Source organism: Enorma shizhengliae (genome assembly GCF_009676995.1).
GTDB lineage: Bacteria > Actinomycetota > Coriobacteriia > Coriobacteriales > Coriobacteriaceae > Enorma > Enorma massiliensis.
In genome coordinates, this window is sequence record NZ_VTFZ01000006.1 from 1 (window position 1) to 57037 (window position 57037).

52 protein-coding genes and 3 tRNA genes (1 of these 55 cut by a window edge) are annotated in these 57037 nt (G+C 62.9%); 11 read left to right on the forward strand and 44 right to left on the reverse strand.

All coding sequences use genetic code 11. The features are described from left to right. Positions 1-491 precede the first annotated feature (491 nt). Positions 492-1832 (reverse strand): MFS transporter, encoded by a 1341-nt coding sequence (locus GJE22_RS05340; protein ID WP_144688357.1) that lies wholly within the window; start codon positions 1830-1832, stop codon positions 492-494. An 82-nt stretch (positions 1833-1914) separates the two neighbouring features. Further along, complete coding sequence (locus GJE22_RS05345) at positions 1915-3174, reverse strand: M20 metallopeptidase family protein (protein WP_218957892.1); 1260 nt, start codon at positions 3172-3174, stop codon at positions 1915-1917. Between the two features lie 182 nt (positions 3175-3356). Between GJE22_RS05345 and GJE22_RS05350 the strand changes: the two genes are divergently transcribed. Next, positions 3357-5018 carry an amidohydrolase gene (locus GJE22_RS05350; RefSeq protein WP_144688356.1) on the forward strand — a complete coding sequence of 554 codons (1662 nt, stop codon included), beginning with the start codon at positions 3357-3359 and terminating at the stop codon, positions 5016-5018. 130 nt (positions 5019-5148) lie between these two features. Here the strand turns inward: GJE22_RS05350 and rplT are convergent, their stop codons facing one another. The 5 genes from rplT to GJE22_RS05375 all read right to left on the reverse strand — a co-directional run bounded on the left by rplT (position 5149) and on the right by GJE22_RS05375 (position 6973). After that, positions 5149-5508 carry a 50S ribosomal protein L20 gene (gene rplT, locus GJE22_RS05355; RefSeq protein ID WP_019129216.1) on the reverse strand — a complete coding sequence of 120 codons (360 nt, stop codon included), beginning with the start codon at positions 5506-5508 and terminating at the stop codon, positions 5149-5151. 47 nt (positions 5509-5555) lie between these two features. Further along, complete coding sequence (gene rpmI / locus GJE22_RS05360) at positions 5556-5747, reverse strand: 50S ribosomal protein L35 (protein ID WP_019129215.1); 192 nt, start codon at positions 5745-5747, stop codon at positions 5556-5558. Between the two features lie 30 nt (positions 5748-5777). Further along, entirely contained in the window at positions 5778-6395 is a 618-nt protein-coding gene (gene infC / locus GJE22_RS05365; RefSeq protein ID WP_035102013.1) for a translation initiation factor IF-3, read from the reverse strand. 168 nt (positions 6396-6563) lie between these two features. Then, positions 6564-6650, reverse strand: a tRNA-Leu gene (locus tag GJE22_RS05370). A 128-nt stretch (positions 6651-6778) separates the two neighbouring features. After that, on the reverse strand, positions 6779-6973 hold the full coding sequence (locus GJE22_RS05375) for a hypothetical protein (protein WP_144688355.1): 195 nt from the start codon (positions 6971-6973) through the stop codon (positions 6779-6781). Between the two features lie 153 nt (positions 6974-7126). Here GJE22_RS05375 and GJE22_RS05380 point away from each other — a divergent pair, with 153 nt between their 5' ends. Beyond that, positions 7127-7447: a YbjQ family protein gene (locus GJE22_RS05380; RefSeq protein WP_019129212.1), complete on the forward strand. Its 321-nt coding sequence runs from the start codon at positions 7127-7129 to the stop codon at positions 7445-7447. A 100-nt stretch (positions 7448-7547) separates the two neighbouring features. On the opposite strand, the gene GJE22_RS05385 is transcribed toward GJE22_RS05380, so the two are convergent. Next, positions 7548-7634, reverse strand: a tRNA-Leu gene (locus GJE22_RS05385). A 103-nt stretch (positions 7635-7737) separates the two neighbouring features. Beyond that, complete coding sequence (locus GJE22_RS05390) at positions 7738-8022, reverse strand: PTS sugar transporter subunit IIB (RefSeq protein ID WP_019129211.1); 285 nt, start codon at positions 8020-8022, stop codon at positions 7738-7740. A gap of 176 nt (positions 8023-8198) precedes the next feature. On the opposite strand from GJE22_RS05390, the gene GJE22_RS05395 reads away from it, so the two are divergent. Then, a tRNA-Leu gene (locus tag GJE22_RS05395) sits at positions 8199-8283 on the forward strand. Positions 8284-8287: 4 nt separating this feature from the next. Here the strand turns inward: GJE22_RS05395 and GJE22_RS05400 are convergent. The 14 genes from GJE22_RS05400 to GJE22_RS05465 form a co-directional block, all read right to left on the reverse strand. Further along, the gene (locus GJE22_RS05400; protein ID WP_144688371.1) at positions 8288-9283 is read right to left on the reverse strand and encodes a Ppx/GppA phosphatase family protein; all 996 of its coding nucleotides are present in this window, start codon (positions 9281-9283) and stop codon (positions 8288-8290) included. 40 nt (positions 9284-9323) lie between these two features. Next, positions 9324-10223: an FtsB family cell division protein gene (locus GJE22_RS05405; protein ID WP_235895827.1), complete on the reverse strand. Its 900-nt coding sequence runs from the start codon at positions 10221-10223 to the stop codon at positions 9324-9326. A 327-nt stretch (positions 10224-10550) separates the two neighbouring features. Continuing rightward, on the reverse strand, positions 10551-11840 hold the full coding sequence (gene eno, locus GJE22_RS05410; RefSeq protein ID WP_019129208.1) for a phosphopyruvate hydratase: 1290 nt from the start codon (positions 11838-11840) through the stop codon (positions 10551-10553). A 151-nt stretch (positions 11841-11991) separates the two neighbouring features. Next, positions 11992-12855: a nucleoside triphosphate pyrophosphohydrolase gene (mazG, locus tag GJE22_RS05415; protein ID WP_235895826.1), complete on the reverse strand. Its 864-nt coding sequence runs from the start codon at positions 12853-12855 to the stop codon at positions 11992-11994. A 3-nt stretch (positions 12856-12858) separates the two neighbouring features. Further along, positions 12859-13428: a phosphodiesterase gene (gene yfcE, locus GJE22_RS05420; protein ID WP_144688354.1), complete on the reverse strand. Its 570-nt coding sequence runs from the start codon at positions 13426-13428 to the stop codon at positions 12859-12861. A gap of 222 nt (positions 13429-13650) precedes the next feature. Further along, entirely contained in the window at positions 13651-14028 is a 378-nt protein-coding gene (locus GJE22_RS05425) for a hypothetical protein (protein ID WP_144688353.1), read from the reverse strand. Positions 14029-14067: 39 nt separating this feature from the next. Further along, complete coding sequence (gene larC, locus GJE22_RS05430) at positions 14068-15537, reverse strand: nickel pincer cofactor biosynthesis protein LarC (RefSeq protein WP_144688352.1); 1470 nt, start codon at positions 15535-15537, stop codon at positions 14068-14070. A 307-nt stretch (positions 15538-15844) separates the two neighbouring features. Next, complete coding sequence (locus GJE22_RS05435; protein WP_022348895.1) at positions 15845-16141, reverse strand: PTS sugar transporter subunit IIB; 297 nt, start codon at positions 16139-16141, stop codon at positions 15845-15847. 15 nt (positions 16142-16156) lie between these two features. Beyond that, entirely contained in the window at positions 16157-17419 is a 1263-nt protein-coding gene (locus GJE22_RS05440; protein ID WP_144688351.1) for a glucose-6-phosphate isomerase, read from the reverse strand. A gap of 255 nt (positions 17420-17674) precedes the next feature. Next, positions 17675-19171, reverse strand: coding sequence for a lactate racemase domain-containing protein (locus tag GJE22_RS05445; protein WP_144688350.1), 1497 nt, complete (start codon positions 19169-19171; stop codon positions 17675-17677). A gap of 33 nt (positions 19172-19204) precedes the next feature. Beyond that, the gene (locus tag GJE22_RS05450) at positions 19205-20041 is read right to left on the reverse strand and encodes a triose-phosphate isomerase (protein WP_144688349.1); all 837 of its coding nucleotides are present in this window, start codon (positions 20039-20041) and stop codon (positions 19205-19207) included. Between the two features lie 54 nt (positions 20042-20095). Then, positions 20096-21256 carry a diphosphate--fructose-6-phosphate 1-phosphotransferase gene (locus GJE22_RS05455; protein ID WP_144688348.1) on the reverse strand — a complete coding sequence of 387 codons (1161 nt, stop codon included), beginning with the start codon at positions 21254-21256 and terminating at the stop codon, positions 20096-20098. Positions 21257-21259: 3 nt separating this feature from the next. Next, positions 21260-22414, reverse strand: a complete 1155-nt coding sequence (locus tag GJE22_RS05460) for a class II fructose-bisphosphate aldolase (RefSeq protein ID WP_144688347.1) — start codon at positions 22412-22414, stop codon at positions 21260-21262. Between the two features lie 44 nt (positions 22415-22458). Then, positions 22459-23529: a LacI family DNA-binding transcriptional regulator gene (locus GJE22_RS05465; RefSeq protein ID WP_144688346.1), complete on the reverse strand. Its 1071-nt coding sequence runs from the start codon at positions 23527-23529 to the stop codon at positions 22459-22461. 390 nt (positions 23530-23919) lie between these two features. On the opposite strand from GJE22_RS05465, the gene GJE22_RS05470 reads away from it, so the two are divergent. From GJE22_RS05470 to nagA, 5 genes are all read left to right on the forward strand, one after another. Continuing rightward, on the forward strand, positions 23920-24699 hold the full coding sequence (locus GJE22_RS05470; protein WP_019129195.1) for an ABC transporter permease: 780 nt from the start codon (positions 23920-23922) through the stop codon (positions 24697-24699). Continuing rightward, positions 24675-25466, forward strand: a complete 792-nt coding sequence (locus tag GJE22_RS05475) for an ABC transporter ATP-binding protein (protein WP_019129194.1) — start codon at positions 24675-24677, stop codon at positions 25464-25466. Before GJE22_RS05470 ends, GJE22_RS05475 begins: the two co-directional genes overlap by 25 nt. A 99-nt stretch (positions 25467-25565) precedes the next feature. Further along, entirely contained in the window at positions 25566-26639 is a 1074-nt protein-coding gene (locus tag GJE22_RS05480) for an ABC transporter substrate-binding protein (RefSeq protein ID WP_022348906.1), read from the forward strand. Positions 26640-26872: 233 nt separating this feature from the next. Beyond that, the gene (locus tag GJE22_RS05485; RefSeq protein WP_144688345.1) at positions 26873-27694 is read left to right on the forward strand and encodes a sugar phosphate isomerase family; all 822 of its coding nucleotides are present in this window, start codon (positions 26873-26875) and stop codon (positions 27692-27694) included. A 62-nt stretch (positions 27695-27756) separates the two neighbouring features. Beyond that, positions 27757-28917 (forward strand): N-acetylglucosamine-6-phosphate deacetylase, encoded by a 1161-nt coding sequence (gene nagA, locus GJE22_RS05490; protein ID WP_144688344.1) that lies wholly within the window; start codon positions 27757-27759, stop codon positions 28915-28917. Positions 28918-29302: 385 nt separating this feature from the next. On the opposite strand, the gene larB is transcribed toward nagA, so the two are convergent. Next, complete coding sequence (gene larB, locus GJE22_RS05495) at positions 29303-30064, reverse strand: nickel pincer cofactor biosynthesis protein LarB (RefSeq protein ID WP_144688343.1); 762 nt, start codon at positions 30062-30064, stop codon at positions 29303-29305. Positions 30065-30192: 128 nt separating this feature from the next. Between larB and GJE22_RS05500 the strand changes: the two genes are divergently transcribed. Continuing rightward, positions 30193-30519: a hypothetical protein gene (locus GJE22_RS05500; RefSeq protein ID WP_144688342.1), complete on the forward strand. Its 327-nt coding sequence runs from the start codon at positions 30193-30195 to the stop codon at positions 30517-30519. A gap of 66 nt (positions 30520-30585) precedes the next feature. Here GJE22_RS05500 and GJE22_RS05505 read toward each other — a convergent pair whose 3' ends face one another. The 9 genes from GJE22_RS05505 to hisD form a co-directional block, all read right to left on the reverse strand. After that, complete coding sequence (locus GJE22_RS05505) at positions 30586-30951, reverse strand: arsenate reductase family protein (RefSeq protein WP_186297425.1); 366 nt, start codon at positions 30949-30951, stop codon at positions 30586-30588. Positions 30952-31118: 167 nt separating this feature from the next. Next, entirely contained in the window at positions 31119-31436 is a 318-nt protein-coding gene (gene hisE / locus GJE22_RS05510) for a phosphoribosyl-ATP diphosphatase (protein ID WP_144688340.1), read from the reverse strand. A gap of 232 nt (positions 31437-31668) precedes the next feature. Further along, complete coding sequence (hisI, locus tag GJE22_RS05515; protein WP_144688339.1) at positions 31669-31995, reverse strand: phosphoribosyl-AMP cyclohydrolase; 327 nt, start codon at positions 31993-31995, stop codon at positions 31669-31671. A gap of 202 nt (positions 31996-32197) precedes the next feature. Continuing rightward, the gene (gene hisF, locus GJE22_RS05520; RefSeq protein WP_019129185.1) at positions 32198-32980 is read right to left on the reverse strand and encodes an imidazole glycerol phosphate synthase subunit HisF; all 783 of its coding nucleotides are present in this window, start codon (positions 32978-32980) and stop codon (positions 32198-32200) included. Further along, positions 32980-33726, reverse strand: a complete 747-nt coding sequence (locus GJE22_RS05525) for a 1-(5-phosphoribosyl)-5-[(5-phosphoribosylamino)methylideneamino]imidazole-4-carboxamide isomerase (RefSeq protein WP_144688338.1) — start codon at positions 33724-33726, stop codon at positions 32980-32982. The genes hisF and GJE22_RS05525 overlap by 1 nt, the downstream gene beginning before the upstream one ends. Positions 33727-33758: 32 nt before the next feature. Beyond that, positions 33759-34505: an imidazole glycerol phosphate synthase subunit HisH gene (locus GJE22_RS05530; protein ID WP_144688337.1), complete on the reverse strand. Its 747-nt coding sequence runs from the start codon at positions 34503-34505 to the stop codon at positions 33759-33761. A 125-nt stretch (positions 34506-34630) separates the two neighbouring features. After that, positions 34631-35326: an imidazoleglycerol-phosphate dehydratase HisB gene (gene hisB / locus GJE22_RS05535; RefSeq protein ID WP_019129182.1), complete on the reverse strand. Its 696-nt coding sequence runs from the start codon at positions 35324-35326 to the stop codon at positions 34631-34633. Further along, positions 35323-36438, reverse strand: coding sequence for a histidinol-phosphate transaminase (gene hisC, locus GJE22_RS05540; RefSeq protein ID WP_144688336.1), 1116 nt, complete (start codon positions 36436-36438; stop codon positions 35323-35325). Before hisC ends, hisB begins: the two co-directional genes overlap by 4 nt. Before the next feature lie 2 nt (positions 36439-36440). Beyond that, on the reverse strand, positions 36441-37970 hold the full coding sequence (gene hisD / locus GJE22_RS05545; RefSeq protein ID WP_144688335.1) for a histidinol dehydrogenase: 1530 nt from the start codon (positions 37968-37970) through the stop codon (positions 36441-36443). 548 nt (positions 37971-38518) lie between these two features. On the opposite strand from hisD, the gene GJE22_RS05550 reads away from it, so the two are divergent. After that, positions 38519-39664, forward strand: a complete 1146-nt coding sequence (locus GJE22_RS05550) for a Kelch repeat-containing protein (RefSeq protein WP_144688334.1) — start codon at positions 38519-38521, stop codon at positions 39662-39664. 45 nt (positions 39665-39709) lie between these two features. On the opposite strand, the gene hisG is transcribed toward GJE22_RS05550, so the two are convergent. The 4 genes from hisG to GJE22_RS05570 all read right to left on the reverse strand — a co-directional run bounded on the left by hisG (position 39710) and on the right by GJE22_RS05570 (position 45520). Continuing rightward, positions 39710-41599: an ATP phosphoribosyltransferase gene (gene hisG, locus GJE22_RS05555; RefSeq protein ID WP_144688333.1), complete on the reverse strand. Its 1890-nt coding sequence runs from the start codon at positions 41597-41599 to the stop codon at positions 39710-39712. Positions 41600-42068: 469 nt separating this feature from the next. Continuing rightward, entirely contained in the window at positions 42069-43553 is a 1485-nt protein-coding gene (locus tag GJE22_RS05560; protein ID WP_186297424.1) for a transglutaminase-like domain-containing protein, read from the reverse strand. Positions 43554-43861: 308 nt separating this feature from the next. After that, positions 43862-44728, reverse strand: a complete 867-nt coding sequence (gene fba, locus GJE22_RS05565; RefSeq protein WP_019129176.1) for a class II fructose-1,6-bisphosphate aldolase — start codon at positions 44726-44728, stop codon at positions 43862-43864. Positions 44729-44848: 120 nt separating this feature from the next. Next, positions 44849-45520, reverse strand: a complete 672-nt coding sequence (locus GJE22_RS05570; protein ID WP_144688331.1) for an MBL fold metallo-hydrolase — start codon at positions 45518-45520, stop codon at positions 44849-44851. Between the two features lie 1052 nt (positions 45521-46572). Here GJE22_RS05570 and GJE22_RS05575 point away from each other — a divergent pair. Beyond that, positions 46573-47001, forward strand: coding sequence for a hypothetical protein (locus GJE22_RS05575; RefSeq protein ID WP_022349282.1), 429 nt, complete (start codon positions 46573-46575; stop codon positions 46999-47001). 158 nt (positions 47002-47159) lie between these two features. Here GJE22_RS05575 and GJE22_RS05580 read toward each other — a convergent pair whose 3' ends face one another. From GJE22_RS05580 to GJE22_RS05610, 7 genes are all read right to left on the reverse strand, one after another. Continuing rightward, complete coding sequence (locus GJE22_RS05580; RefSeq protein ID WP_144688330.1) at positions 47160-49514, reverse strand: RelA/SpoT family protein; 2355 nt, start codon at positions 49512-49514, stop codon at positions 47160-47162. 26 nt (positions 49515-49540) lie between these two features. Further along, a complete protein-coding gene (recJ, locus tag GJE22_RS05585) occupies positions 49541-52888 on the reverse strand; it encodes a single-stranded-DNA-specific exonuclease RecJ (RefSeq protein WP_144688329.1) in 3348 nt (1115 codons plus the stop codon). A 414-nt stretch (positions 52889-53302) separates the two neighbouring features. Further along, positions 53303-54706, reverse strand: a complete 1404-nt coding sequence (locus GJE22_RS05590) for an alpha-amylase family glycosyl hydrolase (protein ID WP_144688328.1) — start codon at positions 54704-54706, stop codon at positions 53303-53305. A 596-nt stretch (positions 54707-55302) separates the two neighbouring features. After that, positions 55303-55446 (reverse strand): rubredoxin-like domain-containing protein, encoded by a 144-nt coding sequence (locus tag GJE22_RS05595; RefSeq protein WP_019129171.1) that lies wholly within the window; start codon positions 55444-55446, stop codon positions 55303-55305. A 276-nt stretch (positions 55447-55722) separates the two neighbouring features. Continuing rightward, a complete protein-coding gene (locus GJE22_RS05600; protein WP_019129170.1) occupies positions 55723-56226 on the reverse strand; it encodes a flavin reductase family protein in 504 nt (167 codons plus the stop codon). Between the two features lie 177 nt (positions 56227-56403). Then, complete coding sequence (gene smpB / locus GJE22_RS05605; protein WP_022349278.1) at positions 56404-56874, reverse strand: SsrA-binding protein SmpB; 471 nt, start codon at positions 56872-56874, stop codon at positions 56404-56406. Further along, positions 56861-57037, reverse strand: partial view of a tetratricopeptide repeat protein gene (locus tag GJE22_RS05610; protein WP_144688327.1) — the end only. Its footprint extends 789 nt past the window's final position; only the last 177 of its 966 coding nucleotides appear in the window; its start codon lies beyond the right edge, outside the window; it ends in the stop codon at positions 56861-56863. Before GJE22_RS05610 ends, smpB begins: the two co-directional genes overlap by 14 nt.

Genomic DNA, 57037 nt, shown 5'->3' on the forward strand with positions numbered 1-57037 from the left:
CCCGCGGTATCCGGTTCCCAAGGTACGCTGCCTGCGGGCGCTCCGGCCCGCGCGGCAAGGAGATATAATGCCAGCCTCCCGGCCCCCGCGCAAGGGGGAATCGGGGGTTCACATTTCCTACATAATTAACCGCACCAGAACAATCCTCTATCTAAATACTTACGGACGGCACTGCCTTGTTCCTCCTCTAGATAGTGCTGTTTACCGGCATTTAGCCGCATCCTAGCGCTCGTGATTGCAACTTTTGGGCACTGCTAGCCGCTGTGATCGAATATAAAGGATTACCCGAATGTGAAAAGTGCAGGTCAGAAAGTACATGCTTTTCGGACTTTTGCGACTGTACTTTGGGTCTTCCCTCTGGAGTGCCCAAAAGTTGAAATCTCGCTCGGCTTTGGCGAGCCGACCCACGACTCCCCGAGCAACGTGCCTGAAATGTCGGGCAACCCTTTGATACAGGGTGTGATCAAGCGCTTCCCCTGTTCCATTTCCCGCTATGCCACCTGTGTCTCCTGGCGGATCTTATCTACCAGGGCGCGAGCTGCCGGAGCGGCGGCAAGAAGGAGCACAAGCATGAGAACGCTGCCCGCAATATTGATCATCCACATGGGCACGAACGAGTGGAACGCATCGAACAGACTGCCCGAGAGCATCGTGCCGAAGGCGTACCCCAGCATTTCCAAGCTCGTCAGCCACCCCGTGATGCGTCCAACGTCTTTCGCCCCATAGCAGCGCACGGCAACAAGTGAGGGCGCTACGGTGCCCATGCACGTACCGAAGCCAAAGAAGATTGCGCTCACCACCGGACCCCACATCGTACTGGCAAAGCACAGGCCCACTGAGCCGATAAGGCACGCTGCGCTTCCCACGATGATCCCGATGCGGACGCCGAAGCGGTCGTACATCCACCCCGTCGCTATCTTAGATACAAGCACCACGATCATATTGAACGAGTAGATAGAGCTCGCATACACCATGTCATGGCCGCCGGTCACGATCTTTTGGCCCTCGACCGTCACCGACGTCATATTAGTAATGGAATTGGGAATCGCGGCGCCGTTGATAACGCCCATTACCATAAAACCGGCCACCATGAGCCAGAATGACGGGTGCCGCCAGACGTGACCCCATGGCACCTCAACATCGACCGGCACATCGCCCACGCGTTTCTCGCTTGCAGCCGCCGCGCCCGCGGCCTCAGCAGCGCCGTATGGCTCGAGGCCCTTGTCGGCAGGCCGGCTATAAAAGACTGCCACGGTAATGGGAAACGCAATGATGAAGCACAAGGCGGCGAGCACCATGAAGGATGCGCGCCAGCCGACGGCGGCGATAAGGCTACTCACCGCGGGCGAGAAAATCGCGCCGCCGAAGCCCGAACCGCTGAGTGCCACCGCGACGGCAAGCCCCTGCTTGAGCGTAAACCAATTAGTAAGCACGATAGAGATGAGCAAGCGCGTGCCTGCCACGATGACTAAACCATCGATGGCAAAGAGCAGAAAGAGCTGCCACGCAGCCCCAACGTAGGCGAAGCCGATGAGCGCCGCCGCCGTGATGGCGACAGAAAACCCGCCCAGAATGCGTCCGTCCACGCGGTCAACTACATTGCCGATAACGAGCGAGCCGATGATCGACACGAGCGTGGACATGGAATTCGCCATATTATAGGTGCCCACGGTGATGCCGAGATCCTCGACGATATGCGGCTGGAAGAGCGACATGCCGCTCACCATGGTGGTGTAGCAGGTGCCCATGATGAGAAATCCGGACACCACGAGCCACCAGCCAAAGTAGGGACGCCGAGTGCCGCTTGGTAGATTGCTTGCCGAGGGTGCCATAGAGACCTCTCTTTCTTCTTGCCGGTCGCCCTTGCCGGTCGCATTGGCACGCGCTCGCTATGCGCGCTCGCTCGATGCGCCCTTATGCCTGCCGATGCTTGGACGCGATGTGCGCATGACGCTCGAACCACGTGGCGACAACCGCCACGTGTAGAGCCGCTCCCATCCAAAACACCTGCTCATCAAGGTGCATATGCGGGTTATGGTGCGGTGCAGCACCGGGACTTCCCGCACCTAGAATCGCGAAAACGCTCGGCACCGCCGCCGACACGTAGCTAAAATCTTCCGTTGCCGCCATGGGCTCGGCCTTGTGTACACGTGCCGAGCCAACCACCGCCGCAAACGCCGGCTGCAGCTCGGCCGCCAAGAGCGGGTCGGTCACCACGCTGGGGCAGTTGAACATCGCGACTTCGAAGCTCGCCCGCCACGCCTTCACATACCCCTCCACAAGCTCGGGAATGCGCGAGAGCACGTGCTCGCGCGCCGCGACGTTGAGACTCCTGAGGCCGAACTTGAGGTCCGCCGTGTCGGGCAGGGTGTTGGGCACGGTGCCCGCTTGGAGCGCGCCGCACGAGAGGGTGATAGCTGCCGCCGGCTCAACCTCGCGCGTCATCATGAGGTTGAGCGCCTGGTATACCTGGTTGGCCACCATAAGCGGATCGATGCACTGCTGCGGGGCCGAAGTATGGCCGCCGCGCCCCTGGATCTTGATGACGAAGGTGTCGAGCGAGGTGCTCGACACACCGGGAGCAAAGGATACCTGACCGGCAGGCTCGTTCGACATGACGTGAAGCCCAAAGGCAGCGTCGACGTGCGGAGCTTCGAGCGCGCCGTCGTCAATCATCGTCTTGGATCCGGCGCCGAGCTCCTCGCCCGGCTGAAACATGAGCTTGACGGTACCGGGGAGCTCTGCCTCGTGGCGCTTGAGCACCGCGGCCGCTGCGAGCAGCATCGCCGTGTGCGCGTCGTGCCCGCACATATGGCTGCATGCGCGCGTGGATTTAAACGGCAAGTCGTTTTCCTCGATGATGGGCAGGGCATCCATGTCGGCACGGAGCAGGATGCAGGGACCCGCCCCAGAGCCCACAGTCGCCACAATGCCCGTGGAGCGGTCGATACCCGGATACCCGAGGCTCTCATACGAGCGCGTGAGCTCATGAGCGACGGTGCCGCACGGCCTCCATGTGATGCCCAGGCCCTCAAGCCGTTGCGACACGTACGCAACCGTCTCGGGCAGGGCCATGCCTACCTCGGGAATCTGATGCAGGGCACGCCGATCCGCGACGATCTCGTCTTGCAGGGAACGCGCCTCGGAAATCATAGCTGCACACAACGTTGCCATTGCGGTCTCCTCCTTGCTTCATCCAAGCACAGTAACCGCTTTCGCGCTCGCCTGACCCCATGATTGCGCTTACGGGGCCAAATAGCAACCTCCCCGAAACATCCTCGCAGCGCCCCACGCCTGCGCTATGCTGAACGCAGCGCGACACTCGCCATTTGAAACGATTGAGGAAAGGATCGCCTATGCCTTTAGAGCCTCAGCAATTCCCGGCCGCCACCGTGCCCACACGCTTCATAGGCGGGCGCATCACGACGGAAGACCCTGCGCAGCCCGAGGCCGATGCGCTCGTGACCGACGCCACCGGACGCATCGCCTGGATCGGCTGTGCGAACAAACTGCCCGCCGCCTTCGCGGGTGATGCCTATGAAGAGGTCGACCTAGGCGGCGCGCGCGTTATCCCCGGCTTTGTGGACGCGCACATGCATGCTGTGATGCTCGCGAATTTTGCACCGCAGATCTCGGTCCTGCCACCGAACATCGCCTCGATCGCCGAGCTCACCGAGGCAATTCGCGCCCGCCGCGCCGCACAAGGCCCCAACGCCTGGGTCGAGGGTTGGGGCTATGACGAGGCGCTTCTTGCCGAGCACCGCTCACCCACCCGTTGGGACCTAGATGCCGGAAGCCCCGACGCGCCCGTATGCATCATGCGCACCTGCGGGCACATCCGCTGTGTCAACAGCCGTGCGCTCGAGATCGCTGGTATCACGCGCGACACGCCCGATCCTGTTGGCGGAGAGATCGAGCGCGATGCCACCGGTGAGCCCACCGGAGTCCTCAAGGAGACGGCGCGCGACCTCGTCACGCCATTCATCCCCAAACCGAGCGAGCATGATGCCGTGCAGCACATCGTGGACCTCGGCCGACTGCTCGCCTCGCAGGGTATCGTCGCCGCGACCGACATGTGCAGCGTCGACGGCACCGACACCCATCCGTTGCTCCTAGCCGCTGCGCGCGCCGGCTTCAAGCAGGATGTGGCCACCTATATGCTCTGGGATTACATCAAGCAAAACCCGGACGCCTATGAGCTTGGCCCCGAGCAAATGGACCGTAGCCAGCAGATCTTCGCGGCAGGTATCAAGATTTTGACCGATGGCAGCGTGTCGGGGCGCACGGCATGGTTCTATGACCCATTCCTGCCCTCAGAGCGCGATCTGGGCGCTACGAATTGCGGCATGCCGACCTGCACTGACGATGACATCGATCATGCCATAGCCTTTTGCCAGAACCATGGTTGCCAGCTCTCGCTCCACGCCATGGGAACCCATGCCATCGACCGCGTCATCGACCGCGTCATAGCGGCTGGGCTTTGGGACGCCAATGGCGTGCCTCCAGTGCGCATCGAACACGTGACCGCGCCTTCGCCGCATGCGATCAGCGCGATGGCGGCAAACGGAATCGTCGTGGTCACGCAACCCATCTTCCCCTATGCCGAAATCGGCACCTACCTCACGAACCTCGGCGAGGAGCGCACACGCCGCTGCTACCCCTTCCGCACCCTCGTCGATGCCGGCGTGGACGTCTGCATCTCAACCGATGCCCCCGCAACATCTTGGGCCGTACCCTCGGACCCCTTCCCCAACATCAAGAGCGCAGTGACCCGCCAGGCCTACAACCACTTCGACTTCGATGCCGCCGAGGCGCTCAGCGTGGAGGAGGCGCTCGCCCGCTATACGCGCGAACCGGCGCGCATCCTCGGCTTCGAAGGGCTCGGCATGCTCAAGGCCGGCTATAAGGCGAGCTTCGCCGTGCTCGACCGAGACATCCTCGCCATCCCTGCCGACGAGATAGACCGCGTGCAGGTCGCGGCCACCTACATCTGCGGAGAGAAGGTCTTCGAGCGATAAACCTCACCCGAAAATGATAAAACCAACCCGGTTGGTTTTATCATTTTGGGCGAAAGAAAAACAGCCGGGCTGGAAGGCGTTGCGTATGCCTTCCAGCCCGGCTGGTTGCAATGAGATGGATGAGCCTGGCTTACGCCTCGAGCGCCTTCTTGGCGATGGCGGCCAGCTCGTTGAAGCTCTCGATGTCCTCGTAGGCCATCTGAGCAAGCACCTTGCGATCGAGCTCGATGCCGGCGACCTTCAGGCCGTGCATGAACTGAGAATACGAGATGTCGTTCATGCGGGCGGCAGCGTTGATGCGGGTGATCCAGAGGCTGCGAATCTCGCGCTTCTTGTTGCGGCGATCACGGTACTGATACTGGAGGGAGTGCTGCACCTGCTCCTTGGCAGCCTTATACGTACGCGAACGGGCGCCATAGTAGCCCTTCGCCTGCTTCATGATGGTGCGGTGGTGCTTACGGGCGTTGAGAGCGCGCTTCACACGTGCCATAGTTGATCAACTCCTACTAACTCAGAAAAGACGGGAACGAAGCGGGATTAGGCGAGACGCGAAACGACGGTCTTGCGATCGGCGCTGGAGATCTCGGTCTCCTGGCGGAAGCCGCGCTTGCGCTTCGTCGTCTTCTTGGTCAGGATGTGGCTCTTATAGGCCTTGGCGCGCATGAGCTTGCCGGAGCCGGTAACGCGGAAACGCTTCTTGGTACCGCTGTGAGACTTCATCTTGGGCATGGAATTCTCCTTTATCGCTTACAGGACAAACTACTTCTTATCGCTTTCGCTCTTCTCGGGCTTCTCGTCGAAAGCGCCCTTGATGGGAGCGAGGAGCATGAGCATGTTGCGGCCCTCGAGCTTGGGCTGCGACTCGACCGTGGCATAGGGCTTGAGGTCCTCCGCCAAGCGCTCGAGCACGTTGAGACCCTGCTCCGGATGCGCCATCTCGCGACCGCGGAACATGATGGTGATCTTCACGCGCGCGCCCTTCTTGAGAAAGCGGAGCACGTGACCCTTCTTGGTCTCGTAGTCGCCGACGTCGATCTTGGGACGGAACTTCATCTCCTTGACCTCGACGCGCGACTGGTTCTTGCGCGCTGCCTTGGCCTTCATGGCCTGCTGGTACTTGTACTTACCATAGTCCATGACGCGGCATACGGGCGGATCGGCGTTCGGAGCGATCTCGACGAGGTCGAGGTTCTGCTCGTCGGCGATGCGCTGCGCGTCGCGGATGTCGAAGAGCCCCAGCTGCGAGCCATCGACACCGATCAGGCGGCACCTCGTCGCGGTGATCTCGTCATTGATGCGCGTGTCATCGTGCTTAGCTATTTTCGGTACCTCCTTCAAAACACGAAACCCGGTGCCATGCACAGCAACCGGGTCAATCGTTCCAAGCAAGCGATGCATATGCACCGCCCTCATAGGTTGTGATGACCAGACAGCTGCTCAAGGCGCCGAAAGGTGGGAACCATCGGTTCCACTTTGCTAGCATTGCCGAAACAATGCGGATGCATGATAGCACAGCTCTGCGCACTCCATGAGTTCATCATGAAATGGTGCCGGAGGAGAGACTCGAACTCTCACGCTGTTGCCAACGGCAGATTTTGAGTCTGCTGCGTCTGCCAATTCCGCCACTCCGGCAACTGCGCTACCGCCGGTACATAGTACCACAGAAGACCGCGATTGCACGCGACGTTGCAATCCGGCCAAATCGGACACCGCTCCCGCCAGGCCAATACCACCCGGTCGGGGCGGGAACACCCGCGCTCCTAGCGCCGGTCATCGTCATCATCGTGCGCGATGCTGATCTTTACCTTGCCAAGAAGTACGGCGACCGCGAGCACGAGCATCACGATCGGGATGAGCCGCAACGCACCCACGAAGAGCACGCCGAGCAACGACAAGACGAACGAGATGATAGCCGCAACGATGAATAGCGCTATAACCATATACAGACACGTCATGCGCATCTCTCCTTCCCTGCGCCACAGAATAGCAAATCGCAGGGCCTCCTGCCGTCTCGCGCCGACCGTTCGCGCGTTCTTTAGCTTTTCTTAACCGGTCGCGGCACGCGCGCTTCCTATACTTGAGCTGCAGGCGCCAAAGAAAGGAGCAGCATGATCGTCACCACCACCCCGACCATCGAGGGCTACGAGATCGTTGAGTATCTGGGCATCATCGCCGGAGAGGCAGTGTCAGGAATCAACATGTTCAAGGACCTGGGCGCGGGGATCCGCAATGTGTTCGGCGGACGCTCGGCAGGATATGAGGAGGAGATGCAGAACGCGCGCCGCGAGGTTCTGGACGAACTTGCAGACCGCGCGGAGCAACTCGGCGCCAACGCTGTCGTGGGCACCTCGCTTGGCTACGAAACCTTTGAAGGGATGATCATGACGGTGGCTTCGGGCACCGCCGTACGCATTCGCCGTGCAAGCTAGCTAAACCAAGCGGCCTTACAACTTTGCAGACAAACGAAGAGCTCTCTCCGCATATCCCGTGCATAAGAAAAGGCCCCGTTGCCGGGGCCTTCATATTCAGTGGTGCGGGCGAAAGGACTTGAACCTTCACGGGGTTGCCCCCATATGGACCTGAACCATACGCGTCTGCCAATTCCGCCACGCCCGCATATGTCTCGGCTAACGCCGAAAGCGCTGTTCATCTTACCCTAGCGCCTCGAGGCGCGCAAGCCCCATTTTTATGAAACGGGTAGCGCGCCAAACCTGTGCGGTTAACCGGCGATGATGTCGAGAACTTCCTTCTCGGCAGCGGGGCGACCGACACCGGTGAGGAACGGGACACCGCTCACATAGGGGCACTCAAGGCCATTCGGAGCGACGGTCGTCGCGATGAGCAGGTCGGCATCGGCGCAAGCATCCTTGGCCTCAGAGATCGCGCACTGGACGATCTCGTACTGTCCCTCGTAGCCGTTGTCATTCAGCAGCGCAGACACCTTCTGCGCAACGGCGGTCGAGGTAGCGATTCCAGAACCGCAGGCCAGCACGATCTTCTTCATGTCGAAGGTCTCCTTTCGATAAGTGCAATGGGTATAGTGTACCGCCCTCGATGGCAAAAACCCAGAAGTGAGTTGGAAAAAATAACGGCGGGTTGGAAATATCAGCGAATTCCTTGCATATCAGTAGATTCCCCGCGCGCCTGCCAGCGCCCCGTCTGCTAGACTGTGTCTTCGATGGGGGCGTGGCGGAATTGGCATACGCAGGAGACTTAAAATCTTCGGCCTTCGGGATTGTGGGTTCGAGTCCCACCGCCCCTACCAACCTTTACTCAGATAGCTCCGGCGTCCAGCCGACAACCGGTTTCTCGCCCCTCAGGGCCTCATCAATCGTTGCCGCCATGCCGGCGAGCAGGCTGCTCTCGCTTACCGTAAGCTCCTCGTATCCGCCTGCCCGCATAAGTTCGCGGATGATAATCGTTCCCGCCTGCATCATGGGAGCGCGCTTGGGCTGGATGCCCTTGAGCTCGCGAATCTGCGCGACCGTCAGCGCGCTCATGCGATCGAGCTGACGCTCGACCTCTTCGAGCGTCAGGCCATGAAGGTGAACGAACGAGGAGTCGTAGGGTTCGAGCTCATAGGTTAGCGAAACGAGCGTCGTCACCGTACCCCCCACCGAGATGAATCGACTGGGGCGGTCGGCGAATTCATCCCAGTATGAGGCGAACTGGTCGTGAGACCACGCGGCAGCAGCCGCGAGCTCCTCGGCAGTGGGCGGATTGGCAGTAAAGAACCGATCGGTCAACCTGCGGCAGCCGATGTCAAGCGACCGCACATGCTCGAGCTCGAGATGTGCATTGCGCTGATCGTAGGTGCCGACGACGATCTCCGTCGAGCCGCCGCCGGGATCTGCCACGGCAATGCGCTCGCCGGGAAAATCGTGGGCGACCCCATAGAATGTGAGCCTCGCCTCCACCTCGCCAGGGATGATCTGGGGCGCAAGGCCCAGAGCGCGCAGGCGAGCGAGCAGATCCTCGGCGTTTTCCGCGTCGCGTGCAGCGCTCGTCAAGGTGACGCATGTCGCCGTGGCACCGAAAGCACGGGCTTCCTCTGCGAAGGTGCGGCACGCAGCCTCCACGCGATCGATGGCGCCAGCGCTAAAGCGACCTGTCGCGTCCACGCCCTGCCCCATGTCGGTAATAACGGAATGCTTCTTCGAATCCACGATCGCGCCATCGCGAACGCGTGCGAGCGAGAGCCGCGATGAGACCGTACCCAGATCGATCGCCGCAATGCGTGCGCAACCATCTCGATCAAGCAACATAGGCAATGCCGCCCTCCCTGGCCCGCGCACCGCGCGAGCGTCAATTACCCGTCGAGGAAACCGTCTGGCCCTCGACGCCCTGGTAGAAGAAAAACGCATCGAGCACCTTGATGTACCACGGTGCATCGTTGGCCACTGCCTGCTCGGCGGCCTCGACCTCTGCAGAGGTGCTTGGATCGGAAGAAGCGCTAGCAGCGGAGTCCGAAGCACCTGAATCGGTCGAGGCGGCATCCTGAGCGCCGGACGCGTCGCCCTCGTCGCCAGAGGCATTGCCCGACTGATCGGCCGAAGCATCGGACGCGTCAGCGCTTCCGCCGGAATCGCCCGATGCCCCATCTGACGATGTGTCGCCCGCCTCGTCCTCGAGCCCTATGACCTCGACCGCGTGCTCGCCGGGCATCACGAGCCCAAGGTTCCGGCGCGCGGCGTCTTCGATGCCTTCTGTGGAAAGGAGCTTGTTGACCTCGGTTTCGAGCGTCTTGTTGTAGCTCTCGCGAACAGCAAGCTGGCGCTCGAGGATATCGCCCGTGCGATAGGCCGCGTACAGGTCGCGCACGGGAAAATAGACGCTGAGCGCGATCGCCGCCGCAACGACGCCGTAGAATGCGAAGCGCCACGGCCCCGTCGTGATGGCGTAGATCGTCTGCACGACGCGGTTGTCTGCCGCATAGCGCATGAAGTTCGAGCGATGCCTACGGGAGCCCGTCGCCCGCCGGGTCGATGCCGACCGGCCGCCCTCGTTCACGGCGCGTCCTCGCCCATTCGACCGCAGGCGGTCGGCGGCACGCGCGGCACCGGAGCCAGAACCGTCCCGAATCGTCGCTTCACCCTGTGCAGAGCGACGGGCACGCGATGTCCCGTGCGCGCTACCGGAGCGAGATGAGACGGACTGGCGACGCTGCGCGCCGGCTGCTTTCGAATTATCGCGATAGGTTTCCATGGGCGCCTTGTTTGATTGAAGTGTGGTTGCGCTACCGCTTCATTATGACACGCTCGCGCACCCTCAAACCGGAGACTTTCGACGCATCCGTCAAATGCGCACGCCCCGCACCCCCCCCAGATCGGCACCTCTGCTTTCCCCTCCCCGCCTAACCGTGGCCGTTACCGCAGGGAAGCCCGGGGAAGGGATTCCGAAGCGTGTTTCCCGCAGGAGTTCAGCTTTGCTGAACTCCGAGGACCACACGCGAAGGAACCCTTCCCGGGGCTTCCCGCCGAGCTGCGAGGACCAGCGAAGGAGGAATCCGGGGCTTCCCGCCGGGAGGTATCGCTACCGCAGGTTGTAAAACGCCGTGCGGCCCGCGTACTCAGCCGAGGTATACAGCCCGTCCTCGATGCGGATGAGCTGGTTGTACTTGGCGATACGGTCCGAGCGGCAGGGAGCGCCCGTCTTGATCTGGCCCGCATTCGTTGCCACGGCGAGGTCGGCGATCGTAGAATCCTCGGTCTCGCCAGAGCGGTGGCTCACGATGCAGGCATACCCGGCGCGCTTCGCCATCTCGATCGCCTCGAGGCTCTCGGTAAGGGTGCCAATCTGGTTCACCTTAACGAGGATGGCGTTGGCAGCGCCCATCTCGATGCCCTTCTTCAGGCGCTCGGTGTTGGTGACGAACAGATCGTCTCCCACGAGCTGGACCTTCTTACCCAAACGCTCGGTAAGCTTGACCCAGCCGTCCCAGTCCTCTTCTGCGAGGCCGTCTTCAATCGAGATGATGGGATACTTCTCCACCAGCGCGGCCCAGTAGTCGATCATCTCGTCGGTCGTGAGCTCGCGGCCTTCGCCCTTGAGCACGTATACGCCGCGCTCGGCGTCGTAGCATTCGGTGGTGGCCGGATCCATGGCGATCATGAAATCGTCACCAGGCTTGTAGCCAGCAGCCTCGATGGCCTTGACGATGTACTGAAGCGGCTCCTCGTTCGTCGCCAGATCCGGAGCGAAACCGCCCTCGTCACCCACGCCCGTCGCGTGGCCGCTCTCCTTGAGCACGGACTTGAGCGTGTGGTACACCTCGGCGCACCAACGCAGGCCTTCGGTGAAGGTGGGTGCGCCCACCGGCATGATCATGAACTCCTGGAAGTCCACGTTGTTATCGGCGTGCACGCCTCCGTTCAAGATGTTCATCATGGGCGTGGGCAGGGTGTGGCCGTTCACGCCCCCGAGATAGCTGTAAAGCTCGAGGCCCGCCGACTGGGCAGCGGCGCGCGCGACGGCGAGGGACACGCCGAGGATGGCGTTCGCGCCAAGCGCGCCCTTGTTGGGAGTTCCGTCGGCAGCGATGAGGGCGGCATCGACCGCGCGCTGGTCGAACGCATCCATGCCGATTACCGCCTCGGCGCACTCCTTGTTCACATGGTCGACGGCCTTGATCACGCCCTTGCCCAAATAGCGATCCTTATCGCCGTCACGCAGCTCAACAGCCTCGAACGCGCCAGTCGAAGCACCGGAGGGAACCATCGCGCGGCCGAACGAGCCGTCGTCGAGCGTCACCTCGACCTCAACGGTGGGATTGCCGCGCGAATCAAGCACCTCGCGGCCATAGACGTCCAAAATCTCACTCATAGTGCGCCCCTTCCAAAAGGTTAGCCTTAACAAACTTGTCTCAGTATTCCACAATCTCGGCGTTTCCATACCGGGATTCGAAACATCCCTCGACGGTCGAGGTGCCAAAGCTCCAGAAGGGCCCGATCGGTGCGCGATTCGCGCAGGACGCCTACTCCGCTTTCTTCACCTCACCCCACAGGCGGTTGAGCTCCTCGGTCGACAGCTCCTCAACCCGGTGGCCTGTGCTCCAAGCGCGGTCCTCTACCGCTTCCCACCGTGTGCGGAACTTCGCCGTACTGGCACGCAGCGCGCGCTCGGCATCGATGCCCTCTTTGCGCGCAACGTTCACGAGGGCGAACAGCATGTCGCCGAACTCGAGCTCTCGCGCGGAGGAGCCGATCGGCTCGCGCTCGTACTCGGCGCGCTCCTCGGCAACCTGATCCCACACATCTGCGACGCTTTCCCACTCAAAACCAACGGCAGCAGCCTTGCGTGAGACCTTTTGCGCCTGCATGAGGGCCGGCAAGGCGCGGGGAACGCCCTCGAGAAGCCCCTGGGGACGCTCGGCGCCGCCCGCCGCTGCCTCCGTATCGCTCGATGCCTTCTCGGCAAGCTTGACCTGATCCCAGATATCGAGCACCTCTGCGGTATCGCGAGCAACCGTCGCCGAGCCGAACACGTGAGGATGCCGGCGAATCAGCTTCTCATTAAGCTCGTTCACCACATCCTCGACCGTGAACTCATCGGCGTCGGCCGCAATCTGCGCATGAAGCATGACCTGCATGAGCACATCGCCCAGCTCCTCGCGAAGGTGCGCGGTATCGCCCTCCTCGATGCAGTCAACCGCTTCATACGCCTCTTCGATCATGTTCTTTGCAATCGAGGCATGCGTCTGCTCGCGGTCCCATGGGCAGCCGTCGGGTTGTCGCAAACGCCAGATGGTCTCGGTCAGGGCATCGAAGGCATCGCGGGCGTCAACGCGGGTCGTGCGGTCGCGCTTGCCCTGCTCCGACAGATCCATAGGCCCCGGCATCGCCTACGCCTCCTCGAGCACAACGTGGCGGAAAGCACCCTCGAGCACCTTGCCGCTTTCATAGATGCCATAGCTATGCGATCCATCCTTGGGAATGGACACGCTGCCCGGGTTGAACGCCCAGATACCAGGCCGGACGCCCACGGCCTCGCTGACTTTGACGTGCGTATGGCCATAGACGACCGCCGAACCCTCCGCCAATGCCGGGATGTTGTCGACACTGTTATGGAAGCCCGCTCCGAACACGTGGCCGTGCGTGAGGAAGAGCGTTCTGCCGCCGTCATCAACCAGCTCGGCGTAGTCGGCCATGCAGGGGAACGAGAGCACCATCTGGTCAACCTCGGCATCGCAGTTTCCCCGCACTGCCACAAGGTTGCCGCCATCCGCGAGGCCGTTCAGCAGGGGGATGACGCGCTTCGGGTCGTATTCGCGCGGGAGGTCGTTACGAGGACCATGGTAGAGCAAGTCGCCGAGCAGCACGATCCGGTCGGGCTGCTCCGCCTCGACGGCGCGGACCAGCCGCTCCGCCCAGTACGCGGAACCATGGATATCGGATGCGATGAGAACCTTCATGAGCCGTCCTTTCCATCGGTGACCCCACAAGGGTAGCAAATCCGGCCCCACGCAAGCGACGGCGAGCCGCCCTGTGCGGCAAAATCGATGCTGCACCGAGAGCGCACTCGGCAGCCTGCTCATCGCATAAAAAACCTCCCGCATCCCAAGCGTTGCGCAGGGGATGCGGGAGGCAAGCTGGCATGCCAGAAGAGGAAGAAAGCCGCCGACCGGCTTTACCGGCTATTTGAGCGCTTCGAAGCGCACGGCGCGCGAGAAGTAGTAGTACACCGCGACGATGACCAGATTGACGATTGCCGGCCATACGAAACCGTTCAGAAGCACGTACACCACGACAGCTACCGCGTTGAGCACGAGCGCGAGCAGCGTCACCCCCACGTATGTCGTCGCGTATGCACGGGCAGGCCGGTTGGCCGCCCCGATGCCCCAGACGCCCAGGAACAGGTCGAGCACGCAAGGCACCACCGAGCAGATGGCAAGCAGAAGCCCCGGCGAGGTGTTGGCGAACGCAATGGCCATAGACGACCACCACGCCATGCCGAGCGCAGCTATGACCGCGACGAAGCTCATAATCTTCAAGATCTTCTGGTTCTGAGACATGGTGCTCCCCCTTCGCTCGAGCTATCTCGAAAGGCTTCTTCAGCTATCTGTCCCCATGATACCCAACTGAACAGCGTCCATCACCTTTTGGAGCGGGATGCCTGCAGCCCGCGCAAGCGCTGCGGAATCCTCGTATTCGGGGGAAACGCGGCGCGAGCCATCGGGAAGGTCAACGGTCTTCACGCGCACCGTACCCCACGGCGTCGTCACGGACGACTCCGAACGCGCAAGCACCGTGCGCTCACACTCCCAACGCCGAATGCCGATCGTGGTGGTCTCGGCGAAGATGATGCCCTCGAGGCGCTCGATGTCATCGGGCACGGCAACAACCTGCAGCTGCCATGCAGGACGCCCCTTCTTGGCATACACAGGCACCCAATGCACCTCACGGGCGCCCGCTTCGCGCAGCCGTTCCGCCGCATACGCGAGCACCTCGCCCGGAGCGTCGTCGATATCGCATTCCAGGCGCACCACGGGACCGGCGTAGGCGGCATCGACCGTAGGCTCTCCTGCAGAAACAAGCGGCATCTGGCTGGAGCAAGCAGCGTTTTCGCGCGCGGCGGGCGCATCGAGGGGAGGAAGTTCGTCAATCAGCATGGCGCGCAGGATGCTCGGCCGCTCGTACGCGCGCTTGCCCGCGCCGATACCCACCTTCTCCACGCGAAACCGCGCAGGAAGCTCGAACCCGGATGCAATTGCCGCAACGATAGCAGCGCCCGTGGGCGTCACAAGCTCCCCCTCGACGCCGCAAACGGAAAGCGGCAGGCCGTGCTGCTGAACGATGTTCAGGGTGGCAGGCACCGGCACCGGGATGATGCCGTGTTGGCAGCGAATGGTGCCGCGCCCGTCTACCAGCTGCGGCACGAGCACGCGATCGATGCTCAAGTCGTCGAAGAGCACCGCCGCGGACACGATGTCTACGATGGAGTCGACAGCGCCGACCTCGTGGAAATGGACCTCGTCAAGCGACACGCCGTGGGCTTTCGCCTCAGCATGCGCAAGAACATCCACGATGCGGTGCGCAAGCGCTTTGGCGCCTTCGGCAAGCGAACCCGCATCGATCATCGCATCGATATCGGCAGGCCCACGGTGCTCGTGATGATGACCGTGATGATGGTGGGGCTCACCGTGGTGGTCGTGATCGTGCTTATGGCTATGGCCATGCTCGGCGTCATGCCCATGCTCTTCTGCATGGTGCACCTCATGATGGTGGGCGTGCTCATGGTGATGGCCATCCTCGCCATCATGCTCATGCAGATGATCATGACCGTGCAGGTAAGCCATATCGTGGTCATGGTTTTCGTGCAGGGAATCGAGCGCTACGTCGAAATCGCAGCAATCGAGGCCCGCCTTGCTCACGCGGCTCACGTGCAGATCGTAGCCACCGAGCGGAAGCGACGCGAGCGCCGCGCGCAGACGCTCCTCGCTGGCACCAAGGTCTAGGAGCGCAGCCGCGAACATATCGCCGCTGATGCCGCTCGTGCAATCTAGATAGAGCGTCTTGCCCATGTCTCTCCTTTTTCACGCGGCCAAACATCGGCCACCTTATCACCTAGACCTAACTCCAAGACAACCGCCCGCTCCGCCCCCGCCCGCATCTATGCCCGTAACGCAAGGGCGCCCGGGCCTCTTCTGAGCGATTCCGCAGGCCTGGGACGGGCATGCAGCATCGACCCCGGGCGCCTCACCGCCCGGTCCCCGCCCGCATCTATGCCCGTAACGCAAGGGCGCCCGGGCCTCTTCTGAGCGATTCCGCAGGCCGAAGGCCGAGGACTAGCGAAGAAGAGGCCCGGGCGCCCCCTGGGAGCCTAGGACTTTAGAGCTCCTTGTTGATCTGCGCGATGATCGCCTGGGTATCGAGCGTCGCAAAGGCGTTCGCATCGATCACGTCGATCTTCTTATCGGGGAACGTCATCTTCACGACATCAAGCTTGAAGGCAACCTGGGGCGTAAGAAGCAGCAGGTCGGCATCCTTGCAGGCATCATCGGAGCCAGAAACGGACGCAGCCTTGACATCCATCTCGAGACCGAGGTTGTCGGCAGTCTCCTGCACCTTCTGGGCAAGAATCTGCGTCGACGTACCGGCAGCGCAAAGCAGTTTGACAGTCTTCATAAAGAGATCCTTTCTCTATTTTCCGAGCGCATCGAACATGAGGCGCTTGTACGCCTCTACGCCTGGCTGGTCAAAGGGGTTTACACCCAAAAGCTCCCCAGAAGCATAGCACGCGAACGCGAACCAGTAGAAGAGCATGCCCATATGCTCCTCATCAAGACGATCGAGCTCGAGCGTAAAGCATGGCAGCATTCCGGCATGCGCCTCGCGGGTCGCCGTGAAGCTCGCCTTATTGATATCCCAGAAATCTTTGCCGTCCAGGTAGCCAAAGGCATCCGCCACGTCGGTGCCGCCCAACACGAGGCTGTCGCCCGCACCCGGTTCCAAGACATCAAGGAAGGTCTCGAAAAGGATGTGCGTGCCGTCCTGCACGAACTGCCCTAGGCTATGGAGCTCCTCGGAGCACTCTGCGGCAGCGGGGAATATGCCTCTGCCATCCTTTCCCTCGCTCTCGGCAAAGAGCTGCTCCCACCACTTTGAGAACCACCGGAAACGAGGCTCGAAAAAGCTCAGAAGCTCGACGCGATACCCGCGGTCCCACAGCATGTTGCGAGCCGATGCATAGGCAAACGCTGAGTTCTCCCCCGCTGGCGCCGTACGAAGGAGTCGCTCCATGGTGCGGGCACCTGCAACGAGCGCGCGAATGTCCACGCCTGCAACCGCCATGGGCAGCAAGTGCACCTCGGTAAGTGCGGTATAGCGGCCTCCCACGTTGGTGGCGAAGGGCACAAAGGTGTACCCCTCGGCACGGCAGAGATCCTCGAGCGGCGAGCCGATCGTACCCGTGCAGACGATGCGGCGCGCGGCCTCCTCGCGGCCATAGCGTTCGACGAGGTACTGGCGGAGCAGGCGGAACGATGAGCCCGGCTCGAGCGTCTCGAAGTTCTTGGCGATGCAATCGATCACCACATCATGGCCCTCAAGCTCATCGAGCACGCGATTGAGCTCCCAAGCCGAAAGCGTATTCCCCGCCCACACAAGCCGTGCTCCCTCGGGGGCAAGCGCAGCCTGCACGGAACGCGACCCGTTATTCGAGCCGCCTACGCCGATCACAACGAAGGTGTCGGCCATGGAGCGAATCTGCTCCGCAAGCGCGCAGGTGCGGTCAAGGATGGCGTCACTCGCCCATTCGTCGACGGAGAGCCAGCCGAGCGAATCCGCATAGCGGTCCTCGCCCGCCTGGCAGCGCGCCAACACGTCGGCACGTTCATCCATATAGCTAACAAGCTCGTCCTCAGCAACGAATGCCGAGGCAAAGCTTCTGTTCAACTTCAACATTGCAGCTCCTTTTACCCCGACAGGGAGGCCGCCACATCGTCCCCTGCTCGGGCAGTCCTCGCTCGCTCCGCTCGCTGCGGAACTCGCGATGGACGATATGGCGGCCTCCGCTTCTGCGCTGGGAACTTGCTGTCCAGCAAGATAAACCTGGCGTGCTGAGGGCACGGGGATATCTCACGGCGCAGTCCCGCAGCGCGAAGCGCGAGGACTGTTTGAGCACGGGAGATATCCCCGTGCCCTCAGTACCGAGTAGATTTAGCAACCGCAGGGATGCGCGGGGGCATCGTCGCGGAAGTGGCTGTTCTGCGACGGATCCTTCATGCACAGGTGCGGCACGGCGCGGTTGTACGCGTGCGGGAGCGCCAGGATGTTGGGGTTGCCGTCGGTGTACTTGCGCGTGGCGTCGGCGATGGCCTCCTCGAAGGTCGGACGGGTCTTGAGGCCCATGGTACGGGCGATGCCCGGCTTCTGCGCGCCTACGATATACGTAGCAGAGAGATACTTCTCGGCAAGATTTCCGCAGGTCATCATGCTGAAGCCATGGAACGGATGGAACGCGCCGGCAAAGCGGTACTTGCGGATGTACTCCTCGTTGGTGGCGAAGTACTCGCCGTACTTGATCATATCGTCGAGCGTGTTCATCTTATCGGACTGCCACAGCTCCCACTGCTCGCGCAGGTACGGCCAGCGCTCGTCGTGGAACCACCCATCGCAGTAGCTCGCGATCACGAAGACGCAATGATCGGAGAGGATGCGCTTGTGGCGAATGACCTGGGCGGAAACGGCTTGCATCATCTGGATGGGGTTCGTACCCATACCGTCGCCGTAGTGGAAGTTGGTGGGCATACCCATGACCACGATGTCGTACTTCTTCTCGGCCCAGTGCACATAGGTGCGCTTATCGGCAACCTTCCAGCTCACGGGCTGCATCTCGGCAGCGTACCCCGAGAAGATGGCGATCTGGCGGCTCCAGGTGTCGAGCACCGCGTCCACGCAGAAGAACTTCTTGCCCATCTTCTCTTCCATGAACATGCCCTGGCTGTCGAACTTGTCGCGCATGAGGCTATGGGTAGACACCGGCACGAAGTCGGGGCGGCTCATGACGCGCGGCACGTGGTGGGCACCGATGGAGCGCCAGTGGGTGATGCCCGTGGCGCAGTGCTTGTAACCACCCGAGTAACCGCCATAGGGGTTGCCCTGGGTATGGCCGATAAGAATGGCGATGTCGGCATCGTAGACGTACTTGTTCATGATCACGTGGTCGCCCTGAGCGGTGTAGCCCAGATCGACCAGGTGGTCGTAGTCCTCGGAATCGTGGCTCGTGATCTGGCCGGTTGCCTCGAACTCGTTGTAGAGGTCGTCGCCCAGAATCTGCTTAGCCTCGGCGGTGGAGGTGCGAGGATGCAGGCCGTTCGAGAAGAGGAGCAGCACGTCGTCGTGCTTCACACCGTTCGCGAAGAGTTCATCGAGGCACGCGCGGATGGCGACCTTGCGGTGCGCGGTGGGCTGGGTGCCGCCCTTCACGATATCGGGGATTACGATGACGACCTTCTTGCCCGGCCCCGCATAGGAAGCGAGCGGCTCCATGCCGATGGGGTTGCGGATGCTCTCGAGCGTTGCCGCGTAGAGGCTATCCCAATCCTGGGGCAGGCACTCGGGGTCCTTGACGGTCTCGCCGGTGACGAAGACGTCGGTTGTATCGGGGAGCTCGGCCCCCATCATGCCGGTACCCCATTCAAAGTCCAGATGCATGGTCATTCCTTTCTTATTCATGCGTCCAATGAGCTAGGCTTCTAGATACAGCTTGACGATTTCCGCATATTCCTCCGGGTAGAAGCCGATCTCGCCGGTGAAGCGGGTGAGCGCGATGAGGCCGCCGTCGATCTCGGGGATGCCGGCGAGCATCTGAGCGTTATCGGCCTTGAGACCGCCGCCGTAGACCACGTCCACACCGGGAAGCGTCGCCTTGATGAGACGGGCCACCTTCTGGATATACGGGGCGTCGGCGGGCGTCTTACCCGGCCCGATGCTCCACACCGGCTCGTACGCAACGCGCACGCGAGAGAGATCGGCGCCCTCGAGGCCGCCCGTGAGCTGGGCGGTGAGCACCTCTTCCCACGAATCGACTTCCTCTTCGCGCTCTCCCATGCAGAAGAGCACCGTGAGGCCCGCTGCCTGAGCCGCAGCCACCTCGCGCGCGAGCACGCGATTCACCGCCGCTTCCACGGCATCGGGAGCAGCGCCGGCCTCGCCCATGATGGCGCGCAGGTTCATGCGCTCCTCGCAGTGGCCGATGAGCGCCCAGGTGCAGCCGAGCTGCGCCACGGCATTGCCCGTGCGCAGGGTCGTGAAGGCGCCGAAGTTTCCGCCCGGCGCCGTGTCCGCCGTATGGACGCCCTGGCAGCCCACACCGAGCGGGCTTCCGGCAGCACCGGCGACGGCGCCGATGAGGTGCGCCTCGGGAAGGAAGGCGGCGAACTCCGCATCGGCGTAGCGAAGAGCGACGTCTTTGATGGACGATGTCACCGCTTCGCCCCATGCGGCGGGCTCCGCCAAACGGTTCACGCCACCGTGCTCGGGCGTGATATCGAAGCGCTTGAGATTCAAAAAGATGTGTTTCATGCACACTCCTTCAGACGCGGAGGCAACAACCAGGGTCCGCCCCCACCGGTCTTGCTACAGGAAGCTTACAAAGCTCGGCAATTCGCCCACGAGCGGGGCAGCCCACTCCTTGAATGCCGGGGTGACGCCGTTGCCCGCTTCGTTGATGAAGGCGTCGGGCAGGCAGCGTTCGATGAGGCGCACGCGCTCCATGTCGATAAGGTTCGTCTCGATGGCGTATGCGTCGCCCGGCACGCGCTGGATACCGACCATCTTGGCCGTCTCGCCGGAAAGCGCGGCACGTACGGCGGCGCGACCGACTTCCTCCGCCTCGTCAACGTCAACCTGGCTGCGAAGCGCAACCGACGCACGGCCGAGCAGACCCGGCTTCTCCGAGCGGGCCTTGTAGCCGAGTTTCGCCACGATAAGGTTCGCAAGGTGCGACGACACATCGCCGAAGTACGTCTCGCGCTCGACCTCCATGATGGGATCGACGATGGGACTGCCCGCCGCGTCATGCAGGCCCTCGCTCGCCACGATGACGCCGCCGCGCTTGGTGTCGATCAAGCGCTGGCAGTCCGCGAGGAACGCCTCCTTGTCAAATGCGCGCTCCGGCATGTAGATGAGGTCGGGGCCGCCCTGACCGCAAGCATCGGCGAGCGAGCTCGCTGCCGCAACCCAACCGGCGGATCGGCCCATGACCTCAACCACCACGAGGTGGATGGGCATGCTGTGTACGTCCGCGCACACTTCGCCAACGCTTTGCGCCACATAGCGGGCGGCGCTGCCGTAACCGGGCGCGTGGTCGATCTCGGCGATGTCGTTGTCCATGGTCTTGGGCACGCCGATCACCTGAATGTCGGCTCCCGCCTCGTCGATAGCCTCCTGGAGCAGCGCACACGTGTTCATGGTGCCGTTGCCGCCCGTGGGCATGACGATATCGATACCGTTCTTGATGAGGAGCTCCACCATGGCCGGATAGTGGCCGGCGAGCGCGTCGCGGCCCGTGCCGATGGCAGAGCCCGGCGCGTCGCGCAGGCGCACGAGCTCGCTATCGGGCATGGCGCCCAGATCGATGAGGGTGCCGTTCACGAGGCCAGAGGGGCCGCCGTGCGCGCCGTAGATGTGCTCGATCTCGCCATGGAGCTTGCCTTCTGCCACGATGCCATAGAGCGAGGCGTTGATGACCGCGGTCGGGCCTCCGCCGTGCATGACGAGGATGTTCTTGCCTGCCATAAGCTACCGACCTTCCTTCGCGTAGCGCTCCGCCATCTCGTCGAGCGTGGCGATCTTGACCAACGGCGCCTTGCCGTAGCTGCCGAATTGCACGATGAGCGTTCCGACAGCCTCCTTGACGCCCGCCTCGATGGCGGCGACGAGCTTCTCCTGCGCCTCGTCGGCAACGGTGCCGTACATGACGAGGTCGTACACCGGCGGCAGGAAGGCTCGCGGGTCGAACTGCTCGCGCTTCTCATCGAGCAGCTGCCACACACCTGCAAGCGAGCTCTCCTTGAGTTCGGGCTCGCGCTCAAAGAGCTCGCGCATGTTGCGCGTCACGGCGAGACGGATGTCCGTATCGACGTTGATCTTGTTGATACCGGCGGGGATGGCCTCCAGAAGCTCGGCGACGGGGATGCCGTGCGCCTCGCCGATCTGGCCTCCCAGCTCGTTGATCTCGCGCACGATGTACTGCGGCACCGTTGAGGAGCCGTGGCTCACGAGCGCGCAATCGAGCTCCTCGTGCGCCAGGCACTCGCGGATGGCAATGGGAATCTCGCGGCGCAGCTTGACGTTTTTGCCCTTGGAAGCGCCGTGCATGGTGCCATAGGAGATGGCGAGCGCGTCAACGCCGGTGTCGCGCACGAACTCCACCGCCGAGAGCGGGTTGGTATAGGTGGACGATGCCGCGAACACATGGTCCTCCACGCCGGCGAGCACGCCGAGCTCGCCCTCGACGGAGACGCCGTGGGCGTGCGCGTACTTCACGACCTCGCGCGTGAGCTCCTTGTTCTCCTCAAACGGCAGCGAAGAACCGTCGATCATGACCGACGTATAGCCGCCCGCGATGGCAGCCTTCACGCTCTCCATGTCGCGCCCGTGGTCGAGATGGAGCACCACGGGAACGGGCGAATGCTCGCCATAGAGCTTGACAGCGTCACCGATGTTCTTCGCGCCCCGGATCTTGTCCTCGACGGTACCGTTCGCGAAGTCTGCCCGGCCCCCCATGAAGGCGTTGGCGAGGTCCGCCCCCTGCAAGATCACGGGGCTGCGGAACATCTCGTGCACCTCGATGGCGGCCTTGGCCTGGCACACCGCGTTGACGTTGAACGCCCCCTGCGCGTAGCCATGGCGCCGGGCGGCGTCGAGAACGGGTTTGAGCGGAACGAGTGGCATAGAAATCAGGCTCCTTTGCATCCAGCCGGCGGCGCCGGCGCGTTTCAGTAGATATCCTCCCCATAGGCACCTCGCGTGCCATCGAGCACGTTCGTGAGGTGCAGGAGGCGGGCGCTCGAGGGCTTGCCGTCGATAAGCGAGAGAAGCTCATCGGCACACGACACACCGGCGTCGAAGTTGGGCAGGCGAACGCAGAGGTCAGGGTAGAAATTGCTCTCGCCGTTGTTCGCGAGCTCCGCCGTCACGATCCCCCGCTCGCGGCAGCGGTAGCGGATGGGCTCGGTCCACCCCGACCAGCTCGCGATGACCGCGTCGCCTCGCTCGAGCCCGCCGATAGCCTCGCGGAGCGCCCGGGCGAAGGAAGCCGTGAGCTCGTCGCCCTCGGGCGTAGCGCCTATCGAGTAGCGGAGGTCCCATGTATCGAGGTTATCCAGCGTGATGGGAACCGTAAGCTCAATAAGCTCGGTCTCGGGGCTGTTCTTCAGGGCATCGGAAAGGCCCTCGACGCGCTGGCGCTCCTGGGGAGCGTCGATATCGGGCGCGATGTAGAGGAGCCGGCGCGGCGCAGGCGCGAGCACGCGCTCGGCAAGGAGCCGGGCACCGCCCCGGTAGTCGAAATCGACCGTGCTATACGCGCTCGCACGCTCGACACAGTCATAGGCAACGAACGGAACGCGCTCGCGCTCGATCACCTCGACGCTCTCCGCGCTGGGCCCAACATTATCCTTGCCGAGGAAGATGATTCCATCGACACGGCCCTCAAGATAGGCGATGAGATAGTCGCTCAATCCGCCCTTCTTGACCTTATTCGTGCACAGCAGCAAGTTATAGCCGATATCCTCGAGCCTGCTCTGGATACCGCGGATGGTCTGCGAGAAGCGCGGGACGGCGAGGTTCTTCTTGGCCACCACGCCCACGCACTGCGAGCGACGGGCGCGCAGGGTGCGCGCCGCGCTATTGGGCACATAGCTCAGCTCGCGCGCGGCCTTGAGCACGCGCTCGCGCGTCTCGGGAGCAATCTTTTGGCCTGGGGTGTCGTTGAGAACATACGAGACCGTCGCCGTGGTGACACCGGCAGCGATGGCGATGTCCTTGAGCGTAACGCGCTTGCCCATGCACCCTCCCGAATCTCGTGGCCGACGTATAAAACGAGCGAACGAGCAGCGCTATCGCGGTATCGTTCAACTTATACGTTTAAGTTACCACAAAAGCGCAGGAAACACGCGAGAATCACACCTTTCTTTCCGTTATACCGCTGAGCGGCGTAAACCGACCGTTTATAGAATATCCCCCCGCATGATTTAAGATTCGTTTTAAGCATATCTACCTGCTGTTTAATGCGTCTGAAACGTTCTTTTGCGGGTTTTGGGCGCCAATCTTTTCCTGTTTTTCCCATCGCATCATGACTAATATTCTAAGTGAGTTCGGTCATTGCTCTACTTATACGTTTAAGTTGTGGTCATGAGCAGCCACGCCTTACCACGCTGAGAAAGGAGCCCTTCGACATGCAGGAAAAGAAGAAACCGATCTGGGCGAAGATACCCAACGCCGTTTGGGTGCTCATCTCATTCGCCTGCGCGATCGCGTTATGGCTCGTCGCCTCGAGCCAGCTGCCCGCCGTCTTCGCGCCGCCGGCCGAGGTGGGGGCCGCGTTTGTGAGTAAGCTCGAGAGCGGCATCTTGCTCGAGCACGTCTGGGCATCGCTGTCGCGCGTGCTCATCGGCTTCGGGCTTGCGTTCATCACGTCCATCCCCGTCGCCTTCCTCATGGCATGGTACGACCCGATCCGCCACATCGTTGAGCCGTGGATCCAGTTCGTGCGCAACATCCCGCCCCTCGCCTACGTCTTCCTGCTCATCGCCTGGCTCGGCATTGGCAACGAGAGCAAGATCGCGGTCATTTTCATCGCGTCCTTCCTCGTTCAGGTGGTAACCATCTACCAGGGCATCAAGGGCGTCGACACCACGCTCATCAAGGCTGCCCGCGTGCTCGGCGCCAAGCAGACCGACATCTTCTTCAAGGTGACCATCCCCGCCACCACGCCCTTCATCCTCGTGGCGGCACGCCTTGGCCTGTCCACCTCGCTCACCACGCTCATGGCCTCCGAAATCGTCGGCGGCGACCGCGGCCTCGGCATGATGATCCAGCAGGCCAGCGGTTACTACCAGATGGATACGGTGCTGCTCGGCATCATCATGCTCGGCATCATCGGCATCTGCTTTGAGAAGATCGTTCGATTCCTCGAAAGGAGGTTCACCGGATGGCAGGAAACGGTTCAGCAGTAAAGGTCCACATCGACCATGTGGTGAAGAAGTTCCAGACTCGCAAGGGTGAGATGGTGGCCCTGAACGGCGTCGACCTCGACATCCACGAGAATGAGTTCATCACCGTCGTGGGCCCCTCCGGCTGCGGCAAGTCCACGCTCTTGAACATCATCGGCGGCCTCGAGACGCCCACCGAGGGCCAGGTTACGGTCGACGGCAAGCCGGTGGATGGGCCGAGCCCGGAGCGCGGTATCGTCTTCCAGCAGTACGCGCTCTTCCCGTGGCTCACGGTTATCAAGAACGTCATGTTCGGCCTGAAGCTTCAGGGGAAATCGAAGGAAGAAGCCGAAGAGATCGCCCACCGCTATCTCAAGATGGTCGACCTTGAGGACTTCGCCAACCACTATCCGAAGGAGCTCTCGGGCGGCATGAAGCAGCGCGTGGCTATCGCGCGCGCCTATGCCACCAACCCCCAGGTGCTCCTTATGGACGAGCCTTTCGGCGCACTCGACGCGCAGACGCGTACCCAGCTTCAGCAGGAGCTCATCGAGACCTGGGAGAAGGAGCGCAAGACCTGCTTCTTCATCACCCACGACGTGGAAGAGGCCATCATCTTGGGCCAGCGCTGCGTGATCATGAGCGCGCGCCCGGGCCGCGTGAAGGACATCATCGACATCGATATCCCCTATCCGCGCGACCAGGCAACGAAGATGACGCCCCGCTTCCTCGAGCTCAAGAACGAAATCTGGAGCCAGGTCTACCAGGAGTACCTGTCGGTTCGCAAATAACGGGCGCACGGGCGGCCGCCTGAGGCGCCGCCCAGCTCTCAAGTGGGAAAAGCGCACCGTCCCGCGCGGTGCGAGGTTGAACAAGAGAAGGAGAAGATCATGTCCAACCTGAACGATATCAACATCAGCCGTCGCAGCATGCTCGCCGGTCTCGGCGGACTCGGCCTTATGGCCGCCGGCCTCGCCGGCTGCAGCGGCAGCAACACGCCCGCCGGCAGCACCCAGGGCAGCGCCGCCACCGGTGGCTCGTCCTACGATCCCGTGACGCTCCGCGTTGCCTTCATGCCCAACCTCGGCTCCGCCGGCACGCTCTTCGCTGCCATCGACCAGGGCTATTTCGATGAGGTGGGCATCACCGTCGAGACCGCTCAGTTCCAGGGCGGCCCGGCCGAGATCACGGCCATGCAGTCCGGCGACATCGACATCGCCCAGATCGGGCACGGCGCGCACACGCTGTGCATCTCCGGCGACGCCGTTGTCTTCGCCTTCGACCAGCTCTCCCAGGCCGACGCCGTCGTGGTCGACAAGACCAAGGTCCCCACGGCCGCTGACCTCAAGGGCAAGACCGTAGGCGTCTCCACCGGCACCTCCTCCGAGATCATCCTCGGCCTCGTGCTGCGTGACGCCGGCCTCACCGAAGACGACATCACCAAGGTTGAGATGGACGTCTCCGGCATGACCACGGCCCTCATCTCCGGCCAGATCGACGCCGCCGCCACCTGGTCGCCCAACACCGTGACCATCCAGGAGCAGCTGGGCGACAACTACCTCGTCCTCGGCACCAACACCGACTACTCCGACGAGGTCGCCTTCCCCGGCAGCTATGTGTGCCTGCCCGAGTACGCCGACGAGAACGCCGAGGTGCTCGCTCGCTTCGGCGCCGCCATCGCCAAGGGCCATGTGTATCGCGCTGAGCACATCGAGGATGTCGCCAAGCTCCTCGCTTCCGAGCTCGACCTTCCCGAGGAGACCCTCCTGCAGTCCACGGGCGAGGGCGACTGGCAGGGCGCCGTCGACTGCCAGGGCGACACCGACACCATTTTGGGCTACTACCAGGCCCAGCAGCAGGTCTTCCTCGACGCCGGCACCGTCACCGAGGAGGTTCCGGTAGAGAACTACGTGAAGACCGACATCATGGACGAGGCCAACACCATCTTCGAGGAGATCAAGTAGCCTCTCCCGCAGGATCAACCTGTGTAGTCTAACGAGCAGCCGGGCCCTGCGCGAGCAGCGTCCGGCTGTCTAGCATTATGGGAATACCTGCGGCGAACGGAGGGCATGGAAGGCATGCGAGAAGCGGCCCCGGGCATCTTCGCCCGGGCATCCTCCTCTTCACCTGGGCATCCTCCTCGCCTCGTTTCCGGCAACTCATACGAATCGTTCGTCGCGACGTGAAAGGACGAAACATGAAGCACGATTACTACCACATCTCGGCCGAGGAGCTTGGCCAGGGGGCACGCGTGCCCCTTCTCAAGCTGGGCGACTCCGGCGAGGTGTTCTACCAGATGGCCCTCGAGATGGTGACCGAGATCGAGCGCAAGAACGCTCTTGGCGAGAAGACCGTCTTCATCTGCCCGGTTGGCCCCGTGGGACAGTACCCCATCTTCGTACGCCTCGTCAACGAGCGCCAGCTCTCGCTCAAGTCTTGCTGGTTCATCAACATGGACGAGTATCTCACCGACGATGGCGCCTGGATCGACGAGTCCGACCCGTTGTCGTTCCGCGGCTTCATGAACCGTGAGGTGTACGGCAAGATCGATCCGGAGCTCCTTATGCCTGCTGAGCAGCGGGTGTTCCCCGATCCCACGGACCTGGAGCGCATCACCACGCTCATCGAGGAGCTGGGAGGCGTCGATATCGCCTTCGGTGGCATCGGCATCACCGGGCACCTTGCCTTCAACGAGCCCGACGAAAGCCTAACGCCCGACGAGTTCGCTGCCCTCCGCACGCGCACGCTCGATATTCACCCCGAAACTCGCGCCACGAACTGCATCGCAGACATGGGCGGCTCCCTCGAGGACTTCCCGCGTCGCTGCGTGACCATCGGCATGCACGAGATCCTGGGCGCCCGCAAGGTGCGCCTGGGCGTGTTCCGCGACTGGCACCGCGCCGTGGTGCGCCGGGCCGCATACGGAGCGGTCACCGCCGGGTTCCCCGCGACGCTGCTGCAAAACCATCCCGATGCGCTCATCTATGTGAACGCGAACGCGGCGCAGCAGGCATACTAACCGTCAAACATAGCGGGCCCGGGGCCATCCCGAGGCCCGCTATCTGCGAGAAGGGAGACCTTATGGACTCTTCGCTCTACATTAAGGGCGCAACGGTGGTCCTGCCGACCGGCAGCACGCGCTGCGACGTCGTCGTGGAGAACGGCCGCATCACCGGCCTACCCCGTTCCTATGCGAATCTCCGCGAATTGCCCGAGCTCAACGCCGAGGGCATGACCGTACTGCCCGGCTTCATCGACATTCACACGCACGGCGCTGCCAACGTCGACGTGAACGCCGCCGATGAAGAGGGCTTGCGCACCATCGGCAGGTTCTTCGCCAGCCAGGGCGTGACCGGCTGGCTCTGCTCGGTGCTCACCGATACGCCTGAGCAAACGCTCTGGTGCATGGAGCAGGCGAAGCGCGTCATCGAGGGCGGCCCCTATGATGGCGCCGCGCTTCTGGGCATCCATCTCGAGGGACCCTGCCTCTCGAGCGAATACAAGGGCGCCATGCCCGAGCACCTGCTGATGCACACCGCGAGCATCGATCTGTTCCGTGAGTACCAGGACGCGTCGGGCGGGCACGTGCGCTACACGACCCTCGCTCCCGAGATTCCCGGCGTCGAGGAGCTCATCCCCGAGCTCAACGCCCTGGGCATCACCTGCGCGATCGGGCACAGCGGCGCCGGGTACGACCAGTCCATGGCCTGCGTGCGCGCCGGTGCTGCGAGCGCGACCCACCTGGGCAACGCCATGCGCCTCTTCCATCAGCATGACCCCGCGATTTGGGGCGTCGCCATCGAGAGCGACCTGTACGTCGAGGCCATCTGCGACGGACGCCACCTGCATCCCGGCAGCGTGCGGCTGTATCTGAAGTCGAAGGGATGGGACCGCGTGGTGGCCATCACCGACTCCATCATGGCCGCAGGCCTCCCGGACGGCAACTACAAGCTCGGTGTAAACGATGTCGTGGTTGAGGACGGCGACGCGAAGCTCGCCTCCACCGGCGTGCGCGCGGGCTCCACGCTCACGCTCGCGCAGGCGCTGCACAACATCGTGAAGTTCGCCGATACAGACGTCGAGCATGCCGTGCGCCTCATGACGAAGAATCCGGCAACGCTCATCGGCTTTGCCACCAAGGGCCAGATCGCCTGCGGCTATGACGCAGACCTCACGATCGTCGACGCCGACCTGGAGGTCGCGCGCACCATCGTGGGCGGCCGAACGGTGTACGAGCGCTAAGGCTTTCCACCTGACCGGGGGTCCCGGGTTGCTTCTTCGCTGGTCCTCGCGATTCAGCAAAGCTGAATCGCTGCGGAAGCGCTCAGAAGCAGCTCGGGACCCCCTTCGCTCGGTTGCGAGCTGCGCTCGCAACCATCGGCCTTGAATAAGTATTGAATGCATTGTTGTTCGGGCCCGCAAATCCAAGCAACCTACCAGGTTGAAGCCCCGGTCCCCCACCCGGCGCGGCATATCTCCTCGCAGGCCCAACCACTTTCCGGCAAAGTCCGAGCCGTCAGGCACGCCGCCCTCTATCCTCTGGCGCAGTTCCGCAGCAAAAAAGGCCCAGAGGGCCTTTTTGCGAGGACTGTCTGAGCACAGAGGATAGAGGGCGGCGTGCCCGCCGTTACCTCTTCCCCGACAAATGGTTGATCAGCGAAGCCTGATACGCCGCGCCGAAGCCATTGTCTATGTTGACGACGGAAACGCCACTCGCGCAGCTATTCACCATAGCGAGCAACGCCGTGAGCCCGCCGAGGTTCGCCCCGTAACCCACGCTCGTGGGCACGGCGATGACCGGACAAGCGGCAAGGCCCCCCACCACGCTCGGCAGCGCGCCCTCCATGCCCGCAATCGCGATGATCACCTGTGCACGGGCAATCTCCTCACCATGACGAAGCAAGCGGTGTATGCCCGCAACGCCCGCATCGTTCACGCAGGTCACGCTGTTGCCCAAGAAACGCGCTGTCAGCACCGCTTCCTCGGCAACGGCGATATCGCTCGTGCCGGCCGTTAGCACCAGAATCTCGCCGTTTCCATCCGGCTCGGGGAGCTCTCCCACCACGCCCGCATGGGCTTCGGCGTGGTAGGCGAACGAGCAGCCCATCTCGGCAAGCTCGGCAGCCTTCCGTTCATCCATGCGCGTGATGAGAATGCGCTCCTGCCCCGCCCTTCGCATGGCATCGACGATTCCCGCAATCTGCGCGGCGCTCTTCCCTGCGCCATAGATCACCTCGGAAACGCCCGTGCGCACGCCGCGCTCGGTGTCTACCTGCGCATAGCCCAAATCTGCGACGGCGCCCACGCGGACGCGCTCCACCAGCTCGCTCGGGGACAGCTCCCCCGCCGCGACGGCCCGCGCCAGCGATTCCAGATCCGATGCGTCCATTGCGTTCCTCCTCTGTAACCTTTTCATCTATGGTAACAGCTGCCGTATAATCGGGTATCAACGCGCAGAGAAAGCACCGAACCGCCTGCGACCTGCAGCGGCAACGAACAACCAGTTGGGAGCATGATATGAGCGAGCACTTCGATGCGAATCAAATCGACGAGGCGAAAGACTCCGAGCAGCTCCATCGCACGCCCGGCCCAGCCCTCCCCATCATCTCGCTTGTTGCCAGTATTGCGGGCGCAGCAATCGGCTATTACATCAATTGGCCGGTCGGCGTCGTGCTCGTCATCACGAGCATCGTATGCGGAATTCTCGCGCGCAAGCGTCGCGCCCCGTATCGCTGGGCCGCAACGATCGGCATCATCATCAGCGCACTCTGCTTGGTCGTCTGCGTCGTCGTGGTCAGCATCGTGATGTATCAAATGCAGCAGATGAATAGCCTGCTCTCCTAACATGAGACAGTTGTGCCAGGAGAAACTGTCTCATGGCGCAGACGCGTGAACACGCTTGGCCGCAGGCTACAGGAGCGCCGCTTCCCATGCGGCCTCGCGAAATCCCACGAGCACGGTATCGCCCGCCACAACGATTGGGCGCTTGACCAGCATGCCATCCGTTGCCAACAAGGCGCGGGCGTCCTCATCGGACATTCCCGCATCGAGCTTGGCCTTCACGCCGAGCTCGCGATACTTCATGCCGCTCGTGTTGAAAAAGCGCCGCACCGGTAGGCCGGACCGCTCCTGCCAATCGGCTATCTCAGCTGCCTGCGGATTGTCCTCCACGATATGGCGATCGAAGTAGCTCACGCCATGATCGTCCAGCCACTTCTTGGCCTTCTTGCACGTCGAGCACTTGGGATATTCGATAAAAAGCACCTCGGTTGCCATGAGCACCGCTCCTCCTAATCGCGCCGACATCCATCGGCCGCCCGATGTTCCAGCCCGATTGTACCCCGGAGCATGCAAATCATGTCATACGGATGGGCGGAGGCGAGCACGTTCCAGGAAAGTAAAGGATGCATTTGCGTGTCGTGGATGCAGAGCGGACAGCGCTCCTACCGATGGCGTGCGTCGAGTTCGCCAGCGAACTCCTCGATGGTGACGCCGTAGCGCTCGAGCGTGACCAGCAGATGGTAGAAGAGGTCCGCTGCCTCGTAGCGAATATGGTCGTGATCTTCGTCCTTGCACGCCATAACGACTTCGGTCGCCTCCTCTGCGACCTTCTTCAGCAACTTGTCCTCCGGCCCCGTGAGGAGACGCGCGGTATAGCTCGTCTCGGGCGATGCCTCCCGACGGCCGTGAATGACCTCGGCTAAGCCCTTCATCGTGACGCCGATATCTCCAGGCACGACATTTGCCGTTCTCTCTCCCATATTCATCCTCCAAATCCGCGTTGAACACCTGCACGCCCCGCTAAGCCCGTTCTTCCCGCGCGCAAACGTCGGCAAATCCATTGAGCCGCAGAACAGCTTTCAACTTTTGGGCACTCGAACACGAGTCGCTCATGTAGTCTTGAACTGGCCGCCTCGATTACCTGCGCGTTTGCGCAACCAGATTGCCCGCTACTCGCATCATCCCCAATGAAGTGCCCAAAAGTTGAAAACGCTATTCTGCGCTACCGAGATGCTGGAGAAAGCAGGTGCGGTTGCCGGTGTGGCAGGCGGGACCGGGCGAGTCGACCTTGACGAGGAGGGTGTCCGCGTCGCAGTCCGCGAGAATTTCCTTGACCTGCTGCATGTTGCCGCTCGTGGCTCCCTTGTTCCAGAACTCCTGGCGGCTGCGGCTCCAGAACCACGTGGTCCCCGTCTCCTGCGTGAGGCGCAGCGATTCGGCATTCATCCACGCCACCATGAGCACCTCGCCGGTGTCGTACTGCTGCACGACCGCCGGGATGAGTCCGCGGTCGTCGAAGGTCAGGTCGTCGATGGTCATTTTGAGCTCCTTTTGCGCGAGTCAAGATGGTCGAAATGGGACGGGGCGTGTGCGATCAGTGAGACTGCGCGGCAGCGGTGCCGGGGGAATCTACCACGCTGTTCCGCACATGAGTCAAAAATGAGTCAAAACGAACCCGTCCCGTTTTGCATCATGAGACAGTTTGACCCGGCACAACTGTCACGCTTCATACCCCGTGGCGCTAGAAATCCAGTCGGACGGGGATACCCTGAGCCGCCATGTACTCTTTCACCTCGCGGATGCTGAACGTACCGAAATGGAACACGCTCGCCGCGAGCACCGCGTCGGCCTCCCCTTCGATGATTCCCTCCGCGAAGTGCTCGAGCGTTCCCACACCGCCGGACGCGATCACGGGAATGGGCACCGCACGCGCCACCGCACGCGTGAGCGCGAGATCAAACCCCTCCTTGGTGCCGTCGCGGTCCATGCTGGTGAGCAGGATCTCTCCGGCGCCGCGGCGCGCCGCCTCCTCCGCCCACGCCACGGCATCGATGCCCGTCGGCGTGCGCCCGCCTGCGGTGTAGACCTCCCAGCGATCCGCTCCCGGGGCGCCCGGCTCGCCCACGCGCTTCGCATCTATAGCGCAGATGACGGCCTGACTGCCGAACGCAGCAGCAGCTTGGGTGAGAAGCGAGGGGTCCTTCACCGCTGCCGAGTTGAGCGACACCTTGTCGGCACCGGCCGCGACCATCTGGCGCATGCCAGCGAGGTCACGAAAGCCGCCGCCCACCGTATACGGTATGGAGAGCTCCTCCGCTGCATGGGCCGCCATGTCGATCGTAGTCGCACGGTTATCGCTCGTCGCCGTGATATCGAGGAAGATCACCTCGTCGGCGCCCTCACGGTCGTATGCTGCAGCGAGCTCTACCGGATCGCCGGCATCGCGAAGCGCGACGAAGTTCACGCCCTTCACCACGCGTCCGTTTTTCACATCCAAACAGGGTATGACGCGTTTGGTAAGCATCAAGCCTCTCCTCCCTCGGCGGCAGCAAGGGCCTCGGCCAGGCTGAAGGCCCCCTCATACAGCGCACGCCCCGTGATAGCGCCCTCTATTGCCTCTGGGCCCGCCGCCGCGAGCGCGCGGATATCGTCGAGCGACGAGATGCCTCCCGACGCCACGACGGGAAACCCGGCGACCTGCGCCACGCGCCGGTACGCTTCGGCATCGATGCCCGTCTGCATGCCATCGCGCGCGATATCAGTGAATACGAGATGTTTGAACCCAAGGCTCGAAAGCTCTCCCACCACGTCTTCGACGCTGCGCGACACGCCCTCGCGCCAGCCGTTCACCTTCACCTCTCCATCGCGCGCGGCCACATCGGCAACCAGCAGGCCTCCGAACGCACGGGCTGCCACCTCGGCAAACCCCGGCTCGCGCACCAGAACCGTACCAAGCGCGATGCGCTTGCAACCGAGCGCCGCGAGTTCATCGATGCGCGCAAGCGAGCGAACGCCGCCACCGATATCCACCGAGAGGCCCTCGACCGCGCAGATCGCCTCGATAGCACGGGTATTAGCCCCGCGCGCCTTTTCGTCCTCCTCGAGCGCAGCGGAAAGATCGACGACGTGCACCCATGTTGCGCCCTGCTCCGCAAACGAGCGCGCCACGGCAGCGGGATCGTCGCCGTACACCTTCATATGCTCCCGGTCGCCGCGCTCAAGGCGCACCACCTTGCCGGCGATAAGGTCGATAGCAGGAAAGAGGATCATGTTCACCTCCGCAGGTAAAACGGATTGTTGGATTACTCCAGCCCCTTTGACAACCTCGCCAGCTCGACGAAGTTCTCGAGAATCTGATGCCCGTGTGCCGACGATTTCTCAGGATGAAACTGGCAGCCGTAAAGGTTGCCGCGGGACACGACGGAAGCGAAGTTCCGGGCGTAGTGCGTCAGCGCGACGGCATCGGAGGTATCGATATCGGTATCCACCGCATAGGAATGGGTGAAGTAGACGTTCGTGCCCTCGGCGAAACCCTGGAGCAGCGGATGCCCCGACCCGGAATGCGTCAGATGGACCTGGTCCCAGCCCACATGCGGCACCTTGAGGCGCCGCGAGGGCAAAACGGTGCACGAGCCGTGCAACAGTCCCAGACCCCGCGCCCAACGGCGGCCCTCGGCCTCGAAGACCGTGCCCGGGGCAAGGCCCGCCCCGTACGGTTCGGTTGATTCAACTGCGGCGCCATCCGTGGGAACGCCTTCGTCTCCGCGTTCGAAGAGCAGCTGGAGCCCGAGGCAGATTCCCAAAAACGGCACGCCCGCTCCGCCGCGAACCGCATCGAGCACCGCCTCGTCCTGGCCCGATTCGTGCATGAACGCGATCGCATCGTAAAACGAGCCGACGCCCGGTAGCACGAGGGCATCTGCCGTGCGGATCTGCGTCGGGTCGTCGGTCACGAGCGCCTCGGCGCCCGCGCGCGCCAAGCCGCGTGCCACGGACGACAGGTTTCCCTTGTGGTAATCGATAACGGCTATCGTGGGGGCGTTCGCCATGACTTCTCCTTCAAACGATCAAACGTAGAGATGAAACGTAGACACCGGGTGTTGGCGTTTCATGTGCGAACCGTGAAACGTGAACACCGGGTGTCGGCGCTTCATGTGCGAATCACGCGCAGCCTCTACAGCGAGCCCTTGGTGGAAGGGATGCCGCGCACGCGCGCGTCGTACTCGCAGGCATGGCGCATAGCGCGCCCGACGGCCTTGAAGGCGGCCTCTATGATGTGATGCGAGTTCGCACCTGCGAGCTCGCGCACATGAAGCGTCACACCGGCATCGCGCGCAAAGGCGTAGAAGAACTCCACCGCCAGCTCGGTGTCGAACGTGCCCACGCGCTCGGTGGGAAGCGGAAGGTCGCAATACGCCTGGCCACGGCCAGAGATATCGACCGCCGCCATGACGAGCGTCTCGTCCATCGGGATGGCGACATCGGCGAAGCGCGTGATGCGCGCCTTGTCGCCGAGTGCTTGGGCAAAAGCACGACCGAGCACGATGCCCGTGTCTTCGACGGTATGGTGCGCATCGACCTCGGTATCGCCCAGGGCCTCAACCTTAAGATCGAAGAGCCCATGACGGCCAAACGCGTTCAGCATATGGTCGAAGAACGGCACCCCTGTATTGATATCGCAAGAACCGGTGCCGTCGAGCGTGAGCGTGAGCGTGATATCCGTCTCGCCCGTCACGCGCTGCACCGTTGCCGTGCGCGCGCTTGCCGAAAAGAGCTCGTCGAGACCGGCGCTCGTGCGCGCCGCGCTTTCGGCAGCCGTGGCAGTGGAGGTCGTTTTGAGGTCGCGCGGCTGCTTCTTGTAGATGGTCATGAGGCATCCTCCTCCAAGAGCTCGGTGAGCGCGGCAAGAACCGCATCGTTTTCCTCGGGAGTACCCACGGTGATGCGCAGGCAGTTCGAGAGCCCGGGGGCGTAGCTGAAGTCACGCACCAGAATAGAATACTCGTCCCGCAGCCGTTCGCGCACGTTTCCCGCCTCTGGCACGCGAACGAGGAGGAAATTCCCCTGGCTCGGCCAGACGCGCCCGAGCGGCTCGGGAGCGGTGCGAGCGAGCAGGGTGGAAAGCGCCACTCTCAGCCGCTCGCGCTCGGCGCGAATCTGGGCCACCACGGGCGCGTAGACGTCGCGAGCTCGCACCGCCGCCAGCGCAGCCGCCTGCGTGAGCACGTTCACCGAATAGATCTGACGCACCGCCGAGAACACCTCGATGACGTCGGGAGCCGCGAGCACGTAGCCGCAGCGAATACCCGCCGCGCCGAACGCCTTCGACAGCGTTTTGAGCACAACGAGATTCCCATGGCGCGCGAGAAGCGGCACCGCCGAGGTCCCCTCGTCTGCAAATTCCCCATATGCCTCGTCAACGAGCACGATACCCTGACAGGCATCGCAAAGGCGCTCCACCGCATCGAGTGGGAAGAGGTCGCCGGTAGGGTTGTTCGGCGAGGTCACGATGACGAGGTTCGCCGTCTGCGCCGCGCGCACGAGGTCATCCACCCGGGGCGCGAAGGACTCGGGATCGCGAGCGACAGACAGCGTTTCGGTCTCGACGAGCGAGGCAAAGAACGCGTACTCGCTAAAATCGGGCGGGCAGGTAACGAGCGCGCGGCCGCGCCCCCCGAAGGCAAGCATCACGTTGAAGAGCAGCTCGTCGCCCCCGTTACCCACGCAGACCTGCTCGGGCTCCAGGCCATGCCAGCGAGCAAGCTCGGCACGGAGCTCGCCGGAAAGCGGATCTGGGTAGCGGTTGAGCGGTGTCGAGGCGAGGGCTGCGTCGATGGCATCGCGCACGCCCGCAGGCAGCGGATAGGTGTTTTCGTTAGCCGAAAGGTTGATGCTCGTGGGCGTGAACTTGGGGTCGTACGGCTCGATATCCACGAGATGCGGCTGGACGAGCGCCCGCATGGCGGGAGAGAGCTGGGCCATGGCTACTCCCCTTCCCGAGCGGAATCGGAAGCCCCGGAGCTTGTCGCGGAAGCGCTGGCGGCGGCGCTGGCGTCATCGGCCGCACCGGCGACCGCGGCCGCACCCGCGCCGGCGACCGCGGCCGCATCGGCCAGCCCGGCGGCAACGGTCCGGGCATCGTCTTCGGGCCAGGCAACCTGCGTGAGGTCCACAGCGGCAAGCACATCGAGCCCCACGGATGCCGCGCCGCATTCCAGCTTGCGGCGACGGAGCCCCACGGAAAGGGCGTGCGCCCAGAGGCCCTCGCCCTCGGCGAGCGTCTGCGTCGCAGGCGCGTCGCTGAGCAGACCGGCGGGCGTATAGCATACGACCGACGAGCGCTTGACGAAATCGTCGACCGAAAGCGGGCTCGAGAAGAGGGCGGTGCCGCCCGTAGGCAGCGTGTGATTAGGGCCGGCCACATAGTCTCCAAGCGGCTCGGAGCTCCAGGCCCCCACAAAGATCGCACCCGCGTTACGGATACCGCCCAGAAGTCCGAGAGCATCCTCGCAGTGAAGCTCAAGGTGCTCCGGCGCCACCGTGTTCACCGCGGCGACTGCCGTGGCTATGTCCGGAGCGATGACGATGGTCCCCTCGTTGTCAAGCGAAGCGCGCGTGATCTCCTCGCGAGGGCTCTGCGCCACGAAGAGCTCGATGGCGCGCTCGACCTCTGCCGCAAAGGCAGCGTCGCAGGTGATGAGGTAGCAAGCGGCGAGCGGATCGTGCTCTGCCTGAGCCATGAGATCGGCTGCGACCACGGCAGGCTCGGCGGTGGCATCGGCGAGCACGCAGACCTCGGATGGACCGGCGACCATATCGATTCCCACATCGCCCGAGACGAGCTGCTTGGCCGCGGCCACGTAGGCGTTGCCGGGACCAGTGATGACATCGGCCTTTTCGATACTCTCGGTGCCGTAGGCGAGCGCGGCGATGGCCTGGGCGCCTCCCACGGTATAGATCTCGTCCACGCCTGCGATGCGCGCCGCAGCGAGCGTCTGGGGCGAGATGCCCCCGGTCTCGCTCATCTGCGGGTCGTTCTGCGGGGGTGTCACCATGACGATGCGCCCCACGCCGGCGACCTTGGCCGGTATGATGTTCATGAGCACCGTGGAGGGGTATTGCGCGCGACCGCCCGGCACGTAGACACCGGCAGCAGCCATGGGCGTCACCTTGACGCCGAGCATCGTTCCGTCGGCGCGCGTCGTGAACCACGACTGCTCGACCTCGCGCTCGTGAAACGCGCGAATCTGCGCCGCCGCCTTTTCGAGCGCAGCGCGGAAGCTTGGACTCACAAGCTCGAGCGCCCGCTCCAGCGCCTCCTGGGGCAAGCGAAGCCCCTCGAGCTCGACGCCATCGAACTGCTTCGAATAACTACGCAGGGCATCGTCGCCGCGCTGGCGCACATCCTCCACGATGGAGCGCGCCGAGGCAACGACGGCGTCGGGCAACACGCCCTTGCGAATGAGCTGCCCCGCGCGAAGGCGCTCGCCGGGTGCCAGGGTGATAGTCTTCATGCTACTTCCAATCAGCGCAAAAGGCGCCCGCCCCCGCGTGCGCCGTGAATATTCCCGTACACTTTAGCATGGTAAAGTTTCATCCACAAAACGGGACGTTGCGGGTGCTGAATGGAAACAATCTGCACATCGGAAGGTGAGACAGTTTGACCCGGCACAACTGTCTCATTACCAAGCGGGCACGCCGATAAAGGGGGCCGCGCAGCGAACGGCACCGTCGCGGGCGCCTTCCACTCCGGCATGCTCGCCTACCCTATCGACGTCACCGAGGAGGCGGACACCACCGCTGCCAGCGACGCCTATAGGGGCGCCCCTGCAGCGACACGTGGTGCGCCGGCCTCATCGATGCGGCACGCTGGGCAACCGGAGCTGCCGCTCTCGCCGTGCAGACAGCAGGTGCCCAGGCCTCCATCCCCACGCTGGCGGACGCTGAGGCGACGTTCGGCACCCCAGTGCCGCGCTAGAGCTTTTTTGTATCCCAGCTATCGTATACTCAGGGCAGATCGGGCCGCACGCCCCGATCTCAGCACGAGCGCTAGGGGGTCACTATGGAAGCCATCACGCGTCGAGGTCTTGTGGGTGCCGGGATGTTTATGGGCATGACAGCGCTTGCAGGCTGCGGTTCGCAGCCGCCGGAGCCCGTCGAAGAGGATACCGAGAGCATCGAAGAGCCCGAGCCTCAAGAGAGCGAGCTCACGCCCGAGCAACTTGCCATCATGGAAGATGGTGAGCCGCTGAGCGAGGCGGCGATCAGCGCCAACTGTGCACTCTCCCAGGGCTTTGCGACCACCGACGGGTACTGGGACTATATCTGCGGCGGGGCGGGCATCTATCGCCTGCGCCCCGACGGCTCCGAACTCGAGCGGGTATGGGAGGGCGACGACTTCCATACGGCCAATGACCTCTGCGCCACCGGCGGCGCCCTCTATTTCGCTGGATGCAATGTCGACGGGCGAAATGCCGATACCATATTCCGCATGGATACCGACAGCCTCGATACCGAGGGCATCCGTTCCTTCCCCGAAGGCTCCGCATCGGGCCTCGACCTCGTGCTCGCCGTCATCGGTGGGCGCGTCTTTTTCGCCGATAGCCACTACGACGACAACGGCGCCACGGTTTTCTCGACCGCCCTGGACGGCAGCGACGAGCGCGAGCTCTGGAGCACCGTGCGCTCGCTTCCAACGTACGCATTCACTGAGGACGCCATCTGGTGCGCCGCGGGCGGCGCTGACGACCCCGCGATCGAACGGTTCGACCTCGCCTCGCTAGCCGCGGAGACGCTCCTCGACAGCAGCTCCGGCCTGACGAGCGTCAACCGCATCGTCGCCATCGACGACGCGATCTATTTCGACGCCGGGCTGAACGGGGAACCCGGCATCTTCAAGCTCGAAGCAGGCGGGGAGCCCGTGCACGTGAGTTCAAACCATCTCCTGGGCGCAGCAGGCGGCTACCTCTACGCCTATGGTTCCCCGGGGGAGAGAAGCCTGGATGTGAACTATACCTTCACGCGCATCGACCTCGCGACGAACGAAGAGGTGCCGTTCGATTATCCCGAGCCCTACAACACCCATAACTCGTCATTCCAGTTCTACGGTTTCGACAGCCGCCTGCTCATCAACGTCGGCGACCGCGCCTACGTGGTCTCACCCGAGGGCGAAACCCTCTTCCAGTACACCTTCGCCCCCGAAGGATAGGGCAGCTCAACACAGGGGCTCAACGCCCCGCCTGCGGGCAACGTGTTACCCGCGCTGCCCGCAGGCGGCTGCATACGCTGCGAGCCGATCAGCGAGCATGCGCACGCGTGCATCCAGGCGAGCACGGCCGGGATTCACGAAGAACCGTGCCGTGCACTCCATGAGCTCGCCCGTGATAACGAGATTGTTCTCGCGAAGCGTGGTACCCGTGGCCGTGATGTCCACGATGCGGTCGGTCATGCCCACGATGGGCCCAAGCTCGATGTTCCCGTGAAGCGTCACGATGTCTGCCGCGATGCCCCGGCTCTCGTACCACGCGCTCGCGATGCGCGGGTACTTGGTGGCCACGCGAAGGCACCCGCGGCGCGCATAGGCGCGGTCGGCCGCACCCGCTCGGTCTGCAGGCTCGGCCTCGATGAAGCGGCAGGCACCGTAGTGCATGTCGACGAGTTCGAGAAGGCCGAGGTCCGCCTCGATAAGGGAATCGCGGCCGCAGAAGCCGCAATCGGCCCCGCCGCCCGCCACGAAAGCGGGGGCATCTGTAGCGCGCACGATGATGAACTCCACATCGCCTATAGACGGCCCCGTCAGCCGCGCGGTCGCGCCGGCACCCTCGCCTTCGGGTTCCGAACCGGCCGTCGTGCCGTCCTCGGAGACCTCGCCGCCCGCTGCCTCGCCACGCAGATCGCGAGCATGGATGATGAGGTGGCGCCCCGGATCGCGCAGGCCCGATACATCGAGCCCTACGGCCTCAAGCGCGGCGATGGTTCCGGCATTGAGCGAGCCCTTGGGAACCGCGATGCGCAAGGGCTCCTCCATGGCGCGGGCCACGGCGTGGTCGGCACTCGCGTCTCGTGCATCCTCGCTTGCCGTGCACGCGCCCTCCAGCCGCTCGAGCGAGAAGGCGAAGCCCGCTGCCGGCACGCGGTCGAGCTCGGGAAACACTCCATCAAACGCCGAGTCGTAGCGCCCGCCCGTACCAACGGGATCGGGCAGGTTGCCCGCATAGACCTTGAGCACGAGGCCCGTGTAGTAATCGAAGGAATTCATGATCGAGAAATCGAAGGAAAGCGCGCCGTCCAAGCCGAATGGGGCCTCCAAGCTAGACAGCGTTGAGCCGGCTTTGCCCGCCTGCGCACCCGCAGCATCAGGCGCCGCGCCAGCACCCTCTCCAGCCTTGGTGAAGCGCTGTTCCAAGCGTTGCACAAGCGCTCTGAGCTCTCCAGTCAAAGGCTCCTCGATTCCCGCCAGCACAGCAAGCTCGTCAACGCGGTCGAGCGCCTCGATACCCCCGTGCAGCCGCGGAAGTTCGGAGATGGCCCTGCGAAGCGGCTCGCCGATGGAGCTCTGGGCAAGACGCGTATCAAGGTCGACAAGGTTGTTCGCGTGCACGAGCGAAAGCACGTCGCTCGAGAGCGACGCATCCCCACAGCGGGCGAGAAGCTCCATGAACGGGCGAACGCTCCCGAACACGATACGCCACGAGGTAAGGCCCAGGGCCTGCAGGGATTCGATCACCAGCGAGACCATCTCAACATCGCCCGCATCGCCGCCCTCTCCGATGAGCTCGAAGCCCAGCTGCGTGAACTGGCGGGCCGCACCGGAGTTGCGCGGCTGCGCGCGCACGAGCGGAGCCTCGTAACGCAGACGAAGCGGCAGCGCGGCATCCCGCAAGCGCGTTGAGACCAAGCGCACGATGGGAAGCGTGTTATCGGGGCGCACCACGATCAGGCGCCCGTCGTCGTCAAACAGCTTGAACGGGGTATCGGTGATGCGGCCGCCGCGATCGAGCGAGCTCTTGTCTTCGAGCAGCGGTGTCTCGACCGGCAGATATCCATGGGATTTGAAGCACCCGGCAACCGTCTGCGCGATCTCCTCGCGCGCCTGGGCCTCCTCCGGCAAGATGTCCCGGAATCCCCACGGTGTCGTCTTCATGAGCTCAAGCCCCTCTCATCGTGCTTGCGTGCGGCCATCACGCCGCGCTCGCGCGTCGTCCATGTGTATCACCAGTCGCTGTACTTTACCACACTGGAGTATCCGCTTGGAAAACAAAAGGTCAACACGGTGGCACGTGAACGTAACGACCCAGCCGGCTATCTCACGCCCACGCGCTCGGAATCGGGCTAGAGCGGCTTCGACACCGCGATTGCTCCAACCGGCGGCATGCCATTTCAACTTTTGGGCACTCCGACGCAAGACCGCCGAGTAGACCATTGAAGCGGAAGGCCACTACCAGGCATTTTGTCGATACGTTTCCCTTGGCTGCTTGGCAACACCGTCCCAAAGTGCCCAAAAGTTGCAACAAGACCCAACATAGCTTGAGAAAAGAGCGCGCAATGCCTGGATGAGAGCCCCAGGCCGCCCAAAACCATGCAGAACCCCCCTGCGCCAAGGAAACCAGACGTTACACCGCGCTACCTTCCCAGGGCAGCTCTTCCATGCCGAGCAACTCGACCGAGCGCACATACGAGCCGGCGTCGACGCTCCGCTCCCCCACGGTCGCCTCGCCGACCTGGTTGTCGCATGGATCGATGCGAACTCCCGGGCCAACGGGATCGAAGACGGCCTGGTAGCGCTGGCAAAGAACCGTGCGCCACGGATCAAGGTTGCCGAAGAAGAATCGGCGGCGCTCCTCATCGCCCATACGACGGGAAGAAGAGCCGAACGAGCAATCCGCCCAGGCCCAACCGATGGAAGGTGTATAGAAAAGCGCCCAATCGTGAGGGCCGATGTCGTCGGGGGCGCTATACAGGCCGCTCTGCCACCGCGCCGGAATGCCTAGCCTTCGGCAGAGCGTGACAAACACAAGGGCCATCACACCGCAGTCTCCGCGCAAACCGGAGAGCGCGTAGTCCACGATGCCATCAAGATAGAGATATGCAGGCTGATAGCGGTAGTCAACGTTGCCCGTCACCCAGAGGTAGACGGCACGCGCCACCTCAAGCGGGTCATCGCTCAAGGCTTGGCGGCGAATATGGCGGGCCACGGCATCGACGATCGGCGAAAAGCGCACATGCGGCGGCAACTCGGCAAGGTCGTCCTCGGTCGGGGCGGGCAACGGAGCGGCGACACCCGATTCGCATGCTGCGCGGGCGGCCTTGATGCCCTCAGTACTCCAAAGATCGACATACGGCGCATCGATACGATAGCGATATGTGATAGAGCGCGCACCGGGACCTGCGAATTCCCAATATGCGGTTCGCGCTTGCGCATCCGAAGCCGAAATGCGGGCACCCGGGCTCACATCGAGCACCTCGACCGAACGCTGCTGGGCGGCGTCTACGGCGAGGGGAAGCCAGATGCGCACCGTCTCTTCCGGCGTGGTATCCGTGACCTCCATCGATGCGCGAACGGTAATGCGACGCGAGGCGCCGCCCACCCGTGCCATCTCGGCACGCAAAGCCCGGCGCGGAGCCTGGTCGCGCACCGCAGGGGCAAGTCCGGGCACCTCCGCGGCATATGCACGCAGACCATCGATAACAGAAGGCAGGTAGCGCACCTCTCCCTCGATGATGCGCCAATCGATGCGCCCCGCAGCCTTCAAGCGCTCAAGATCGGCATATGAGATGTTGGGGCATTCCTTAGAGAGCTGCTTCAACGCCTCGTCCTCGGGCACGCAATACTGCGAGCCGAGCCGCGCGAGGCGATAGAGCTCCAACCGCAAGCGGGCCGCCACCTCGGGTACCTCGACGCGGTCGAGTGCCGCGCGGCAGGCGCGAGCCGCATCACGAAGCCGCCCTGCCTCCTTAAGCCGAACCACGTCAGAAGGAAGCGGTATATCCAGGCACTCGGCATCCGCGCTCAGCGCCTGCTCGCCAAGGCAGTCACTCCACGCAGCGCGCGCGGCGAACACGCCTTCGTCCTTCATCGACGCAAGCACCCGGTCCATAGCGACACCCTTTCTGCCAGAAAACCCTTGCGAATCGCTCCCCATGGTATCACGCGCGAGCGCAGCGATGCGCCAAGGCCCCGTGCACGCGCGAGCGCAGCGATGCGCCCGGCCCCACGCACGTCCGATGGCGCGCAGCGCCGAGGGCCCAAGCCCCTTGCGTCCCCACACCCCCGCCCGCAAGCGAGTAAACGCAGGAAGCCCCGGCTTCCTCCTGAGCGCTTCCGCAGCAGCTCGGCTTTGCCGAGCTGCGAGGACCAGCGAAGGAGGAAGCCGGGGCTTCCGTAGGGAGTGCACCCCTTGTTGGCTTACGCCTGATTCACCGAGCCAAACTCCTCCATGAGGGCCTTGGTCTTCTCGACGATGGCATCACGGCCGGGCTTGAGCAGCTTGCGCGGGTCGAAGCCCTTGCCCTCGAGGTCCTTGCCGGCCTCGACGTACTTGCGCGTGGCAGCAGCAAAGACAAGCTGCAGGTCGGTGTTCACGTTGATCTTGGAGACGCCCATGGAGATGGCCTTCTTGATCTGGTCCTCCGGAATGCCGGAACCACCATGGAGCACGAGCGGAAGATCGCCCACCTCGGCCTTGATCTCGGACAGGCGCTCGAAGGAGAGGCCGGCCCAATCCTCGGGATACACGCCGTGGATGTTGCCGATGCCGCAGGCAAGGAAGTCGACGCCGAGCTCGGCGATCTGCTTGCACTCGTTGGGATCAGCGAGCTCGCCGTTGGAGGTCACGCCGTCCTCGGTGCCGCCGATGCCGCCGACCTCAGCCTCGATGGAGATGCCCTTGGAGTGGGCGAGCTCCACGAGCTCCTTGGTGCGGTCGAGGTTGAGCTGGAAGGTCTCCTCGTGGGAGCCGTCATACATGATGGAGGTGAAGCCGGCCTCGATAGCCTTGAAGCAATCCTCATAGGAACCGTGATCGAGGTGGAGCGCCACGGGAACGGTCACGCCGGTAGCCTCGACGGCAGCCTTCACCATATCGGCGCAGACCTTGAAGCCGCCCATCCACTTGGCAGCACCAGCGGTGCACTGAATGATCAGCGGGCTCTTGGCCTCTTCAGCAGCCTGGAGAAGGGCGAGCGTCCACTCCAGGTTGTTGGTGTTGAAGGCACCGAGAGCATAATGTCCGGCCTCAGCCTTCTTGAGCATGTCAGCTGCATTGACGAGCATATGAACCTCCAAAAATGGAATGGTCTAAGACACACATAGGATACCACTCACCGATTAATCCGTGGCGCTCATCGACACATGAAAGACGTCGCGCCGAACGCCCCCGCGAGTCCTTTGTGGCTAGCCCTGCATGAACGGATTCACTGCGAGCTCGCGAGCGATGGTGGTCGACGGGCCGTGGCCGATGAAGCAGGTCGTTTCGGGCGGGAGCACGCGCGCCATCTTGGCAAGGGAAGCAAGGATGGTCTCTTCGCTTCCGCCAGCAAGATCGGTGCGGCCATGACTCCCCGGAAAGAGCGTATCGCCCACGAATGCTATAGGGTCGCCCACTCCCCGCTCGTCGCCCTCCGCTGCGCCGGGATGCTCCGCATAGAGCACGATACCGCCAGGCGTATGACCGGGCGTCGCGATGACCGTGAACGCGACGTCGCCAACCGCGACCGTATCGCCCTCATGCAGCAACCGGGTCGGAACGCCCGGATGCTCCGTCTCAATGCCCCACGCGCGCTGACGCTCAATGTTCTCGGCCACCATATCCACGTCGTCGGCAGGGAGCATGAAGGGGCATTCCTCGCCCAGCACGCGACGCATACCCGCGACTCCGCCCACATGGTCGGCATGTCCATGGGTGCACACGATGCCCGCGATGCGGACGCCTTCGTGCCGTTCCGCAAAATCGCGCGCCAGCTTCTCGCCCTCCCAGGCGGGGTCGATCACGAGAGCCTCGTCGCCCGCGACAACAAAATACGTATTCGTTTCGATGGGTCCATTGACCACGCATTCAATATTCATGTCAGATTTTCTTTCCCATATATCTATTAACTCTTGATTTTATAAAAAGCACCCAAATCAATGATTTGGGTGCAGCTCCTTACTTGCTCTCCATTGCTCTGCCACAGCGTTATTAACCAAAATCACCTAATGCGATAATTCATCTTCCAAACCTCAACCGTTCCAAAGCCCCTCATTCCTACTTGGGGAAAATACTCCCCTCCGGATCCAGTCGACCGTACCGACAGATTCGTAGGCGCAAGCGTGCTGTATGAATTTGGGAAAGACAAGGTCTTATAAGTACGGTAAACAACCACATCACCCACGACGTTCCCGCCCATCACGCCAGAAAAAGTCCAGTACACATCAAGAACGTCCTCTTGCATTGCACGGCGAAGCGACGGGACAACAGCTCCATTTGAATCAGTCTCAAACCGCCATCCGCAATCCGCTACAGACATTTCATCCGCATGGGCGCAACTCGGAATTGATGCCCAAACAGCTAGTGCCAGAATCACACCCATGCATACGCGAGAGCTTAGTTTAAAACAATCCATGCTGGCCCGCATAATTCTGTCCTCTCACACTACCGTATCCGATAATTGCATTTATAAAACTTGAGACATCCTCCTGAGCCACAATCGGTGCAACTAAGCTGCAACGTCAAAGTGCACTCATCAGGATAGATTCGCGAATAGCTATTTGGAAAAGCGAGTTGACGATATGTCGGATACAGCAATGGGTCATTATGGGAGCTATCACTATAGCAAATATAATATGCATATGTATCCAACACATCTTCATACATCATGCGAGGGGAGATTTGATTTGCGGAATTATCAACAAACCCGATGTTGCCACTCGCCTCCCCCAAGCTTGTTGCATACACATTCACGGGCAGGGCAAATGTGGCAGACAGAATTGCCATCGCTGAGAAAGCCACTATCTTGCTACGAATAAGGAATCTTAAACCCATCAGTTCAGCCAATAATCTTCGTGGCATAATATCCTCCTCTCAAATGGAATATGTTTTAATAATATGTTAACAATGTTATAAAGTGAGGAGGAATTGGATGAGCGGCGGGAAAACGCTTCCGAAGGAGCTAACTCTAGCGTTAATCGGGGCGGTAGGAATAATTGGTTGGGTTTTATTCAGCAACTATCCCGGAATCGGCCATATCCTCGTTCAAGCTGCTTCTGGAAATGCATCGCTCGTCGAGAGTCTTTGCATCGCCTTCATCGCCCTGTGCCCCTTGCCTCTTGGAGCTGGCATCGGTGGCATAATCTCCCGCAATGTGCCTCCAAGAAAAAATGCCTACACAACACCCAAGATCATCTTATTAGCATTAATCATCCTCTATGTCACAATTTGCATAGTCGGCACACTGTTCAGCATTCCCTGGATAGTCTCGCTTTTGGTTTCCCTCCTGTTTAACCCGGCAAGCTATCTCGCAACAACGCTACTTTGCGTATCTGCGTGCATTGCCGTACGTCATACATAAATCTGTCTTCAACAAGCTGGCGGCATTCGCGGCAGCCCTTCAGGACGAATGATTGCATAAAGGCCCACTACAGGCGCGTTCTTATCCCCGCAGCGAGCCTTTGCGCATCTTCCGGCGGTAAGCACCACCGCCAAGTGACGAAATCCGGCACCAAGCAGCTAGCTCCTGCGCTTCATGGTGGCGCCACCCTCACCAGGCATGAGACGGCGTGCATCGTAGACGCTTTCGACCTGGCTGATCGCCGCGAGCAATGGATCAAGGCCGCTCGCATCGGAAATCTCGACCAAGAAACGCAGCACCGCCATGCCGTCGCGCGAAGTCGAGGTGCTTGCCGAAAGGATATTCGCCCCCGCATCGCCGATCGCGATTGTCACGTCCTTCAAGAGCCCCATGCGATCGAGGCACTCGACCACGATCTCCACCTGGAAGAGCGCGTCCGCCTGGGTATCCCACCCAACTTCGATCATGCGCTCCGGGTGCTCCATGAGCCCCTTCACGTTGGGGCAATTCGCCCGGTGCACCGAGACGCCGCGACCGCGGGTGATGAAGCCCACGATGTCGTCGCCCGCCACAGGGTTGCAGCAATGGGCCAGGCGCACGAGGAGCCCGTCGCTCGATTCGCCCTTCACGATGACGCCCGAGCTATCGCGCCTGGGGCCGCGCGGCCGGCGGTTCGAACCGCGCGCGGGCTGCGCCGCCGCCTGCTGCTCCGCATCGGTCTTTGCAGGAGTCTCCGGCTTGGGATCGAGAATCTGCTCCACGCGGTTCCCCACCATGCGGCAGGCCACCTTGCCCGAGCCGATGGCGGCAAACAGGTCTTCGAGCTGGCGATAGTTAAGCTGTTCGCACACGGTGTGGAGCGCCCGGGTAGAACGGGCCGTAGAGATACCGTAACCGCGCTTGCGAAGCTCCTTGGAAAGGATGTCGCGACCGGCTGCGGCATCGTCGTCTTTGGTCACGGCGGTGAAGTAGCGCTTGATCTTCGAACGCGCCGAGGGCGTCTTCACGATGTTCAGCCAGTCGCGCGAAGGCTTCGCGTTCTTGTTGGTGAGGATCTCCACCCGATCGCCCATGACGAGCTCGTGGGCGAGCGGCGTCACCACGCCATTCACCTTGGCGCCCACGCAATGATTGCCCACCTCGGTGTGGACGGAGTAGGCGAAATCGAGCGGGGTTGCCCCGGCACGCAGGCTCATGACGTCGCCCTTGGGCGTGAAGACGTAAATCTCCTGGTCGAAGAGGTCGACCTTGAGGGTATCCAAGAACTCCTTGGGGTCTTCGATCTCGTCGGAGGCAGCCCAATCGAGCGAATGCTTGAGCATGTTGATCTGGTCGTCCAGGCGCTGGGCCTCTGCCGTCTTCGCCGCGCTCGAGCCGCCCGACTTCTTGTAGAGCCAGTGCGCCGCGATGCCGTACTCCGCCTGCTCATGCATCTCGAACGTGCGGATCTGGATCTCGAGCGGGCGCGCCGTGGGGCCGATGACCGTCGTATGCAGGCTCTGGTAGTTATTGAGCTTGGGCATGGCGATGTAGTCCTTGAAACGCCCCGGCATGGGATGCCAGAGCGAGTGGACCGCACCGAGGGCAGAGTAGCAATCGCCCACCGACTGGCAGATCACGCGCAGCGCCACGAGGTCGTAGATCTCGCTGAACTCCTTGCCCTTGCGCTTCATCTTCTGGTAGATGGACCAGTAGTGCTTGGAGCGCCCGTTGATCTGGAAGCCCTGGAGCCCCACGCGCTTGAGCTCGTCCGTGAGCGTCTTGATGGTCTCCGCCAGGTAGCGCTCGCGCACCTCGCGGCTCTCGGCCACCATGCGCGCGATGCGCTGATACGCCTCGGGCTCGAGGTAGAAGAAGGAGAGGTCCTCGAGCTCCCACTTGATGGAGCTCATGCCCAGGCGGTCGGCGAGCGGCGCATACACGTCCATCGTCTCGCGTGCCTTGAAGAGCCTGCGGTCCTCGCGCAGCGCCGCAAGCGTACGCATGTTGTGCAGGCGGTCGGCGAGCTTCACGATGATGACGCGGATGTCGCGCGACATGGCGAGGAACATCTTGCGGAGGTTGAGCGCCTGCTTCTCGTCCATGCTGCTCACCTCGATGTTGGTGAGCTTCGTTACGCCGTCCACGAGCCCTGCAACCGTCTCGCCGAACAGGCTCGTCACGTCGGCGAGCGAGACCTCGGTGTCCTCGACCGTGTCATGCAGGAGCGCCGCGCAGACCACGTCGCAATCCATGTTGAGCTCGGCCAGAATGATGGCGACCTCAACGGGATGGTTGATATAGAGCTCGCCCGAGCGGCGCTTCTGGGCAGAATGCTTCTCCGCAGCGAAGCAGTACGCGTGCTCGACCTTCGCGCAATCCTCGGGACTCATGTACTTGCTGGAGAGCTGCGCTAGGCGGTCGTAGTTGTCGGCACAGATCTCCTGCGGAAGGTCGTCCGCCTTGGTGTAGTGCACCATCTGCGAGAACGATGTGAGCGACGCATCGTGCGCCGCGCGGGTTGCAGCATCCATATCGACCCCTAACCTCAGCTCCAGCCCTATGGCGTGATAGGACGGTTCACTCGTGCAAGCATATCATGAGCCGGGGCATCGAGCGCCCAGCCGCGGAATGTTGTAAACGCGAGACGCGTGCGGAGCCCCTCGAGATATCGCGTTGAGCTCGTGAGCGACATGTGCCCGGGCCTCTCGCTCATCTCGATGCGGCGCGCGTCGTCGAAGCCCTCGACTCGGGCGAAACCCAGCTCCTCGAAAATCGCGATGCCGCTCTTGACGGCCCGCTCATCAACCGGAGTGCGCGCGTCGATGGCGAGGCACATGCTCGAGATGTCGAGGTCTGTGGCCGAGAAGCTCTCCTCGCCCGTCTTTCCGCGATGCGACCGCCACATGGTCTGAAGCGCTCGGTAGATGGTCACAAGCTCCTCGCGCTCGGGCGCCGCGGCATCGAGCATGCGCTCATTGATGCGCGCGTCGCGCGCGGAGTACAGCAGGTGCACGGTAGCCGGCTCGCCGTCACGGCCTGCGCGGCCGCTCATCTGGTTGAACTCGGTAGCGGAGAACGGCATGTGGTAGAGCACCACGTGCCGGATATCGGGCAGGTTCACGCCCTCGCCGAACGCGGAGGTAGACACGATGCACTCAAGCGCGCCGGCGCGGAATGCCTCCTCGATGCGGGTGCGGTCCTCGCGCGCAAGGCCCGCATGGTAGAACGCGATGGCATGGGCGAGCTCGGGCACGCGCTTGCGAAGCGTGCGCGCGAGCTGGGCCGCTTGGTCACGCGAGTTGACGTAGACCACGGTCTTCTCCCCCGCCGCCACGATGGAGACCAGGCGGTTCTCGCGGGCCGAGAGGTCGCGGTCGTCCTCGAGCTCGAGGTTCTCGCGGATGGTCTTATCGACGACCACGCGCCCGATATCGAAAAGCTGGCAGATCTCGTCCGCCGCGTGAGCATCGGCCGTCGCGGTCACGGCAAGGACCGTCGGGCTGCCCAGACGCTCGAGCACATGCGGAAGCTCCAGGTACGCGCTTCGCTCGCCCGACCTAGCCCGGGCGGCATGATGCGCCTCGTCCACCACGACGAAACCCACGCGCCCAGACTGGGCGAAACGGCACGCGTGGATGGCGAGAAACTCCGGCGTGGTGAGCACGATGTCGAGCGATCCGGCCGCAAGCTCGGCGAACGCTCGATCGCGCGCGGGCTGGAGCGTGTCGCCCGTGAGCACCGCCGCGCGAACGCCGAGGGCGGTGCAGGCTGCGATGAGGTGAAAGGCCTGATCGGCCACGAGCGCACGAAGCGGGTACACGAGCACGCTTGCACGGCGGTTGACCACCGCCTCGCGGACGGCATGCACCTGGAAGATGAGCGACTTGCCCCGCCCCGTACCCATAACAGCGAGCGTATTCATGCCTTGCCCGAGCGCCTCAAGCGCGTCGCTCTGGGCGCGGTGCGGCGCAGAGGCCCCGATAAAGGTGTGCAGGAGTGAGCGCGTGAGCTCGTCATAGGGCAGCTGTGCTAGAAGGGCGCGGCGAGCGGCACCTTGCCGGGCGGTAGCGGGCTCCGCACCGCTCTGTCGGGCGGCCGGGGCCTCCATGCCGGATGGCTCCTTCTTCGACGTTGCCTCCGACGAAGAATCGCGGGCTGGGCCTGCGCTCGCCTGGGCCCGCGCATCGGCATCGCCCGGCGCGTGGCAGAGAATGTCCTTCACCATGAGCTTGGGCTTCACCCGACCCTGCCAATGCTCGGCAACTGCCTCGAACACGAGGTCGACCACCGAATCGCAGGCGCACACGGTATCGATCTCGGGCACGCGGAACATGATCGCCGCCACGCTCGCAGCGCCATCTGTCGCCGTGAAGCGCATATGGTCGCCGGTTTTTCCCACGCAGAAGCGATCGGCCATGGTCACGCCCGTCGCTGCAAGGAGCGGCACCTTGTTGCCCTGACCGAAGGGCTCGAGAAGCGAAACCTGCTCGATCGTCTCGATATCGAGCTCCGAAAGGCGCACCGTCGTGGCGATCTCGCCCGTGTCCTCGAAGGCCTCGGACGGGAGCTCCGAGAGCACAGCGTCGAGCCGATCGCGAAGATCGTCCAGCCGGTCGGCGGGAAGCGTCACGCCCACGGCGCCCGCATGCCCGCCAAAGCGGGTGAGCAAATCGGAGCAGCGCTCAACAGCCTCGAAGAGGTTGACCGTGCCCACCGAGCGGCCGGATCCACGCGCAACGCCATCCTCGATCGAGAAGAGAAGCGCCGGTACATGGTAGCGGTTGACGATACGGCTTGCCACGATGCCCTTCACGCCCTCGTGCCAGCCCTCTCCCCCCACGACCACCACGCGGCCGCCGGCATAGGTGCTCTCAACGCGCTCGAATGCCTCGTCGGCAAGGGCCGCCTCGATGGACCGCCGTTCCTGGTTGATCTCTTCGAGCTCGGCTGCGAGGCGCCCGGCCTCGATGGGATCGCGCGCGAGCAGCAGGTCGAGCGCGAGCGTGGGGTCGGCCATGCGCCCGGCGGCGTTCAGGCGCGGTATGAGAGAGAACGAGAGCGAATCGGCGGTGACCGTGGAGAGGTCCGTCTTGCTCATGCTGGCGAGCGCCACATACCCCGGGCGCGTCGTGTTGCGCATCTGGTCGATGCCCGCGGCCACGAGCGCGCGGTTCTCGGGAGTGAGCGCCATCATGTCAGAAACAGTTCCGAGCGCGGCCACCTCGAGCAGGCCGTGCCACAGATCTGGCCGGCCCAAGCGGCCGCCCAGCACCTGAACGAGCTTGAGCGCGACGCCGGCGCCCGCGAGCTCATGCGAGGGGCCGCAGGAATCGAGCTTGGGATCGGTGAGCGGCACGCCCTCGGGCACCATGTCCGAGGGTTCATGATGGTCGGTCACCACGAGGTCTATGCCGCGCTCCTGTAAGAAGGCGACCTCGTTCTTCGCAGCGATGCCGTTATCCACCGTCACGACGAGCGATGGATGGCACGCATCGATCACGCGCTCAAGAGCCACCTCGCTCAAGCCATACCCCTCGTCGAAGCGGTGCGGGATGAAGGGATGAACCTTCGCCCCGAGCGCACGGAGCGCCTCGGTGAGCAGGCACGTCGAAGTAATGCCGTCGACATCGAAATCACCGAAGACCGCGATGACCTCCCCTTCCCGGATGGCACGCTCGACGCGGTCGGCCACCTCGGCCATGCCGGGAATAACGAGAGGATCCGCCCAGTCGCGCTCAAGAGAAGGCGTGAGGAAGCGCCGGCCCTCTTCGACCGACGAGATGCCGTGCGCGACCATGATGCGCGCCACGAGCGGGGCGATATCGAGCCCGCAGGAGAGTTCGTCGGCGAGGCGCGGATCCTGGTGGGCGACGACCCAGCGATGCGTGGTGGTAAGCGACGCCAAAGCGATCACCTCGCCCAAACATCGCATGCCGCCCGGGCAACGATGCGCTGGGGCAAGCGGCGGAACGATTGGAGATGAAGGGCGCGAGGGCCGCTAGAGAGCGACCGCCGCACGTGTGCTATGCGGTTCATGGCGAACGTCCTTATGGAAGTGGCCCGCTGCGGCAGGCCGAGCTGCTGTTCGCCCATCATTATACGCGCCGTGCGGACATGCTCGCGCGAGAAGCGCGGGGCCCGAAACGATGGAACCTAGCCGGCAGGATGTACCATGCTCAGCATGCGAGCAGATAGCGCGTCTCGTACGGGGCGAGCTCGAGCGCACCGTTAGCGCAACCGCTCCGGCCGCCGAGGCGCCGTCTGCCAAGAGGTCGCGGAAGCTTCCGTTATAAAACGAACCGGGTTCGTTTTATCATTTTCAGCGTGCGAGCAGGTAGCGGGTCTCGTAGGGGGCAAGCTCGAGTGAGCCCGCAAGCTCGACCACCTCGGCTGCTGCATCGCCCGCCAAGAGGTCGCGGAAGCTGCCGTTAAGCTCACCGGCTTGCACCGAAGCCGGCTGCCCGGAAGCGTTCACGGCCACGAGCACGCGCTCGCCGGGCCCGCCGTCCCAGCCCTCCGCCACGCGCTCGAACAGCAGCTGCTCACTTGCGATCTGCACGTTGCGATAGCTTCCGTAGCAAAGCGCACGGGCGCCGGGCGCGAGCGCGCCCTGCTCGTCGCGGCCGGTGCGCGCGCCGATAAGGCGGCCGACCCACGCCGTAAGCTCGTTGGGCGCGGGCTCGTCGAAGGCGGGGCGCAGGGCCCAGTCGTCACCGCCGCCCTTCTGCCCTTCTTGGCCCCACTCGCTCCCGTAATACGCACACGGGATGCCCGGCATGCCAAACAGCAGCCCGTATGCTGGCCGAATGCAGCCCGGATCGCTCAAGATGCTTGCCAAGCGCGATACGTCGTGGTTGTCGGCGAACGACAGCAGGTGCAGCCCTCGATAGATGCACCACGGGTCTCCACCGAACTGACGGTGCAGCGAATGGGCGATCTCGAACATGTTGTGGGAGTTGAAGCTCGAATACAGCCCCTTGTAGCACTCGTAGTTGGTACAGGAATGCAGCATGGATTCATTCACGATCTGGCTGTAGTCGCCGTGGAGCGTCTCGCCGATCAGCACGAACGACGCATCGCCCGGAACGCCGCCGGCTACGGGCGTTGCCGAAAGCTCGTTCGCGACCTCGCGCAGCCTCCGAATGAAATCGTGATCAAGCGAGTAGGCCACATCGAGACGCAGCCCGTCGATGCCGAGCTCCTCACGCCAGGTGCGCACGCACTGGATGAGATGGTCGACCACCTGGGGATTGCGGAGATTGAGCTTCACCAGCTCGAAATGACCCTCCCAGCCCTCGTACCAGAAGCCATCTCCATAGGCGGAGTCGCCATCGAAGTTCGTGATGAACCAATCGCGATAGGCGGAATCCCACCCGTGCTCGCGCACGTCTCGAAACGCCCAGAACTCGCGCCCCACATGGTTGAACACGGCGTCGAGCACCACACGGATGCCGTGGGCATGGAGCTCTGCGACCACCGCAGCGAAGTCGTCGTTCGTACCGAGGCGGCAGTCGACCGTCGTGAGGTCGCGCGTGTCGTAGCCGTGCGCGGAGGATTCGAAGACCGGGTTCAGGAGCACTGCACCAACACCGAGCTCATCAAGATAGCTCGCCCAGCTGGCCACGCGCCCGATGCGCGAAACGCAGACGCCGTCGTTTTCGCGCGGCGCACCGCAGAATCCGAGCGGATAAATCTGGTAGAACGTGCTCTCATATGCCCACATGTCCGCACTCCTTACAATCGCCTCATGGGATATGGCGGCAGGATTTCGCCCTATGCCGTCGGGAAACATGGCGGTGAGCGACTTCGTCCCGCAACCAGGACGACCTGATTTGACAATATGTCAATTATGCATCATCGGCGGGCGAGGTACCAGCGGAAGAGCACGCTTCGCGGGGCGCAGGGGGGCAGCGGGGGGGTCACTCGGGCTTTGGCGGGCGATTTTGGGACAACGCGGGCGTGCGAAAGCAACTTTTGGGCACTTCAGGCGCATGAAGCCGAGTAGCGCGGACAATAGAGTGAACAAAAGCCTAGGAAATAAGGGGTGCCCAGTGAGTCGCTACTCAGCGTCCCCCTCAAGAAGTGCCCAAAAGTTGAACTCAAGCTGCCCAGCGGGCTCCTCGCACCGTGTATCCCGCCCGTACGCCCGTACAGCGAGCCGGTTGTGGTGCCATCCGCGCAGTGGGCAACAGCGGAACAGGCAACGACCCGCACCTCGGCGCGGGAGGTGCCTCGCACTTCATAAATAGAGGCCCCCAACAGAAAAGAGGCCGGAGCTTGGCTCCGGCCTCCCATTCGCATGCAAGCTGTTGCGAGCTGCTACTCCTCGACCAGCTCAAACTGATCCGGACCGACGCCGCACACGGGGCAGACGTAATCCTCGGGGAGCTCGGGGGTATCGACCTCGACCTCGTAACCGCACACAACACACACGAACTTATAGGTCTTCTTCTCGTCGCTCATGTGAATCCATCCTTTCATCGGGCCGGTGTACTTCGTGCCGGCGTATTGCGAGTATAACCCGCAGGGCCCATCTGCATACCCGTTTTTGAGAACTCATCCGAATACCAAAATGTTATTCGCTTGATGGCATACCGATGGTCCGGCACAGGCGCATGAGCAAGCGGGCACGCAAGCACGCCGGCGGCGGGATGTGCCAGCAGCCGATCACGCGGAGCAAGGACCGCGCACCGCTTGGCGCAATCTCGCCCAAAAGCCTATGAAACCCCTCGTATCCGCTTATCCCTGATACGACGAAGCCTTGGGCGGCGTCTTACCCTTGAGCACGGCATGGTAGTAGCCGTAGGTAAGCGGCTCTTCACTCGAAAGGCGCTCGGCATCCACCACGTCACCGATGAACAAGAAGTGCGTGCCAACATCCACCGTCTCAACAAGGTTGCACGCGAAAAGCGCGCAGGCGTGCTGCGGAGAATACGGGCTCCCCACCGCAGAGGTCTCGCAGCCATACTTCTCGAACTTGTCGTAATCTGCGCTCGTGCGGAACCCGAAGTTCCCGATGTAGGGCATGTCTGCCGTTTGGTCGATAGCCGTCACCGTGAACGCGCCTGCCTTGGCGATCACGCCCGCAGTGACGTTCTCCTTGTTGACCGCCACCGAAATCCTCGGTGGAGTTGCCGTGACCTGCACGGCCGTATTGATCACGCATCCCGCTTTTTGGCCATCTGCCTCGGCAGATACAACATACAAGCCGGACGTCATCGTGAAGAAAGCGGTCAGATCCATACTTACCCCTCTCGTGTAACGGGGCACGGACAACGCGCCCCTTCGTACCAGTCTAAGGCCCACGCCACAACCGTGGAGGGATGATTCGGCCAGCGGCCCGCGCGCAGCCGGCGCCCGCGCTTTGCCCGCACACAGCCGGCGACCGCACCGTACCCACAGCGCTGCACCCCGGCCCCGCTAGCGGCTACGCTCCTTGAGCGCGCGCTCGATCTCGCGTTGCATGTCGCGCTTTGCCATGTCCTCGCGCTTGTCATAGAGCTTCTTGCCGCGGCCGAGCCCCAGCATGAGCTTCACGCGCCCCTGGTCGTTGAAGTAGAGCTCGAGAGGGACGAGCGCATAACCGCGCGTGCGCAGCTTCTGGTCAAGATGGTCGATCTCCTTGCGATGAAGCAGGAGCTTGCGCCGGCGATCGGGGTCGCGGTTGAAAATCGAGCCATGGCTGTACGGGTGGATGTGCACGCCCATGAGCCAGCATTCGCCACCTCGAATGAGCGCGAAGGTGTCGCTGATCTGGCATCCTCGCTCGCGCAGGCTCTTGACCTCGGTGCCCGAGAGCTCCACGCCGCATTCATAGGTTTCCTCGATGAAATACTCATGGTGCGCGGAACGGTTCTTCGCGATGAGCTTTCGCTCCCTACGACTCGGCATCGGGGCCTCCATCCTCGTTTTCCGCCGCCGCAAGGCCCGCCTGCGCGCTCGCCGCCATCACGGCATCAACGACCTCGCCCTCACTGGCGGGCACGTTACCACCGGAATGCTCCGCCGCCAGTTCCGCATCCGTTTCGCGAATCAGCTGGATGAGCGCCTTTGC

Bases quoted from the DNA above. Each gene is read 5' to 3' on its own strand.
- GJE22_RS05340 (WP_144688357.1), bottom strand. From the start codon at position 1,832: ATGGCACCCTCGGCAAGCAATCTACCAAGCGGCACTCGGCGTCCCTAC.
- GJE22_RS05345 (WP_218957892.1), bottom strand. From the start codon at position 3,174: ATGGCAACGTTGTGTGCAGCTATGATTTCCGAGGCGCGTTCCCTGCAA.
- GJE22_RS05350 (WP_144688356.1), top strand. From the start codon at position 3,357: ATGCCTTTAGAGCCTCAGCAATTCCCGGCCGCCACCGTGCCCACACGC.
- rplT (WP_019129216.1), bottom strand. From the start codon at position 5,508: ATGGCACGTGTGAAGCGCGCTCTCAACGCCCGTAAGCACCACCGCACC.
- rpmI (WP_019129215.1), bottom strand. From the start codon at position 5,747: ATGCCCAAGATGAAGTCTCACAGCGGTACCAAGAAGCGTTTCCGCGTT.
- GJE22_RS05375 (WP_144688355.1), bottom strand. From the start codon at position 6,973: ATGACGTGTCTGTATATGGTTATAGCGCTATTCATCGTTGCGGCTATC.
- GJE22_RS05380 (WP_019129212.1), top strand. From the start codon at position 7,127: ATGATCGTCACCACCACCCCGACCATCGAGGGCTACGAGATCGTTGAG.
- GJE22_RS05390 (WP_019129211.1), bottom strand. From the start codon at position 8,022: ATGAAGAAGATCGTGCTGGCCTGCGGTTCTGGAATCGCTACCTCGACC.
- GJE22_RS05400 (WP_144688371.1), bottom strand. From the start codon at position 9,283: ATGTTGCTTGATCGAGATGGTTGCGCACGCATTGCGGCGATCGATCTG.
- GJE22_RS05405 (WP_235895827.1), bottom strand. From the start codon at position 10,223: ATGGAAACCTATCGCGATAATTCGAAAGCAGCCGGCGCGCAGCGTCGC.
- eno (WP_019129208.1), bottom strand. From the start codon at position 11,840: ATGAGTGAGATTTTGGACGTCTATGGCCGCGAGGTGCTTGATTCGCGC.
- mazG (WP_235895826.1), bottom strand. From the start codon at position 12,855: ATGCCGGGGCCTATGGATCTGTCGGAGCAGGGCAAGCGCGACCGCACG.
- yfcE (WP_144688354.1), bottom strand. From the start codon at position 13,428: ATGAAGGTTCTCATCGCATCCGATATCCATGGTTCCGCGTACTGGGCG.
- GJE22_RS05425 (WP_144688353.1), bottom strand. From the start codon at position 14,028: ATGTCTCAGAACCAGAAGATCTTGAAGATTATGAGCTTCGTCGCGGTC.
- larC (WP_144688352.1), bottom strand. From the start codon at position 15,537: ATGGGCAAGACGCTCTATCTAGATTGCACGAGCGGCATCAGCGGCGAT.
- GJE22_RS05435 (WP_022348895.1), bottom strand. From the start codon at position 16,141: ATGAAGACTGTCAAACTGCTTTGCGCTGCCGGTACGTCGACGCAGATT.
- GJE22_RS05440 (WP_144688351.1), bottom strand. From the start codon at position 17,419: ATGTTGAAGTTGAACAGAAGCTTTGCCTCGGCATTCGTTGCTGAGGAC.
- GJE22_RS05445 (WP_144688350.1), bottom strand. From the start codon at position 19,171: ATGCATCTGGACTTTGAATGGGGTACCGGCATGATGGGGGCCGAGCTC.
- GJE22_RS05450 (WP_144688349.1), bottom strand. From the start codon at position 20,041: ATGAAACACATCTTTTTGAATCTCAAGCGCTTCGATATCACGCCCGAG.
- GJE22_RS05455 (WP_144688348.1), bottom strand. From the start codon at position 21,256: ATGGCAGGCAAGAACATCCTCGTCATGCACGGCGGAGGCCCGACCGCG.
- GJE22_RS05460 (WP_144688347.1), bottom strand. From the start codon at position 22,414: ATGCCACTCGTTCCGCTCAAACCCGTTCTCGACGCCGCCCGGCGCCAT.
- GJE22_RS05465 (WP_144688346.1), bottom strand. From the start codon at position 23,529: ATGGGCAAGCGCGTTACGCTCAAGGACATCGCCATCGCTGCCGGTGTC.
- GJE22_RS05470 (WP_019129195.1), top strand. From the start codon at position 23,920: ATGCAGGAAAAGAAGAAACCGATCTGGGCGAAGATACCCAACGCCGTT.
- GJE22_RS05475 (WP_019129194.1), top strand. From the start codon at position 24,675: ATGGCAGGAAACGGTTCAGCAGTAAAGGTCCACATCGACCATGTGGTG.
- GJE22_RS05480 (WP_022348906.1), top strand. From the start codon at position 25,566: ATGTCCAACCTGAACGATATCAACATCAGCCGTCGCAGCATGCTCGCC.
- GJE22_RS05485 (WP_144688345.1), top strand. From the start codon at position 26,873: ATGAAGCACGATTACTACCACATCTCGGCCGAGGAGCTTGGCCAGGGG.
- nagA (WP_144688344.1), top strand. From the start codon at position 27,757: ATGGACTCTTCGCTCTACATTAAGGGCGCAACGGTGGTCCTGCCGACC.
- larB (WP_144688343.1), bottom strand. From the start codon at position 30,064: ATGGACGCATCGGATCTGGAATCGCTGGCGCGGGCCGTCGCGGCGGGG.
- GJE22_RS05500 (WP_144688342.1), top strand. From the start codon at position 30,193: ATGAGCGAGCACTTCGATGCGAATCAAATCGACGAGGCGAAAGACTCC.
- GJE22_RS05505 (WP_186297425.1), bottom strand. From the start codon at position 30,951: ATGGCAACCGAGGTGCTTTTTATCGAATATCCCAAGTGCTCGACGTGC.
- hisE (WP_144688340.1), bottom strand. From the start codon at position 31,436: ATGGGAGAGAGAACGGCAAATGTCGTGCCTGGAGATATCGGCGTCACG.
- hisI (WP_144688339.1), bottom strand. From the start codon at position 31,995: ATGACCATCGACGACCTGACCTTCGACGACCGCGGACTCATCCCGGCG.
- hisF (WP_019129185.1), bottom strand. From the start codon at position 32,980: ATGCTTACCAAACGCGTCATACCCTGTTTGGATGTGAAAAACGGACGC.
- GJE22_RS05525 (WP_144688338.1), bottom strand. From the start codon at position 33,726: ATGATCCTCTTTCCTGCTATCGACCTTATCGCCGGCAAGGTGGTGCGC.
- GJE22_RS05530 (WP_144688337.1), bottom strand. From the start codon at position 34,505: ATGGCGAACGCCCCCACGATAGCCGTTATCGATTACCACAAGGGAAAC.
- hisB (WP_019129182.1), bottom strand. From the start codon at position 35,326: ATGACCATCTACAAGAAGCAGCCGCGCGACCTCAAAACGACCTCCACT.
- hisC (WP_144688336.1), bottom strand. From the start codon at position 36,438: ATGGCCCAGCTCTCTCCCGCCATGCGGGCGCTCGTCCAGCCGCATCTC.
- hisD (WP_144688335.1), bottom strand. From the start codon at position 37,970: ATGAAGACTATCACCCTGGCACCCGGCGAGCGCCTTCGCGCGGGGCAG.
- GJE22_RS05550 (WP_144688334.1), top strand. From the start codon at position 38,519: ATGGAAGCCATCACGCGTCGAGGTCTTGTGGGTGCCGGGATGTTTATG.
- hisG (WP_144688333.1), bottom strand. From the start codon at position 41,599: ATGAAGACGACACCGTGGGGATTCCGGGACATCTTGCCGGAGGAGGCC.
- GJE22_RS05560 (WP_186297424.1), bottom strand. From the start codon at position 43,553: ATGGACCGGGTGCTTGCGTCGATGAAGGACGAAGGCGTGTTCGCCGCG.
- fba (WP_019129176.1), bottom strand. From the start codon at position 44,728: ATGCTCGTCAATGCAGCTGACATGCTCAAGAAGGCTGAGGCCGGACAT.
- GJE22_RS05570 (WP_144688331.1), bottom strand. From the start codon at position 45,520: ATGAATATTGAATGCGTGGTCAATGGACCCATCGAAACGAATACGTAT.
- GJE22_RS05575 (WP_022349282.1), top strand. From the start codon at position 46,573: ATGAGCGGCGGGAAAACGCTTCCGAAGGAGCTAACTCTAGCGTTAATC.
- GJE22_RS05580 (WP_144688330.1), bottom strand. From the start codon at position 49,514: ATGGATGCTGCAACCCGCGCGGCGCACGATGCGTCGCTCACATCGTTC.
- GJE22_RS05590 (WP_144688328.1), bottom strand. From the start codon at position 54,706: ATGTGGGCATATGAGAGCACGTTCTACCAGATTTATCCGCTCGGATTC.
- GJE22_RS05595 (WP_019129171.1), bottom strand. From the start codon at position 55,446: ATGAGCGACGAGAAGAAGACCTATAAGTTCGTGTGTGTTGTGTGCGGT.
- GJE22_RS05600 (WP_019129170.1), bottom strand. From the start codon at position 56,226: ATGGATCTGACCGCTTTCTTCACGATGACGTCCGGCTTGTATGTTGTA.
- smpB (WP_022349278.1), bottom strand. From the start codon at position 56,874: ATGCCGAGTCGTAGGGAGCGAAAGCTCATCGCGAAGAACCGTTCCGCG.